Source organism: Camelimonas abortus (genome assembly GCF_042432745.1).
In the GTDB taxonomy this organism is placed as follows: domain Bacteria; phylum Pseudomonadota; class Alphaproteobacteria; order Rhizobiales; family Beijerinckiaceae; genus Camelimonas; species Camelimonas abortus.
The window spans coordinates 1-54049 of sequence record NZ_JBHLWR010000006.1 but is presented as its reverse complement, the minus strand read 5'-3'; the positions used below and the strand labels follow the sequence as shown (position 1 = coordinate 54049).

The 54049-nt window shown below is 64.1% G+C and carries 60 protein-coding genes and 5 pseudogenes (1 of these 65 cut by a window edge); 36 read left to right on the top strand and 29 right to left on the bottom strand.

Annotated features, from left to right (window positions below; all coding sequences use genetic code 11):
• The 3 genes from dcm to katG all read right to left on the bottom strand — a co-directional run.
• A protein-coding gene (gene dcm / locus ACFFJB_RS02560) for a DNA (cytosine-5-)-methyltransferase (RefSeq protein WP_376829243.1) crosses the window boundary here: on the bottom strand, positions 1-697 show its 5' portion. 407 nt of this gene lie to the left of the window's left edge; 697 of the gene's 1104 nt are visible here — the first part of the coding sequence; its start codon is at positions 695-697; its stop codon lies off the left edge, out of view.
• A 148-nt stretch (positions 698-845) separates the two neighbouring features.
• Complete coding sequence (locus tag ACFFJB_RS02555; protein WP_376829241.1) at positions 846-1010, bottom strand: hypothetical protein; 165 nt, start codon at positions 1008-1010, stop codon at positions 846-848.
• A 170-nt stretch (positions 1011-1180) separates the two neighbouring features.
• Positions 1181-3358 carry a catalase/peroxidase HPI gene (gene katG / locus ACFFJB_RS02550; protein WP_376829239.1) on the bottom strand — a complete coding sequence of 726 codons (2178 nt, stop codon included), beginning with the start codon at positions 3356-3358 and terminating at the stop codon, positions 1181-1183.
• A 133-nt stretch (positions 3359-3491) separates the two neighbouring features.
• Between katG and ACFFJB_RS02545 the strand changes: the two genes are divergently transcribed.
• Together ACFFJB_RS02545 and ACFFJB_RS02540 are read left to right on the top strand one after the other, a co-directional pair.
• Positions 3492-4451: a LysR substrate-binding domain-containing protein gene (locus ACFFJB_RS02545; RefSeq protein ID WP_376829237.1), complete on the top strand. Its 960-nt coding sequence runs from the start codon at positions 3492-3494 to the stop codon at positions 4449-4451.
• 280 nt (positions 4452-4731) lie between these two features.
• Positions 4732-6333, top strand: a complete 1602-nt coding sequence (locus ACFFJB_RS02540; protein ID WP_376829235.1) for a porin — start codon at positions 4732-4734, stop codon at positions 6331-6333.
• A gap of 118 nt (positions 6334-6451) precedes the next feature.
• Here the strand turns inward: ACFFJB_RS02540 and ACFFJB_RS02535 are convergent, their stop codons facing one another.
• From ACFFJB_RS02535 to ACFFJB_RS02515, 5 genes are all read right to left on the bottom strand, one after another.
• A complete protein-coding gene (locus ACFFJB_RS02535) occupies positions 6452-6967 on the bottom strand; it encodes a DUF4188 domain-containing protein (RefSeq protein WP_376829233.1) in 516 nt (171 codons plus the stop codon).
• Positions 6968-7140: 173 nt separating this feature from the next.
• Positions 7141-8175: an amino acid ABC transporter substrate-binding protein gene (locus ACFFJB_RS02530; protein ID WP_376829231.1), complete on the bottom strand. Its 1035-nt coding sequence runs from the start codon at positions 8173-8175 to the stop codon at positions 7141-7143.
• A gap of 69 nt (positions 8176-8244) precedes the next feature.
• Positions 8245-8889, bottom strand: coding sequence for a L,D-transpeptidase (locus ACFFJB_RS02525; protein WP_376829229.1), 645 nt, complete (start codon positions 8887-8889; stop codon positions 8245-8247).
• Between the two features lie 147 nt (positions 8890-9036).
• Positions 9037-9561, bottom strand: a complete 525-nt coding sequence (locus ACFFJB_RS02520) for a hypothetical protein (protein WP_376829228.1) — start codon at positions 9559-9561, stop codon at positions 9037-9039.
• 314 nt (positions 9562-9875) lie between these two features.
• Positions 9876-10043 carry a hypothetical protein gene (locus ACFFJB_RS02515; RefSeq protein WP_376829226.1) on the bottom strand — a complete coding sequence of 56 codons (168 nt, stop codon included), beginning with the start codon at positions 10041-10043 and terminating at the stop codon, positions 9876-9878.
• A gap of 262 nt (positions 10044-10305) precedes the next feature.
• Here ACFFJB_RS02515 and ACFFJB_RS02510 point away from each other — a divergent pair, with 262 nt between their 5' ends.
• A complete protein-coding gene (locus tag ACFFJB_RS02510; RefSeq protein ID WP_376829224.1) occupies positions 10306-11274 on the top strand; it encodes a magnesium and cobalt transport protein CorA in 969 nt (322 codons plus the stop codon).
• A gap of 13 nt (positions 11275-11287) precedes the next feature.
• Here ACFFJB_RS02510 and ACFFJB_RS02505 read toward each other — a convergent pair whose 3' ends face one another.
• Positions 11288-11647, bottom strand: a complete 360-nt coding sequence (locus ACFFJB_RS02505) for a DMT family protein (RefSeq protein WP_376829222.1) — start codon at positions 11645-11647, stop codon at positions 11288-11290.
• Between the two features lie 166 nt (positions 11648-11813).
• Between ACFFJB_RS02505 and mepA the strand changes: the two genes are divergently transcribed.
• Complete coding sequence (gene mepA / locus ACFFJB_RS02500; RefSeq protein WP_376829220.1) at positions 11814-12746, top strand: penicillin-insensitive murein endopeptidase; 933 nt, start codon at positions 11814-11816, stop codon at positions 12744-12746.
• 330 nt (positions 12747-13076) lie between these two features.
• Here mepA and ACFFJB_RS02495 read toward each other — a convergent pair whose 3' ends face one another.
• The 3 genes and pseudogenes from ACFFJB_RS02495 to ACFFJB_RS02485 all read right to left on the bottom strand — a co-directional run.
• Positions 13077-15938 (bottom strand): glycosyltransferase, encoded by a 2862-nt coding sequence (locus ACFFJB_RS02495; RefSeq protein ID WP_376829218.1) that lies wholly within the window; start codon positions 15936-15938, stop codon positions 13077-13079.
• 358 nt (positions 15939-16296) lie between these two features.
• A pseudogene (locus ACFFJB_RS02490) lies at positions 16297-17470 on the bottom strand (IS3 family transposase).
• 83 nt (positions 17471-17553) lie between these two features.
• Positions 17554-17700 (bottom strand): annotated as a pseudogene (locus ACFFJB_RS02485) (transposase); the annotation flags it as partial.
• Between the two features lie 418 nt (positions 17701-18118).
• On the opposite strand from ACFFJB_RS02485, the gene ACFFJB_RS02480 reads away from it, so the two are divergent.
• From ACFFJB_RS02480 to ACFFJB_RS02465, 4 genes and pseudogenes are all read left to right on the top strand, one after another.
• On the top strand, positions 18119-19207 hold the full coding sequence (locus tag ACFFJB_RS02480; RefSeq protein ID WP_376829214.1) for a glycosyltransferase family 2 protein: 1089 nt from the start codon (positions 18119-18121) through the stop codon (positions 19205-19207).
• A gap of 130 nt (positions 19208-19337) precedes the next feature.
• Positions 19338-20426 (top strand): DegT/DnrJ/EryC1/StrS family aminotransferase, encoded by a 1089-nt coding sequence (locus tag ACFFJB_RS02475; protein ID WP_376829212.1) that lies wholly within the window; start codon positions 19338-19340, stop codon positions 20424-20426.
• A complete protein-coding gene (locus ACFFJB_RS02470) occupies positions 20423-21031 on the top strand; it encodes an acyltransferase (RefSeq protein WP_376829210.1) in 609 nt (202 codons plus the stop codon). Before ACFFJB_RS02475 ends, ACFFJB_RS02470 begins: the two co-directional genes overlap by 4 nt.
• Before the next feature lie 335 nt (positions 21032-21366).
• Positions 21367-21636: pseudogene (locus ACFFJB_RS02465) on the top strand (penicillin-insensitive murein endopeptidase); the annotation flags it as partial.
• Positions 21637-21897: 261 nt separating this feature from the next.
• Here ACFFJB_RS02465 and tnpC (ACFFJB_RS02460) read toward each other — a convergent pair.
• The 3 genes from tnpC (ACFFJB_RS02460) to tnpA (ACFFJB_RS02450) all read right to left on the bottom strand — a co-directional run bounded on the left by tnpC (ACFFJB_RS02460) (position 21898) and on the right by tnpA (ACFFJB_RS02450) (position 24329).
• The gene (gene tnpC / locus ACFFJB_RS02460; protein ID WP_376828577.1) at positions 21898-23526 is read right to left on the bottom strand and encodes an IS66 family transposase; all 1629 of its coding nucleotides are present in this window, start codon (positions 23524-23526) and stop codon (positions 21898-21900) included.
• Positions 23527-23604: 78 nt separating this feature from the next.
• On the bottom strand, positions 23605-23946 hold the full coding sequence (gene tnpB, locus ACFFJB_RS02455) for an IS66 family insertion sequence element accessory protein TnpB (RefSeq protein WP_376828492.1): 342 nt from the start codon (positions 23944-23946) through the stop codon (positions 23605-23607).
• The gene (gene tnpA / locus ACFFJB_RS02450; protein ID WP_376828579.1) at positions 23943-24329 is read right to left on the bottom strand and encodes an IS66-like element accessory protein TnpA; all 387 of its coding nucleotides are present in this window, start codon (positions 24327-24329) and stop codon (positions 23943-23945) included. Before tnpA (ACFFJB_RS02450) ends, tnpB (ACFFJB_RS02455) begins: the two co-directional genes overlap by 4 nt.
• A 106-nt stretch (positions 24330-24435) precedes the next feature.
• Here tnpA (ACFFJB_RS02450) and ACFFJB_RS02445 point away from each other — a divergent pair, with 106 nt between their 5' ends.
• The 6 genes from ACFFJB_RS02445 to ACFFJB_RS02420 all read left to right on the top strand — a co-directional run bounded on the left by ACFFJB_RS02445 (position 24436) and on the right by ACFFJB_RS02420 (position 29046).
• Positions 24436-25632: an IS256 family transposase gene (locus ACFFJB_RS02445; RefSeq protein WP_376828581.1), complete on the top strand. Its 1197-nt coding sequence runs from the start codon at positions 24436-24438 to the stop codon at positions 25630-25632.
• Positions 25633-25994: 362 nt separating this feature from the next.
• Positions 25995-26129, top strand: coding sequence for a hypothetical protein (locus ACFFJB_RS02440; RefSeq protein WP_376828486.1), 135 nt, complete (start codon positions 25995-25997; stop codon positions 26127-26129).
• 82 nt (positions 26130-26211) lie between these two features.
• Entirely contained in the window at positions 26212-26598 is a 387-nt protein-coding gene (tnpA, locus tag ACFFJB_RS02435) for an IS66-like element accessory protein TnpA (RefSeq protein ID WP_376828579.1), read from the top strand.
• Positions 26595-26936 carry an IS66 family insertion sequence element accessory protein TnpB gene (gene tnpB / locus ACFFJB_RS02430; RefSeq protein WP_376828492.1) on the top strand — a complete coding sequence of 114 codons (342 nt, stop codon included), beginning with the start codon at positions 26595-26597 and terminating at the stop codon, positions 26934-26936. Before tnpA (ACFFJB_RS02435) ends, tnpB (ACFFJB_RS02430) begins: the two co-directional genes overlap by 4 nt.
• A 78-nt stretch (positions 26937-27014) precedes the next feature.
• Positions 27015-28643, top strand: a complete 1629-nt coding sequence (gene tnpC, locus ACFFJB_RS02425; RefSeq protein WP_376828577.1) for an IS66 family transposase — start codon at positions 27015-27017, stop codon at positions 28641-28643.
• Between the two features lie 28 nt (positions 28644-28671).
• A complete protein-coding gene (locus tag ACFFJB_RS02420) occupies positions 28672-29046 on the top strand; it encodes a hypothetical protein (protein WP_376828575.1) in 375 nt (124 codons plus the stop codon).
• Between the two features lie 152 nt (positions 29047-29198).
• Here the strand turns inward: ACFFJB_RS02420 and mdlC are convergent, their stop codons facing one another.
• The 14 genes and pseudogenes from mdlC to ACFFJB_RS02350 form a co-directional block, all read right to left on the bottom strand.
• On the bottom strand, positions 29199-30827 hold the full coding sequence (gene mdlC / locus ACFFJB_RS02415; RefSeq protein WP_376828574.1) for a benzoylformate decarboxylase: 1629 nt from the start codon (positions 30825-30827) through the stop codon (positions 29199-29201).
• Between the two features lie 626 nt (positions 30828-31453).
• The gene (locus ACFFJB_RS02410) at positions 31454-32446 is read right to left on the bottom strand and encodes a tyrosine-type recombinase/integrase (protein ID WP_376828572.1); all 993 of its coding nucleotides are present in this window, start codon (positions 32444-32446) and stop codon (positions 31454-31456) included.
• Positions 32447-32460: 14 nt separating this feature from the next.
• Positions 32461-32616: pseudogene (locus ACFFJB_RS02405) on the bottom strand (helix-turn-helix domain-containing protein); the annotation flags it as partial.
• Entirely contained in the window at positions 32613-33071 is a 459-nt protein-coding gene (locus tag ACFFJB_RS02400) for a dCTP deaminase (protein ID WP_376828571.1), read from the bottom strand. The pseudogene ACFFJB_RS02405 and the gene ACFFJB_RS02400, both read right to left, overlap by 4 nt.
• Positions 33068-33754: an FAD-dependent thymidylate synthase gene (thyX, locus tag ACFFJB_RS02395; protein ID WP_376829190.1), complete on the bottom strand. Its 687-nt coding sequence runs from the start codon at positions 33752-33754 to the stop codon at positions 33068-33070. Before thyX ends, ACFFJB_RS02400 begins: the two co-directional genes overlap by 4 nt.
• Complete coding sequence (locus ACFFJB_RS02390) at positions 33751-34308, bottom strand: hypothetical protein (protein WP_376828565.1); 558 nt, start codon at positions 34306-34308, stop codon at positions 33751-33753. Before ACFFJB_RS02390 ends, thyX begins: the two co-directional genes overlap by 4 nt.
• Positions 34289-34510: a hypothetical protein gene (locus ACFFJB_RS02385; protein ID WP_376828563.1), complete on the bottom strand. Its 222-nt coding sequence runs from the start codon at positions 34508-34510 to the stop codon at positions 34289-34291. The genes ACFFJB_RS02390 and ACFFJB_RS02385 overlap by 20 nt, the downstream gene beginning before the upstream one ends.
• Complete coding sequence (locus ACFFJB_RS02380; protein WP_376828561.1) at positions 34503-34784, bottom strand: hypothetical protein; 282 nt, start codon at positions 34782-34784, stop codon at positions 34503-34505. The genes ACFFJB_RS02385 and ACFFJB_RS02380 overlap by 8 nt, the downstream gene beginning before the upstream one ends.
• The gene (locus ACFFJB_RS02375; protein WP_376828560.1) at positions 34777-35103 is read right to left on the bottom strand and encodes a hypothetical protein; all 327 of its coding nucleotides are present in this window, start codon (positions 35101-35103) and stop codon (positions 34777-34779) included. The genes ACFFJB_RS02380 and ACFFJB_RS02375 overlap by 8 nt, the downstream gene beginning before the upstream one ends.
• Before the next feature lie 228 nt (positions 35104-35331).
• Complete coding sequence (locus tag ACFFJB_RS02370) at positions 35332-35649, bottom strand: thioredoxin family protein (protein ID WP_376828558.1); 318 nt, start codon at positions 35647-35649, stop codon at positions 35332-35334.
• Entirely contained in the window at positions 35646-36143 is a 498-nt protein-coding gene (locus ACFFJB_RS02365) for a hypothetical protein (protein WP_376829189.1), read from the bottom strand. The genes ACFFJB_RS02370 and ACFFJB_RS02365 overlap by 4 nt, the downstream gene beginning before the upstream one ends.
• A gap of 96 nt (positions 36144-36239) precedes the next feature.
• Entirely contained in the window at positions 36240-36521 is a 282-nt protein-coding gene (locus ACFFJB_RS02360) for a hypothetical protein (protein WP_376829187.1), read from the bottom strand.
• Between the two features lie 5 nt (positions 36522-36526).
• Positions 36527-36889: a hypothetical protein gene (locus ACFFJB_RS02355; RefSeq protein ID WP_376829185.1), complete on the bottom strand. Its 363-nt coding sequence runs from the start codon at positions 36887-36889 to the stop codon at positions 36527-36529.
• Between the two features lie 175 nt (positions 36890-37064).
• Positions 37065-37946, bottom strand: a complete 882-nt coding sequence (locus tag ACFFJB_RS02350) for a LexA family transcriptional regulator (protein ID WP_376829198.1) — start codon at positions 37944-37946, stop codon at positions 37065-37067.
• A gap of 300 nt (positions 37947-38246) precedes the next feature.
• Between ACFFJB_RS02350 and ACFFJB_RS02345 the strand changes: the two genes are divergently transcribed.
• From ACFFJB_RS02345 to ACFFJB_RS02240, 22 genes and pseudogenes are all read left to right on the top strand, one after another.
• The gene (locus ACFFJB_RS02345) at positions 38247-38669 is read left to right on the top strand and encodes a hypothetical protein (RefSeq protein ID WP_376829183.1); all 423 of its coding nucleotides are present in this window, start codon (positions 38247-38249) and stop codon (positions 38667-38669) included.
• A complete protein-coding gene (locus tag ACFFJB_RS02340) occupies positions 38662-38913 on the top strand; it encodes a DUF2312 domain-containing protein (RefSeq protein ID WP_376829181.1) in 252 nt (83 codons plus the stop codon). Before ACFFJB_RS02345 ends, ACFFJB_RS02340 begins: the two co-directional genes overlap by 8 nt.
• A 36-nt stretch (positions 38914-38949) precedes the next feature.
• Positions 38950-39129, top strand: a complete 180-nt coding sequence (locus tag ACFFJB_RS02335) for a hypothetical protein (protein WP_376829179.1) — start codon at positions 38950-38952, stop codon at positions 39127-39129.
• The gene (locus ACFFJB_RS02330; protein WP_376829177.1) at positions 39101-39727 is read left to right on the top strand and encodes a lambda exonuclease family protein; all 627 of its coding nucleotides are present in this window, start codon (positions 39101-39103) and stop codon (positions 39725-39727) included. The genes ACFFJB_RS02335 and ACFFJB_RS02330 overlap by 29 nt, the downstream gene beginning before the upstream one ends.
• Positions 39727-40377 (top strand): ERF family protein, encoded by a 651-nt coding sequence (locus tag ACFFJB_RS02325; RefSeq protein WP_376829175.1) that lies wholly within the window; start codon positions 39727-39729, stop codon positions 40375-40377. The genes ACFFJB_RS02330 and ACFFJB_RS02325 overlap by 1 nt, the downstream gene beginning before the upstream one ends.
• Before the next feature lie 2 nt (positions 40378-40379).
• Positions 40380-40751, top strand: coding sequence for a single-stranded DNA-binding protein (locus tag ACFFJB_RS02320; protein ID WP_376829173.1), 372 nt, complete (start codon positions 40380-40382; stop codon positions 40749-40751).
• Between the two features lie 10 nt (positions 40752-40761).
• The gene (locus ACFFJB_RS02315; RefSeq protein ID WP_376829172.1) at positions 40762-41151 is read left to right on the top strand and encodes a recombination protein NinB; all 390 of its coding nucleotides are present in this window, start codon (positions 40762-40764) and stop codon (positions 41149-41151) included.
• Positions 41148-41543 (top strand): VRR-NUC domain-containing protein, encoded by a 396-nt coding sequence (locus ACFFJB_RS02310; RefSeq protein ID WP_376829170.1) that lies wholly within the window; start codon positions 41148-41150, stop codon positions 41541-41543. Before ACFFJB_RS02315 ends, ACFFJB_RS02310 begins: the two co-directional genes overlap by 4 nt.
• A complete protein-coding gene (locus ACFFJB_RS02305; RefSeq protein WP_376829168.1) occupies positions 41540-41890 on the top strand; it encodes an HNH endonuclease in 351 nt (116 codons plus the stop codon). The genes ACFFJB_RS02310 and ACFFJB_RS02305 overlap by 4 nt, the downstream gene beginning before the upstream one ends.
• Entirely contained in the window at positions 41887-42660 is a 774-nt protein-coding gene (locus ACFFJB_RS02300) for a helix-turn-helix domain-containing protein (RefSeq protein ID WP_376829166.1), read from the top strand. Before ACFFJB_RS02305 ends, ACFFJB_RS02300 begins: the two co-directional genes overlap by 4 nt.
• The gene (locus ACFFJB_RS02295) at positions 42657-43505 is read left to right on the top strand and encodes a hypothetical protein (RefSeq protein WP_376829208.1); all 849 of its coding nucleotides are present in this window, start codon (positions 42657-42659) and stop codon (positions 43503-43505) included. The genes ACFFJB_RS02300 and ACFFJB_RS02295 overlap by 4 nt, the downstream gene beginning before the upstream one ends.
• A 49-nt stretch (positions 43506-43554) precedes the next feature.
• Positions 43555-43881, top strand: coding sequence for a hypothetical protein (locus ACFFJB_RS02290; protein WP_376829206.1), 327 nt, complete (start codon positions 43555-43557; stop codon positions 43879-43881).
• On the top strand, positions 43878-44195 hold the full coding sequence (locus ACFFJB_RS02285; RefSeq protein WP_376829161.1) for a DUF6378 domain-containing protein: 318 nt from the start codon (positions 43878-43880) through the stop codon (positions 44193-44195). The genes ACFFJB_RS02290 and ACFFJB_RS02285 overlap by 4 nt, the downstream gene beginning before the upstream one ends.
• A gap of 42 nt (positions 44196-44237) precedes the next feature.
• Complete coding sequence (locus ACFFJB_RS02280; protein ID WP_376829159.1) at positions 44238-44834, top strand: hypothetical protein; 597 nt, start codon at positions 44238-44240, stop codon at positions 44832-44834.
• 573 nt (positions 44835-45407) lie between these two features.
• Positions 45408-45821, top strand: a complete 414-nt coding sequence (locus ACFFJB_RS02275) for a hypothetical protein (protein ID WP_376829158.1) — start codon at positions 45408-45410, stop codon at positions 45819-45821.
• Positions 45822-45834: 13 nt separating this feature from the next.
• On the top strand, positions 45835-47106 hold the full coding sequence (locus ACFFJB_RS02270) for a phage terminase large subunit (RefSeq protein WP_376829156.1): 1272 nt from the start codon (positions 45835-45837) through the stop codon (positions 47104-47106).
• Positions 47103-49346, top strand: coding sequence for a portal protein (locus tag ACFFJB_RS02265; protein ID WP_376829154.1), 2244 nt, complete (start codon positions 47103-47105; stop codon positions 49344-49346). Before ACFFJB_RS02270 ends, ACFFJB_RS02265 begins: the two co-directional genes overlap by 4 nt.
• A gap of 81 nt (positions 49347-49427) precedes the next feature.
• On the top strand, positions 49428-50258 hold the full coding sequence (locus ACFFJB_RS02260) for a hypothetical protein (protein ID WP_376829204.1): 831 nt from the start codon (positions 49428-49430) through the stop codon (positions 50256-50258).
• A 17-nt stretch (positions 50259-50275) separates the two neighbouring features.
• Positions 50276-51538, top strand: a complete 1263-nt coding sequence (locus ACFFJB_RS02255) for a P22 phage major capsid protein family protein (protein ID WP_376829152.1) — start codon at positions 50276-50278, stop codon at positions 51536-51538.
• 69 nt (positions 51539-51607) lie between these two features.
• Positions 51608-51982, top strand: coding sequence for a hypothetical protein (locus ACFFJB_RS02250; RefSeq protein WP_376829150.1), 375 nt, complete (start codon positions 51608-51610; stop codon positions 51980-51982).
• Positions 51982-53361, top strand: coding sequence for a packaged DNA stabilization protein (locus ACFFJB_RS02245; RefSeq protein WP_376829202.1), 1380 nt, complete (start codon positions 51982-51984; stop codon positions 53359-53361). Before ACFFJB_RS02250 ends, ACFFJB_RS02245 begins: the two co-directional genes overlap by 1 nt.
• Positions 53361-54049: pseudogene (locus ACFFJB_RS02240) on the top strand (hypothetical protein); the annotation flags it as partial. The gene ACFFJB_RS02245 and the pseudogene ACFFJB_RS02240, both read left to right, overlap by 1 nt.

Below are 54049 nucleotides of genomic sequence, written 5' to 3'. Positions count from 1 at the left end.
TGTATTTGGCGTCCACCTCGTAGTGGGGCTGGAGGATGTCGCCGAGGGTGGGGCCGCCTTCCGGCGGCTGCAGCGCCGCCATGTCGAAGCCGGTGCGCTCGCGGAAACCGACGATGAAAATGCGCTCGCGGTTCTGCGGCACCCAGTGGCGCGCGTTGATGATGCGGCTCTGCACGTGATAGCCGAGCTCGCTGGAGAGCACGTGCATGATGGTGGCGAAGGTGCGGCCGCGGTCGTGGCTCACCAGGTTGCGCACGTTCTCCAGCACGAAGGCCGCCGGCCGGTGGTGGGCGATGATGCGGGCGGTGTCGAAGAACAGCGTGCCCTGGGTGTCGCACAGGAAGCCGTGTGGACGCCCCAGCGCGTTCTTCTTGGAGACCCCGGCGATGGAGAAGGGCTGGCAGGGAAAGCCGGCCAGCAGCACGTCATGCTCCGGCACCCGGTCCGGATCGGCGGAATAGGCGCGGATGTCGCCGGCCAGCTCGTGATTGTCGCGGAAATTGGCCTGGTAGGTCTTGCGCGCCGCCGGATCCCACTCCGAGGTGAAGACGCAGCGCCCGCCGATGGCCTCAAAGCCAAGGCGCAGGCCGCCGATGCCGGCGAACAGGTCGATGAACCGGAACGGCGCCAGCCGCGACGCCGCGGCGGCGCCGGGGGCGGCGTGAGACGTGCTGGCTGGCGTGGCTTGCTGGGACATCGGGCGTTCCGCGTGAGAGGCGCGGGCCAGGATGTCCCGAAACGGCCGCCGGGACAATAACCCGCGCCGCCGCGCGCGCGACTTTCCGCCGGGCCCGCCGGCTTTCCGGCCGCCGGGGCGCCGGCGCGCAGGCCCGGCCGCAAGGGCGTTACTGGATGCGCGGCGGGCCGCCGCCCCAGATCTCCAGCACCAGCCACGCCGCCGAAGCCAGGGCGAGGCTGGCGAGCAGCACGTAAAGCGCCCTCACGCCCCACGAGCCGGCGCGGGCCTGCTCGCCGTCCATGATGATCCTGCCGCGTTTTTTCCAGAACATGCCGTTTTCCTGCCTGGCGGCGGAGCGCCGCCCTCACGGGGTCAACGTGGCGGCGGCGCGCCGGTTCCCCGCGTCGCCGGCCGGCCCGCCCGCGGCGGGGGCGCGCGGCGACGAAAAAAGCCCGCGGCGCAGGGCCGCGGGCCGTTCATGTGCGGCGTGCGTCCGCCGGCTCAGTCGAGCAGGTCGAAGCGGTCGTTGTTCATCACCTTCGTCCAGGCGGCGACGAAGTCCTTCACGAACTTCTCCGCATTGTCGTCCTGGGCGTAGACCTCGGCGTAGGCGCGCAGGATCGAATTGGAGCCGAACACCAGGTCGCAGCGGGTGGCGGTCCACTTGGTCACGCCGGTCTTGCGGTCGCGGATCTCGTAGCTGTTCCAGCCCACCGGGACCCAGCTGTAGCGCATGTCGGTGAGATTGACGAAGAAGTCGTTGGTCAGCGCGCCGACGCGGTCGGTGAACACGCCGTCCTTCGAGCCGCCGTAGTTGGCGCCGAGCACGCGCAGGCCGCCCACCAGCACCGTCATTTCGGGACCGGTCAGGCCCAGCAGCTGGGCGCGGTCGAGCATGAGCTCCTCGGGCGAGACCGCGAACTGCTCCTTCTGGTAGTTGCGGAAGCCGTCGGCGAGCGGCTCCAGCACCGCGAAGGATTCAACGTCGGTCTGCTCCTGGGTGGCGTCGCCGCGGCCGGGCGCGAACGGCACAGTCACGTCGAAGCCGGCGGCCTTGGCGGCCTGCTCGATGGCGACGTTGCCGGCGAGCACGATAACGTCAGCGATGCTGGCGCCGGTCTCGGCGGCGATCGGCTCCAGCGCGGCGAGCACGCGGGCCAGACGCTGCGGCTCGTTGGCCTCCCAGTCCTTCTGCGGCGCGAGGCGGATGCGGGCGCCGTTGGCGCCGCCGCGCTTGTCGGAGCCGCGGAAGGTGCGGGCGCTGTCCCAGGCGGTGGCGATCAGGTCGGCCGCCGGAACGCCGGCCGAGAGGATCTTCGCCTTCACCGCGACCACGTCATAGTCCCTGGCGCCGGCCGGGACGGGATCCTGCCAGATCAGGTCCTCCTTCGGCGCCCACGGACCGATGTAACGCGACTTCGGCCCCATGTCGCGGTGGGTCAGCTTGAACCAGGCGCGGGCGAAGGCGTCGGAGAAGGCCTCGAAGTCGTCCTTGAAGCGCAGGGCGATCTCCCGGTACACCGGATCCGCCTTCAGCGCCATGTCGGCGTCGGTCATCATCGGATTGTGGCGGATCGACGGATCCTCCACGTCCACCGGCCTGTCCTCCTCGGCGATCGACACCGGCTCATACTGCCAGGCCCCGGCCGGCGACTTCACCAGCTTCCATTCGTGCTTGAACAGCATCTCGAAGAAGCCGTTGTCCCAGCGGGTGGGATGGGTGGTCCATGCGCCCTCGAGGCCCGAGACCACCTGGTCGCGGCCGACGCCGCGGGTCCTGGTGTTCATCCAGCCGAGGCCCTGGAACTCCAGGTCCGCCGCCTCCGGCGCCGGGCTCAGATTGGCGGGATCGCCGTTGCCGTGGGCCTTGCCGATGGTGTGGCCGCCGGCGGTGAGCGCGACGGTCTCTTCATCGTTCATGCCCATGCGCGCGAAGGTCTCGCGCATCATGGCGGCGGTTTTCAGCGGATCGGGCTGGCCGTTGACGCCTTCCGGATTGACGTAGATCAGGCCCATCTGCACGGCGGCGAGGGGGTTCTTCAGCGTCTTCGCGTCGCCGACGTCGTCGTAGCGGTTGTCGGAGGGCGCCAGCCACTCCTTCTCGTCGCCCCAGTAGGTGTCCTTCTCCGGGTGCCAGATGTCCTCGCGGCCGAAGGCGAAGCCATAGGTCTTCAGGCCGGCCTTCTCATAGGCGATGGTGCCGGCGAGCGCGATCAGGTCGGCCCAGCTGATGCGGTTGCCGTATTTCTTCTTGATCGGCCACAGCAGGCGGCGCGGCTTGTCGGTGTTGGCGTTGTCCGGCCAGGAGTTCAGCGGGGCGAAGCGCTGGTTGCCCGTGCCGGCGCCGCCGCGCCCGTCGGTGTTGCGGTAGGAGCCGGCGGCGTGCCAAGTCATGCGCGCCATGGCCCCGACATAGGTGCCCCAGTCGGCCGGCCACCAGTCCTGGCTGTCCTCCATCAGCGCCAGCAGATCCCGGCGCAGCGCCTCGAAGTCCAGCTTCTTCACCTCCTCGCGATAGTTGAAGTCCTTGCCCAGCGGGTTGGTCTTCACGTCGTGCTGGTGAAGGATGTCGAGGTTGAGGGCGTTGGGCCAGAACGCGGTGACGGACGCGCCCGCCCGCGTCATGGCGCCGTGCGCCACCGGGCACTTGCCGACGCTGCGATTATCGTTGTTTTCCATGACAATCCCCTTCCAGTCGCGGGCCGCCTGTTTCCGGCGGTTTCCCTGGCGCCGGCGACCCGTCCGGCCGGTACTGTCTAAGCATATTCCATTCATAATGAGAACTTGAATTTTCAAATCGCTTCGATAAGTTATGCAAATGATATCCCTCAGGCAGCTCCGCTATTTCGTCGCCCTGGCCCGCCACCGCCATTTCGGCCGCGCCGCGGAGGCGTGCGCCATCAGCCAGCCGGCGCTGTCGCTGCAGGTCCGCGAGCTGGAGGAGCAGCTGCAGGCGCAGCTGGTGGAGCGCGACCACCGCCAGATCCGGCTCACCGCCCTCGGCGAGGCCTTCGCCGCCCGCGCCCGCGACATCCTGCAGGCGGTGGACGAGCTGGAGGACCTGCCGCGCGCCTATGGCCAGGCGCTGGCCGGCCAGCTGCGCATCGGCATGATCCCCACCGTGGCGCCTTATCTGCTGCCGGAGGTGATGCGGCGCCTCGCCGGGCAGTTTCCGGACGTGGACCTGCGCCCGCGCGAAGCGGTGACGCAAAAGCTCCTGGCGGACCTGGCGGAAGGGACGCTGGACTGCGCCGTGGTGGCGCTGCCCGTGGCCGGGCCAGGGCTGGCGGCGCAGCCGCTGTTTGAGGAGGAGTTCATCCTGGCGCGGCCGCTGGCGGACAGTGACCGGCCGCCGCCGGACCTGGAGGGGCTGAAGGCCATGCGCCTGCTGCTGCTGGAGGAGGGACACTGCTTCCGCGACCAGGCGCTGGCGTTCTGCAACATCCGCAGCGCGCCGAAGGACATGATGGAGGGCAGTTCGCTCTCCACCCTGGTGCGCATGGTGGGCGCCGGCATCGGGGTGACCCTGATTCCGGAAATGGCGGTGCAGGCGGAGACAGGCGCCGCCGCGGTGAGCGTCACCCGCCTGCCGGCGCCGCACCCCACCCGCACCATCGGCATGGTGTGGCGGCGCAGCAGCCCGCTGGCCGCCCATTACGCGCAGGTGGGCGAGGCGGCGCGCGCGGCCTTCGCCGCGCTCCGTCCGCGCCTGCCGGACCGGCGGCGACCGCCACGGCCTGATCCGGCCCCGCGCCCCGCCGCCCGCCCGTGACCGCAGGAGGCGGCGGGCGCGTGGTCATTGCGTTGCAGGCGCCCACCAAACGGTCACAGTCGTGTTTTTTTGTGACACATGCGCCAAACTGCGCCGCACTGCAGCGTATTTGATCCTTCGCGCTGTTGCCTCCGCAAATGATGACGCTACGTTCGCGTTATTGGTCAAATTCGACCAATTGCTCCGCATGAAAGCGGACCAGCGCGGGTCCGGCCCCTTCCTGCCCCTTGGGAACCTCCCCCCGCGACTGGAAAAACCATTACTTTCAGAGGTTCAGGCCATGAAGCTTGCAAAGGCCCTGCTGCTTGGGTCAGCCACCGGCTTTCTCGCCGTCACCGCGGCGCACGCCGCTGACCTTCCCGCCTCCAAGGCTGCGCCGGTGGAGTATGTGAAGGTCTGCTCGACCCACGGCGTCGGCTTCTTCTACATCCCCGGCACCGACACCTGCATCCGCGTTGGCGGCCGCGTGTCGTTCGGCTACGAGTTCGCCCAGTACCGGGCCCAGTCCGGCCAGGACAAGTCGAACTATATCGTCTCGGGCCGCATCCAGGCGGACGCCCGCACGTCGACCGAGTGGGGCACGCTGCGCACCTTCGTGCGCTTTGACATCGCCAGCCGCACCGGACAGCAGCACGGCGCCTCCGGCACGCTGCGCAACAACGGCCCGTCCGCGTTCAACGCCACCGGCGTCGACACCTACAACCGGGCCTACAAGTATGTGGAAGTCGACAAGGCGTTCATCCAGTTCGCCGGCCTGACCGCCGGCCGCGCCGCGTCGTTCTATGATTTCTACGCCTCCGACGTCGACCTGACCGGCATGACGCTGGCCTCCAACGTCGGCTCCACCAACCTGCTGGCCTACACCGCCAAGTTCGGCAACGGTTTCAGCGCCACGCTCTCGATGGAAGACCCGACCTTCCGTCGCAATCCCCTGTACTTCGGCGCCGGCGCCTTCAACCCGGCCACCGGCCGCGCCTATGTCACCACCCAGGCCGGCGGTCTGGCCGGCGGCGCCTACAGCCCGTTCTGCGTCAACGGCGGCGTGATCGGCTGCACCTTCGCCGCTCCGGTGACCACCTATGACGCCGCTGGCCGCCCGGTGGGCTTCACCTACCTCGCCATCGAGCAGCGCCTGAACGTTCCGGACTTCGTCGCCAACCTGCGCGTCGACCAGGGCTGGGGCTCCGCCCAGCTGTCGGCCGCCGTGCACCAGATCGCGCCCGGCAACTTCGTCAACAGCGGCTTCGAGAACGGCGGAACGGCCCGTCGCCCTGACGCGAAGTGGGGCTACGCCGTGCAGGGCGGCGTGAAGTTCAACCTGCCGTTCATCGCCCCGGGCGACGCCCTGTGGCTGCAGGCCGCTTACGCCAGGGGCGCCATGTCCTACACCGGCATGGACGTTCCCACCGGCCGCGACAGCGTGACCACCGGCGGCATCGGCGGCGGCACCCGCTTCGCCGCCACCAAGATCGACGGCTATGTCGACCCGGCCACCGGCGCCATCAAGCAGACCGAGAGCTGGTCGGTCGCCGCTGCGTTCCTGCACTACTGGACCCCGCAGCTGCGTTCGGGCGTCAGCGCGTCCTACGGCCAGGTCAGGTTCCCGGCCGCCGCCCGCATCACCGGCCCGCTGGGCAACCTCAACACCGGCGCCGGCGTGTATAACGCCGCCTTCCGCGACTACAGCCAGTTCGTGGGTTCGGGCAACCTGATCTGGTCGCCGGTCAAGGACCTCGACATCGGCGTCGAGGTGCTCTACGAGCGCATCGACATCCGCAAGGGCCGCGTCTGGGACCAGAACCGCGGCGGCGCCGCCACCGGCAAGACCGTGACCTACGACGACAACTGGCTGACGCGCCTGCGCATCGACCGCACCTTCTGATCCGGAAGGCGCGCGGGAGGCGCCGCCGCGGCGGCGCTCCCCGGCCGGTCATGACGAAGCCCGGGACGGCGTCGCCGCCCGGGCTTTTTTTTTTTCGCGCGCGGCCGCCTGCGGACGCTCAGGCGGCGTCGCCGTCGCCGTAGAGGCTGGCCTCGCTCACCGGCGCCGGGCGCGTCTCGGGCCCGCCGAGGCCGGCGCGCCGGCGCGAGGAGAACATCGCCCCGCGGGCGGGCGCCGCCGGCGCGAAAACGCGCATGCCGTTGCGAACCGGCATGTTGATGTACACCGCCTCCATGCCGCCGCGCATGAAATAGGCTTCGTGCCAGAAGCCGGTTCCGGCCGGATCGCGCACGAAGGCGCGCCACCACCGGGCGTGGGGCTCGCTGCGCGCCCAGGCCTCCAGCGCGTCGAAGTCGCGCCAGTACTGGCGGATGCCCACATGCGGCGGGAACAGCGAAAACAGGAAGCTCTCGTGATGCAGCAGGCCGTCCGGACGGCGTCCGGCGGCGTCGGTGATGCGCGGGCCAAAGCCAAGCAGCGTTTTCAGTCCCCGCCATGTGTTCACGCGCATGCCCAGCAGGATCACCACAAGGTCCGGATAGCCGGACAGGTCGACGGTCTCACGCTGATGCATCGCCCCCTCCCCCACGGACGGCCGCGACGGCCCCGCGCTGCAAATCCGTTTCCTCCAGCCGGCGACGCGCTGTTTTTCCCGCGCGTTTCGCGCGCCGGCCCCCCGGGCCGGCGTGACGGCGCGGCGCGCAGGCGCGCCGCAGGCGGCGACGGGCCGTGAGACGGCCCGCCGGCTCAGCGCATCGGCGGCGCGTACAGGATGCCGCCCATGTTCCACAGGTGGTTCAGGCCGCGCGGCACGGCCAGCTTCGTGTTGACGCCGAGATTGCGCTCGTAGATCTCGCCGTAATTGCCCACCGCCTTCACCATGCGGATGGCCCAGTCGGGATCCAGCCCCAGCGCCTTGCCGAAGCCGCCTTCGGCGCCCGTGAAGCGGCGCACCTCCGGCTTTTGCGATTCCAGCGCCCGCCCGACGTCCGCCTGGCCGACGCCCAGCTCCTCGGCGTTGACCAGGGCGAAGTGGATCCATTTCACCACATTGAACCAGCTGACGTCATCGGCGCGCACCGCCGGCCCCAGCGGCTCGCGGGAGATCACGTCCGCCAGCACCACCGCCTCCTCCGGCCGGTCCAGCCGCAGCCGCTCGCCATAAAGCGCCGACTGGTCGCGGGTGAGGACGTCGCACTTGCCGTCGCGGAAGGCGGCGAAGGCCTCGGCGGCGTTCGGGAAGACCAGCTCCTCATAGGTCATGGAGTTGGCGCGGAAAAAATCGGCCAGGTTGAGCCGGGTGGTGGTGCCGTCCTCGACGCACACCTTCGCGCCGCTGAGGCCCAGGGCGCTGTCCACGCCCATGGCGCGGCGCACCAGGAAGCCCTGGCCGTCGTAATAGCTGACGCCGGCGAACAGCACGCCCTGCGACGCCTCGCGGTCCAGCGTCCAGGTGGTGTTGCGCGCCAGCACGTCGACCCTGCCGTCCCGCAGGGCGGCGAAGCGCTCCGGGGCGCTCAGCGGGGTGAAGCTCACCTTCGCCGGATCGCCGAGCACGGCCGCGGCGATGGCGCGGCAGTAATCGGCGTCAAACCCTTTCCACTGGCCGGAGGCGTCCTTCTCCGAGAAGCCGGCGACGCCTTCGCTGACGCCGCAGCGCAGCTCGCCGCGCTTCTTCACCTCGTCCAGCGCGCCGGCCGTCGCCGCCAGCGGCGCGGCCACGGCCATTGCCGCCGCCACGCAGATCGCGCCGATCGCCTTGCAGGCATTGCGCCACGCCATGTTTTCCCCTCCCGCGTTTGATGTCGCCGGCCCGCGGCGGCGTCGCGGCCGCCGCGGCGCCCCGCCGCCTTACAGGGCGGCCTTGTGCCGGACGATGACGCGCGTGCCCACCGGCACCCGCTCGTACAGGTCAATGATGTCGCCGTTGGCCAGGCGGAAGCAGCCGGACGAGATCGCCTGGCCGATGGTCTCCGGCTGGTTGGTGCCGTGAATGCGGAACACGGTGGAGCCCAGATACAGCGCGCGCGCGCCCATGGGATTGCCCGGTCCGCCGGCCATGAAGCGCGGCAGGTAAGGCTGGCGCTTCAGCATGTCCGGCGGCGGACGCCAGTCCGGCCACTCGGCCTTGCGCGTCACCGTCACCTGGCCCGACCACTGGAAGCCCTCGCGGCCCACGCCGATGCCGTAGCGCAGGGCGCGGCCGTTGCCCTGCACCAGGTAGAGAAAGCGCTCGCTGGTGTGGATGATGACCGTGCCCGGCGGCTCGCTGGTGCGGAACAGCACCACCTGGCGCGCATAGGGCCCGGAGGTGATGGACACCTCTCCGGTGGAGATGCGGCCCGGCTCGTCGCCGATGTCCATGGTCTCGCGGAATTCGGCCGCCGGCCGTGGCGGCGGCAACGGCTGCGCGGCCGCCACCTGCCCGGTGGACAGCAGCGCCAGCGCCAGCAGGCAGCAGGCGAGAAGACGTCTGTACGCGATGGCGCGTCGCATGGTCCCAGCTCCACGATACGGCGCGCCGCCTCCGGCGTTCGCGCGCCCTGTCCGCCCGACGGGGGCCGCCCGGCCCCCCCGGGTCCTTTTCCGGCTCATGATGCGGCGCGCGCAGGCGCGCCGGGCGGCGCCGCCGCCTGCGCCGCGTCAGCCGCAGCGCGCGAAAATGAAGGTGCCGTAACGGCGGTGCGCGTCCGGATCGACGAAGCGCATCTCCAGCACGCCGTTGGCGAAGGAGAGAATCTCGCGGTCGGCCGGGTCGCCGGCCGGGGCCTCGAAGCCGATGTAGGCGCGCCCGTCCGGCGCGGCCTTCAGGCGCAGCTCGTAGAGCTTGGGGTCGTCGGCCACATGCATCATCACGCCGTCGGTGGGGCCGGCGGTGATGACATAGGGCTGGCCGCACTGGGCCTTCGCCTGGGCCTCGGTGCGCTTGCGGTCCTTGGGATCGTGATAGGAGGCGACGCCCCACTTGCCGACCAGCTGGTCGCGGGTGACATGCGCGGGCGCCGGCGCGCCGGTCCGGGGCGTCTCGCGCACGCCGCCGTCAAAGGCGCAGCCGGCGAGCAACGCCGCGGCCGCAACCGCCGCCGGCGCAGCCAGCCCCCGCACCGTCCTGTCCGTGCGCCGCATGTGGACGCGCCGCTCCGCCGGCTCCCTGCCTGTCAGTCGCATTTTCCACCCATCAACCTGGCCTGACGCGCGCAGTCGCGGCTTCCCGCCCGACGCCGCCCGCATCAGCGGCCGTTCCGTCGTGATTTGGTTGCACAATGCGTTCAATGAGACGGTCATTCAAGGCGAAAACATGCGTCAACGCCATGAATGCGGGCGCCGGCGCCAGAGCCGGCCGCGGCGGGCGGGGATGGTTCCGGCGCCGCCGGGGCTGCGGTCAGGAAGGCGGCCATGATGAGGGAAGGACGGGAGCGGTCAGGAGCACGGACGGGGAGCGGGGAGCGGACAAACAGGAGCGGGAGCGGATCCGGGACGCGTCAGCGACGGTCGAGACGCGCCAGCAGGGCGCGCATGGCCTCCGGCGGCTGCGCCGCCGGCGCGACGGCCTCGTACAGCGTCCGCAGCCTTGCGGCGACGGCGTCGCCGATCACCATTGCGACCCTGTCCGGCGCGGCCGGCGCCGCGCCCTGTTCCCTGTGCGCCATCGCTGTTTCTCCGCGCGGGGACGCGGCCGGGCTGTGGTTTCCCCCGGTTTCGTCCCGCCATCGCCTGTCATCGCCGCTCACGCCGTCCTCCGCCCGTCCGGCGCCGCGCCGGCTTTCGCGACAGGCGCCGATCCGACAACGGACGGCGCCCGGCAAGGTTCCGCCCCAGGATGACGCAGGCTGGCGTTGCCGCGCCGGCCGCGCGCGGGAACAATGGCGGGGCGCCGTCGCTGCGGCGGCGCGGATGCAGGAAGGAGCAGCCATGACGGTCGTCGCAGCTTTCCTTTACCATAACGGCAGGACGGCGGCGCCGGTGACGCTGGACGACCCGCCGCCAGACGCCCGCGACCGCTCCTCCTTCGTCTGGATAGGTCTCCGCGAACCGGAGGCCGCCGAGCTGGAGCGCCTGCAGCGCGCCTACGGCCTGCACCCGCTGGCGGTGGAGGACGCTCTCGGCGGCGCGCAGCTGCCCAAGCTGGAGGCGTTCGACGACCAGCTGTTCGTGATCGCCGCCACGGCGCGGCTGGAGGGCGACGGCCTCGCCTGGGGCCAGACGGCGTTCTTTCTCGGCCGCAACTACCTGATCAGCGTGCGGCACGGCTCGGCCCGGGCCCACACCGGGCTGCGGCGGCAGCTGGAGGCGGCGCCGGGACTGCTGTCACAGGGGCCGGATTACGTGCTGCACGCCATTCTCGACTTCATCGTCGACGGCTACCTGCCGATCATCGAAAGCATTGAGGAGGACGTGCTGGCCATGGAGCAGCGCATGCTTGGGGCGCGGCCCGGGCGCGACGACGTCAGCCGGCTGTTCCGCCAGCGCCGCACGCTGATCCGCTTCCAGCGGGCGCTGGGGCCGATGTCGGAGCTGTGCGGGCGGCTGGCCCATCTGGAGCTGCCCTGCGTCGACCGGTCGGCGCGTCCCTATTTCCGCGACGTGCACGACCATGTGCTGCGGGTGGAGAGCCGCGTCGCGGGCCTGCGCGAAATCATCACCTCGGTGTTTGAGGCCAGCAACCTGCTGGAGCAGCAGCGCCAGGGGGCGATCACCCGCCAGCTGGCGGCATGGGCCGCCATTCTCGCCGCTCCTACCGCCATCGCCGGCATCTACGGCATGAACTTCCGCAACATGCCCGAGCTGGACACGAAATACGGCTATTATGTCGTGCTTGGCCTGATCGTGGGGGTGTGCGTGGGGCTGTACGCGCGCTTCCGCCGCATGGGCTGGCTGTGACCGCCCGCGTCCGTCAGGACGACAGCGGCCCGCGGAAAATGAACAGCGCGCCAAGGGCGATGAGGGCGAAACCGACCAGATGGTTGAGCGTGAAGCGCTCGCCCAGGACCACCACCGAAAACACCGCGAACACCGCCAGCGAGATCACCTCCTGGACCGTCTTCAGCTCGGCGGCGCTGTACACGGCGTGGCCGATGCGGTTGGCCGGCACGGCGAGGCAATACTCGATCAGGGCGATGCCCCAGGAGACGAGAATCACCACTGGCAGGGAAGCGCCTGGAAAGCGCAGGTGGCCATACCATGCCGTCGTCATGAACACGTTGGAGGCGAGCAGCAGCAGCAGCGGCAGCACATGGGGCGACGACAGGCTCATGGCGGGTTTCTCCGGGGATGACCGAGGCATTTTCCGGGCGCGGTCCGGCGGGCCGCGCCTGCGTTACGCGCTTCCGCGCCGGCGCGCAATCGCCGGGCGCGCGGTTGCCGCCGCCGCGTCTCTGTGAGAATCTTCCGCCATCGCGTCTCTGTGAGAATCTTCCGCCATGAAGAAACAGCTGCTTTGCCTTGCGCTGGCCGGCGCCGCCCTGCTGGCCGCGCCCCAGGGGCGCGCGCCCGCGAGCGCCCAGGAGAACGCCCGCCAGGAGGCGGCGCGGCGGGAGGCGGCGCTGCGCTCCCTGCCGCCGGACGCCGCCCGGCGGCTGTTCGGCCAGGTAAGGACGCCGGCGCCCGGCCCGGCGGCGGTGCACGGCTTTTACTCGCGCGGCTGCTACGCCGGCGGCGTGCAGATGCCGCCGACCGGCCCGACGTGGCAGATGATGCGCCTGTCGCGCAACCGCAACTGGGGCACGCCGCGGCTGGCGCGCTTCCTGCAGCGCTTTTCCGCGAAGGCTGCGGAGGTGACCGGCTGGAAGGGGCTGCTGATCGGCGACCTGTCGCAGCCGCGCGGCGGGCCGATGCTCACGGGCCACGCCTCGCACCAGCTCGGCATTGAGGCGGACATCTGGCTGCGGCCCATGACCGGCCGCATCTACAGCGCGGCGGAGCGGGAGGAGATCCCCTCGCTCAACCTGGTGCGGGCCGACCGGCTGGACGTGGACCCGGCGACCTACACGCCGGCGCATTTCGCCCTGCTGAAGCTGGCCGCCTCCGAGCCGGAGGTGGAGCGGGTGTTCGTCAACCCGGCGATCAAGAGGGCGCTGTGCCGCGACGCGGGCGCCGACCGGGCGTGGCTGCGCAAGATCCGCCCCACCTGGGGCCACAACTACCATTTTCACGTGCGGCTGGACTGCGGCGGCGCCCCCACCTGCCGGCCGCAACAGCCGCCGTCGCCCGGCGACGGCTGCGGCGCCGAGCTTGACTGGTGGTTCAGCCCCGAGGTGCTGCATCCCAAACCCCGGCCGCCGCGCAAGCCACCGCGGCCGCTGACCCTCGCCGACCTGCCCCCGGCCTGCAAGGCGGTGCTGGAGGCCAGGTGACGGCCCGCCGCCAGCGAGCCCCAGCGCTGACGATCCGCAGCCTCACGTCGCTACCGCACTCCCCACCGACGCGGCTGCATCATTCACGGATCCGATCACGATGACGGCAGGCAGGCTGCAGATCCGGGCTGCGCCATTACGGAGCATGAAGCGTGGTCAAGGAACGCGGACGCCCGCACGACGGCGGCGGCGTTCAGAAGCTTCATCGCCGCACGCGGCGCAAGGCCCGGACCACGAGCAAACCAGGATCACGCCCGCGCTGCCGCCCCCCAATGAGGCGTCCGCACGCATGCCGGGTGCCAGTCCGAGCAACGGAAAGGACGCTGCTTATCACTCTGAGCCAATTTCTCGCTTGAGAATCTCAAGTCTAGGCGCAATCTGCGCCTCATAACTATACAACTCCAACGCCTTCTTGCGCCCGTTCTTGCCGATCTCTCTCAGCGCCGCGGGATTGGCCCGATACCACATTATACGATCAACAATTACGTCGGCGTCATGCGGCACGATAACGATGTCCTTATCTTCAGCAAAATACGCGTTCATCTTAAGCGGGTCTGTGCAAAATAACGACACTTCCTGAAGCAGCGCATCAACCCCTGTGCCCGTGGGAAAACCGTCGAACGCACCGTCCCGCAGCACAAATGGCACATTGCACAGAAGGATCAAATCCTTATCGGCGTAAAAGGTCGGAAACCAGGCCGGCTCACGCCCGCCATAAAAAAAGATTTTTCCTTCAAGACCATCAACCGGCAGATCATCGGCTGAAAAACCACCGACCACATGGAAGCGGCATTCCGGCGCCGCACGAACCAGCTTTCTCGCCACATCGAGAAAAATATCATATCCCTTGTCGTGTCCATCCGACATATATTTATGCGCCGTAAAGCATATATCCAATGTATTTTTTTCAAATCCAAATTTTCTTCTCTCAATATTACTCGACTCCAACGCAATCAAGGGAGTTACAACGCCGTAAATCAGATCTATCTTACTTGAATCAACAAACTGGCCCGAGACCAGATAATCTCTTGTATATGTTTGAGTCACAATAACGCGCCGAAACATCTCGCTGGAAAAGACGCGCCTAAGCATCTGGTCGGACTCCGGGACACCCACCCGGAAAGCGCCGCCTGGATATAGCGTAAACACAAACGGAATCCGATTACGTTCAAAATATTCAACATTCAACCAAGTATTACCAAGAAACACCGTGTAACCAAGCCGCGCGGCAACGTCCGGCGGGCTATCGCAGCCAATAATTCTCCCCCTGAAAAGCGACTGCTTCGAAATATGGTCGTTGATAATATCTTCCCGGGATCGCGCATCATCAAAGAAAGAAAAAGCAGCGCCTGTCGTGAACGCAACCGCGTTAGAAAACTCAGTCAAATAGGCGTCAAACTCCGCCGCCCGGAAGGCTGACTGTGGATGCGGATAGGCATCATCAACAATGACAAGATCGCAACGGGCCCTTGTCGACGGCCGTGCGCCCCGTCGCCTTGTCAGCATCACGCGAGGAACTGAAGACGCACGTCTTGCCGCGGACTTCAGCCGCGCCCACGCGAGATCCAAACGATCAAAACGTCTGGAAAGCCTTGCGAGCTCCTGTCCGACGGCAAACAGGAGATCGTGGATAGCGTCGAGCTTTCCGCGAACGCTCGCTCCTTGCGGCGAATGCGCCATGAGAAGCGTTTCTGCGAGAATTTCCTGATACCGCAAGCGATTTATAGAAAGATACGTCCCGAATTCGCGGTCATAACGATAATCCAGATGATGATTAACTTCGATCACCATTTTGGCCGCAATACTAAGTTGCCATATTTCCGAATACCCGGACCAAATACCTTGATCATGCTTGCGATATGCGGCCATTGGCTCAGGGAAATATTTAATCTTCCCGCACTCGGCATTGAGAATATCAAACACCCAGTCACAGCCGGGCAAATGATAAAGCCACTCTGGAACAGATTTAACCTGCTCGTTGCGTATCATACATGATGCAGTGGCGATGTAATCGCCGGTACACAAATCCCGAACGGTTGTTGTATCTGCAATATTACTTAATAACGGAGCACCAAGAACGCCGGCATCGTCAGCGAGATAAACGTTATGACAACTTATAGCATAATCCGGGTTCGCTCTCAGAAAATCAACCTGTCTCTGTAATTTTTTCTTGTCTATCCAAAAATCATCTCCTTCCAGAAAAGCGACAAACTCACCTCTGCAGGCCTTATAGGTTTCCAGATAATTGGCGACCGCGCCCAAATTCTTTTCCCGTTCCAGCAGGCGAATTTTGTCAGGGCGGGCCCTCTGGAACTCCCGACAGATGTCCCGCGTCCGGTCCGTAGACGCATCCTCGCCGATCACTATCTCGTAAGGAAAATCCGTTTCCTGAGCCAGAGCGCTTTGAATAGCCTGAGCAACATATTTTTCCTGATTATATGTGATCATTGAGACCGAAACGACCGGCCGTTTCTCCGGAGCAACGGAAAAAACATTTGCTTGGGCGCACAGATCATATTCGCTGCACTTTTCGCGCAATTTCCTTATTCGGCGCGAAACATCACGATCCAACCTCGTCAAAATTGTAAAAGTATCTGCAGAATGTATCGTATAGAGCGATGACTGTGCATATCCCAAGGCGGGCTTGACGGACTCCCAGTCGGTGTCATCGAGGACCAGAACATCACCGTCGGCCATCAGAGACATATACCGCCTGACGTCCTCCATCACACACCGGGTGTCATGATTGCCGTCAATGTGAATCATCATCGACCCGGACGCCTTTTCGGCGACTAGCGGAAAAGCGGCCGAAGACGCCTTGCGGAAGACGGTGGTGGACGCGTCAAGCTCCAACGCCGACCGCCGTCCCATAAACTCATCATAAACGCTATCCCAGTCCGTTGTTGCAATGAAAGCTGCAACAGCCTCGCGAATATCGTCAGGAAGACCCTTCTCGTCCGCCTCGTCACGGGAATATGGGTCAACCGCAATACTATGACCGCCCCGCTGCGCAAAGGACCAAGCCAAAGGAAGAAAACTCCGCCCGCGATAGACCCCCACCTCGATATAAGTCGTTAGACCGAGGAACTCTGCCAGCGCCGCCATGACAGCAACTTTAGGAAAGCCGCTCCCCCCACCTATATCAACCGGCACAGAATAAGTGATTTCGCACAACCGCTCTAAATCGATCATGACATCTCGTCTCTGAGAAAAGCGACCGCACCACGCATAACCGCCCGCCCACGCCTCTGTCAATTCGGATTCCCACAAAGGCTACACATGAGTCGCAAAAAACGACTGCTATCTTATAGAGATAAAAATATATAGACCAGCATCGCAAACAAATAACATCCAATTATATAGATGCACACCCCTTGGCGCGACAAATATGTTATACCTCCCCCTTTGCGCCACAAAATTTACAAATTGCCAATGACATAACGCTGTAGTATTTATATATTTAATCACATTTTGCGAGAATTATAGTGATTGTTGGCATATTCAGGTCACTCTGGCTGGCCTGACCCCATAGGGTGGTCCGGTTTCAATCTTAGTTCATGATCGGCCTTGGGGCTATTGCCTGGGCAGATGACGGTGCTGCTCCGCTTGCTGGCGCAGGCCAGATGATGGCCTCGGGTGCCAGTGGCTTGTATCCAAGCGACGAGTGTGGCCTCTTGGTGTTGTAGTATCGCCGCCAGGCTTCGATGATGATCTTGGCCTCGGCGAGGCTGTAGAAGATCTCACCGTCAAGCAGTTCGTCGCGGAGCTTCGAGTTGAAGCTCTCGCAGTAGCCGTTCTCCCAAGGGCTTCCTGGTTCGATGAACGCTGCGCTGTCTTTGCGCCGACGGCTACGATCCACTCCCGTACAGCCTTGGCGATGAACTCCGGGCCGTTGTCGGAACGGACATGGCCCGGCACGCCGCGCAGGATGAACAGGTCCGACAGGGTGTCGATGACGTCGGTCGAGTTGAGCTTGCGATCAATGCGGATCGCCAGGCACTCCCGGGTGAACTCGTCGATGATGTTGAGCATGCGGAACTTCCTGCCATCGTGGGTCCGGCCCTCGACGAAGTCATAGGACCAGACATGATTGGGGTGCTCCGGCCGAAGCCGAACGCATGATCCGTCATTCAGCCAGAGACGTCCTCTCTTCGGTTGCTTCTGGGGAACCTTCAGCCCCTCCCGCCGCCAGATGCGCTCGACACGCTTGGCATTCACCGTCCAGCCTTCGGATCGCAGCATTGCCGTGATCCGGCGATAGCCATAGCGGCCGTAGCGTGAGGCCAGGCGGATGATGTCGGCGGTCAATGCCTCTTCATCCGGCCGGCCTTTGGGCTTTTTGCGGTGGGTCGAACGGTGCTGGCCGAGAACCTTGCAGGCAAAGCGCTCCGAGACGGAGAACTTCGCCATGACATGATCGACGCAGCGACGGCGGCGAGCGCGGCTCAATAGTTTCCCGAGGCAGCCTCCTTCAGGATCAGCTTCTCGAGCGTCAGGTCCGACACCGCCTTGCGCAACCGGTCGTTCTCTTTCTCAAGCTCTTTCAGGCGCTTCACCTGATCGCCCTTCAGGCCGCCGAACTCCTTGCGCCATCGGTAATACGTGAACTGTGTCACGCCGATCGAACGAACCGCTTCGCCAACTGACCGGCCTTGTGACAACAGAACATCAACCTGGCGCAGCTTCGCCACGATCTCTTCAGGTCTATGCTTCTTCTGGGGCATTCAAACGTCCTCCTACGGCTCAATAGCCTACTTCAGGGAGGACCACTTTTCAGGGGGCAGACCATGATCGCCCTTCAGGCCGCGAACTCCTTGCGCCATCGGTAATACGTGAACTGTGTCACGCCGATCGAACGAACCGCTTCGCCAACTGACCGGCCTTGTGACAACAGAACATCAACCTGGCGCAGCTTCGCCACGATCTCTTCAGGTCTATGCTTCTTCTGGGGCATTCAAACGTCCTCCTACGGCTCAATAGCCTACTTCAGGGAGGACCACTTTTCAGGGGGCAGACCACCGTAGCCCGGGAAGGGAACATCCTTTTGCCGGCCGTCAGCATTAGCTTTGCGCGGCCGACTCACGCGTGGCGTCATCAAATGAAATTCTCCGACCGCTTCCAGTGTCTGAGACCGCGCCCGAAGGGACAAGGCGCGAAGGCCTCGCCCGCCTCAAGGCCATATTGCGAAAATAGCTGCCGCCAGCTAAACTCTCCGGCAAAGGACCGCGGTGTTAATGCTATTGGCGAGAAACGCGCCCCTCGACGCGCGGTTCAACGGGATCGAAATTAAAAGGCATGATGTGAAATATTAGACACGCGAGTGAAATGCAGCAAAATTACGCGCGATCGACAATTAAATTTTGGAACCGGCAATGTGGCGTGATAGTATACTGCAAAAAAATTCCGCCAAAATTCGCGTACTTCCCCGAATTATCCGGCACGTACTGTCGCTTGGCCTAGCCACCCGCCTGGACGCCACCACACACGAGCAACATGCGATACGGACCGAGCTTGCAGACGCTCTTGAACGCCTTCATAAACTGGAGCGGCGTCACGACGAGGAAATTTGTGCGTTATCGGAGCGGGCACAGCGGCTAGAAGATCGGTTCCGCGAGCTCGAGCTTAAATGTCATACGGAACGAATCCTCACGCTCGAAAGTCAGCACATTCTGGAGCGGGACCGCCTCGACTGGGCGCTTGGTTTACTGGAAGGACTGGCGGAAGAGTTACAGAAATATCAATTCGCACGTCAGGACCCCACCTACTGGGACGCTTACGCCAAAGCTAGCCCGCTGGTTTCCGTCTGCATCGCGACGTCAGATCGCTCCGCGTTACTGGTTGAGCGTGCTCTAAGGTCCGTGCTGGCGCAATCCTATCGCAATCTTCAAATCATTATTGTTGGCGATCACTGCACCGACGATACCGAACAGAGGCTGGCCGAGATCAGGGACAGCCGAATTACGTTTGTAAACCTCCCCGAGCGGGGGCCCTATCCACCACCCGGCATCGATAGGTGGCGCGTCGCCGGCACAAACGCAATGAACCGGGCCCTCGAGCTGTGCGAGGGTGATTTTGTCACGCATCTGGACGACGACGATGCGATGACCGGAAACCGCATTGAAACACTGCTCACGAACGCGCTAGAGCACCGGGCAGACTTCCTTTGGCACAGATTTCGGTATCAGCGGCCCGATGGCGAATGGATCACCTTGGGCAATGGAGAATTTGTCGTTGGCCAAGTGACGACTGGTTCTGTTTTTTATCATCGTTATTTCACGCGGTTTCCGTGGGACGTGAATGCTTACCGTATGTCGGAGCCAGGTGACTGGAACCGCTTTCGCAAAATCAAGCTCCTGCGCCCTCAACTCTATTTTGTAAACGAGCCACTGCTACTCCACTTCAGGGAGCGCAATCAGCCGCCCTTTTTGCAGCAGACGAATGAACGGTTTCTGGACGATTGAGCGCTCCACCCCTTCCATTTGGGTGAATGGCAGTTCATGAAATGATAATGGACGATTCGGTAATTCAAGGAAGCGAATCATAATGCTGATACCGTTTCTGCGGCCCAAACCACCCAGATTGAGTCAGCTCGTGGCGGAGCTTGAAGAAATCGAAAATTCAGGAATATTTTCAAATTACGGACCGGTAAACACCCGCCTCGAAGCTGCGTTGACTCGCAGCCTTTTCGGCAATCTTGGCGGCTGCCTGACGGTCAATAACGCAACGACGGGGCTCATGCTCGCGATCAGGGATGTCATGAAGGCCCCCTACGACAGCCGGCGTCGCTATGCGCTGATGCCATCCTTTACATTCGCTGCAACGGCGCATGCCGCGATCTGGGCCGGGCTGGTTCCTCTTCTGTGCGATATCGACCCCGAAACATGGCTTCCCTGCGTACGGTCAGAAGAAGAGCTACTCCAAAAATACAAAGATCAAATTGATGTTATTATTCCTTACGCTACTTTTGGCAACTGCCTCGACCTCACGCGCTATGACATGCTTTCCAACAAGTATGACGTCGGCATAGTCGTCGACGCCGCAGCTTCTTTAGGATCAAAAACCGAAACCGGCGCAGGTTTCGGCGAAGGGTTCAGATGGCCTGTCGTCTTTTCGATGCACGCCACAAAGACATTTGCAACGGCGGAGGCCGGGTTAATTTACTGCAGTGATCCTGATCGGCTCGCCCGGCTACGCGTGATGGGGAATTTTGGCTTCGGTGAGCCGCGGACAGCGACGATGCCCGGGCTCAATTCCAAGCTGAGTGAGATCGGCGCATTGCTGGGCCTCGCGAAACTTGAAGAGTTCGAAGATGTCATTTCCGCTCGCGAAGCCCTTGCGCGAACGTATATCAACAATCTTCCAGATTTTGTTTTCCAGCGTCTGACCGGGAATCGCGTAGCGTATCAATTTATGCCAGCGCTTCTGCCTAAACGGCTTGAGCGACACAGGGAGGCTCTCTTTGATAAATTATCGGCAGCGGGCATCGGAGCTGCACAGTACTTCAATCCGCATATCGCGGAGCAACCATATTTCGCCCGGCTTTCGGCGGTGGGCGATCTGACGGTTACAGCCGATATCAGTCGACGTATCGTCTGCCTCCCCCTGTCCGACGACCTGACCGAGAGGGAAGTCCTGCACGTGTGCGCGGTTATCCGGTCATTCATGGAGGATCGCCGGTGAAAAACGACTTTCTGGATGACAGGGAGCTGGCAGGTCTGGGCCTGAAACGGTTGGGGCGCCACGTGCGAATCAGCAGGCATGCGTTGCTCTTTGGAGCAGACCGGATTGAGGTCGGAGATTATTGCCGGATCGATGCTTTTTGCATCCTTTCAGCGGGAGCGGACGGACTTCGTATTGGCCGCAATGTTCATATATCGGCATATACCGCGATACTGGGACGTATGCTTGTTGATATAGGCGATTTCGCAACGATCTCGGTTCGGTGTACGATATTCAGTTCAAGCGATGACTACAGTGGCGCCGCCATGACCAACCCGACGATCCCACTAAAGTACAGAGGCGTCCAGGATGCCCCCGTATATGTCGGAGCACATGCGATTGTTGGCGCTGGCAGCATAGTGTTGCCGGGTGTCTGTATCGGTGAAAGCGTCGCGGTAGGCGCTGGCAGCCTGGTCAAACAAAATGTGCCGCCCTTTACAATCGTGGCAGGGGTGCCTGCCAAACGGCTTGGGCAGCGCAAAGACAATCATCGGGCGCTTGCTGTCGCCATGATTGAGGAGGAAAGTAGACGCCAGCCCGGGGAGGACAAACCGCCCTCTCGCTGAGAGCAGCGGCAAGTATAATGGCTAATGGCTGAAGGAGACGCGTTGGGCGTGGCGGTCATACTGCGTCGCCAGCCGCCGGCAGCCCGTCGGCCGGCGGGATGCCTCTTCCAAAGCTTTCGCCTGTTCAGGCCATACCGTTTCGGATCCGGCACGCGCAGGCATCGCCTGAAGAAGTGACGGCTGTCATCAGAGGGACGCAGAACCGCCCCCATGCGGTGTGCAACACGCGTTGCCCAGCGGACGCCAAAGAGGCGCCGCGACGTCTGACAGTGGGCCAGTCCGGGAATGGCGGCGACACCGCCCCACCTCAGCGCGGATTAGGATCCGCAACGTGCGACGCGGGCGCCGACCGGGCGTGGCTGCGCAAGATCCGCCCCACCTGGGGCCACAACTACCATTTTCACGTGCGGCTGGACTGCGGCGGCGCCCCCACCTGCCGGCCGCAACAGCCGCCGCCGCCCGGCGACGGCTGCGGTGCCGAGCTTGACTGGTGGTTCAGCCCCGAGGTGCTGCATCCCAAACCCCGGCCGCCGCGCAAGCCGCCGCGGCCGCTGACCCTCGCCGACCTGCCCCCGGCCTGTAAGGCGGTGCTGGAGGCCAGGTGACGGCCCGCCGGCTCCTGCGCCGGCGGAAGGGAGCCAGGCGGACGGAGGCGCGTGCGCCCGCGACCAGGCGCTCCGGCCCGACGGCGGCCTGCCGCGGCGCGGGGTCTGGCCCCCCGCACATTGCGCCTGAACGCCGGCCCCGCCTGTGCCGCGCCGCACCTCCGGCGCGGACGTCCCATGCAAGATTCCCCCATGGAGCGATTTGCTCCGTAAGCATGCGGTGAGCACCACATCTGAGACGCCTCCGCCTCAGGCTATGCCTTACCCCGTGGTGGCTGCCTTCCAGTTCCACGGCAGCAGTTCATCGATACGCGCAGCCGGAATGCTATTGATCCTGGCGAGGACGTCGGCCAGCCACGCCTGAGGATCAACGTCGTTCATGCGGGCGGTGACAATCAGGCTGTACATCGCCGCAGCGCGCTGTCCGCCGCGATCCGATCCGCAGAACAGCCACGCCTTGCGGCCAAGGGCGACGCCGCGCAGCGCCCGTTCGGCGGCGTTGTTCGACAGGCAGATCCGCCCGTCATCGAGGAAGCGCGTGAACGATGGCCAGCGCTGGCTCAGATAGCCGATGGCCCTCACCAGGGGATGGCCACGACTGAACTGGTCCCGGGTCTGGCCAAGCCATGCCTCCAGCTGCGCAATCACCGGCGCGCTGCGCATCTGGCGCACGGCCCGGCGCCCGTCGGCGCTGGCTCCATTGATGTCGCGTTCGATCGCGAACAGGCTGTCGATCAGGCGAACAGCTTCCAGCGCCCGCGGATAGACGGACGGCGGCTTCAATCCCCTGGCCGTTTTGCGGGCGGCGCTTTCGATGTCCGCCAGCTCAAAGAACTTGCGTCTTGCGTGCGCCCAGCAACCCGCCTCCAGAATGGGGGCTGGCGCGCGCTCTGGCCTGTACAGCTCATTGTAACCGCCATAGGCGTCGGCCTGAAGAATGCCGCTCCATGCCCTGAGGTGCTCCTGCGGGTGAACGCCCCGACGGTCGCGTGAGTAATGGAAGACAGCCGCCGGTGGCGCGGGGCCGCCCCAGGGGGCGTCGTCACGCACATAGGTCCAGAGCCGGCCCGTATCGGTCTTGCCCTTCGCCAGCACCGGAACCGTGGTGTCGTCGCCATGCAGCCGTTTAGCCGCCAGCACATGCGCCTCGATCCGCGAGAACAGCGGGGCCAGCACCGAGGCAGCGCCGCCGACCTGATCCGCCAGCGTCGACAGGCCCAGCGGCACGCCCTCGCGGGCATAGCGCTCGCACTGGCGGTTGAGCGGCTGATGCTGGCCAAACTTCTCGAACACGATCTGGGCCAGAAGCCGGGGACCGGCCCAGCCGCGCGGCAGCACATGGAACGGCGCTGGAGCCTGGGCGATGGCCTCGCAGTCGCGGCACGAGAACTTCTCCCGCACCGTCTGGATCACCTTCCACTGGCGCGGGATCACCTCCAGCGTCTCGGTGATGTCCTCGCCCAGCTTCCTCAGCCGCGCGCCGCCGCAGCAGGCGCAGGCGCGCGGGGCTTCAACCACCACCCGCTCACGCGGCAGGTGCTCAGGGAAAGGCTGACGCGCGGGCTTCCTGCGGCGGAACGCGGCGACAGGCGTGGTCGCGCGGGCGGCGGCTTTCTCTGCGGCAAGCTCGTCCTCGGTCGCGCCAGTCTCAAGCTCCTCCAGCTGCAGCTCAAGCTGGTCGAGCAGGCGGGCGGTCCGCTCCGATGAGGCGCCAAAGCGCTCACGTTTGTACTTCGCAATGAGCAGCTTCAGATGGGCGATCTGCGCCTGGTCATCGGCGCGCCGGGCCCGGGCTGCGGCGGCTTCTGCCTCGGCCCGGTCAGCCCGCTCCACGGCGGCGACGAGCGCCGCTTTCAGCGCTGCGACATCGTCAGGAACGGGGCTGGCCATGGCTTTCATGACCGTAGTGAATCACAGATCAGGGCGTTTGTGGCGCCCCAAAATGCCGTCTGGCCAAACTATTTTTGCTCAGCCGGCGCTGCGCGGCCTCCAGCTGTGTTGCGGATGGCGCCAGTCAATTCCTTCGAGCAAATAGCCGAGCTGGGCTGCCGTTAAGGCAACCGCGCCGCCCCCTGTCGCAGGCCAGATGAACCGGCCGCGTTCCAGCCGCTTCGCATAGAGCGACATGCCGATCCCGTCGTGCCACAGGATCTTGCACAGTGCGCCGCCGCGGCCCCGGAAGACATACAGGTCGCCGCAATGGGGATCGCGCCGGAAATGCTCCTGCACCAGCAGCGCAAGGCCATTCATGCCCTTCCTCATGTCGGTGTGGCCAGAGCAGATCCACACCCGGGCGCCGGCGGGGATCATCGCAGCGCCTGCAGCACGGCGCTGACCAGCGCAGGCGGGGCTGAAAGGGGGATATCAATCCGCGCTGTGACAAGGGTGACGCTGATCACCGGGGCGCCTTCAGGCCCCGGGCTGCATTCATCGCCCGCCACAGCTTCCAGGCTTGAGCCCGCCGCCACCGGCGCAGACCCCTCATCCTCTGTCAGGACAACCGGCACGAACCTCCCCGCTGCCTGCCGGGCCTCGCGGCGCCACTTGTAGATCAGGCTGGTGGCCACACCGAACCGTCGCGCGACCTCCGCAATCACCGCGCTGGGCATGGTTGACGCCAGCACAATCTCTTCGCGCTCCGCCGCACTCCAGCGACGGCGACGTTCGGATCCGGAAATAACCGCCACTTGCATGAACCTGCGCGATCGTGTCCCGTGCCGTGGTGTAGTTGGATTTCATAGCCATCGGTGATTTCCGATAGGGTCGGGTTGCTTAGAACCAACCTGAAGGACACCACCGATGACCGACGATATGATGAACCTGCGCTCGCTCGTTGAGAAGAGTGCTGACGCCGATTTGCTGCGCGAGATGATCGGCTTTGCCGCCGAGAAGCTGATGGAATTGGAGGTCGGCGCGAAAACAGGCGCGGCCTATGGCGAGAAGAATGCCTTTCGGCTGGCCCAGCGCAACGGCTACCGCGACAGAGACTGGGAGACGCGGGCCGGAACAGTAGAACTTCGCATTCCGAAACTCCGCACCGGCAGCTACTTTCCGAGCTTCCTGGAGCCGCGTCGCATGGCCGAGAAAGCCCTGACCGCGGTGATCCAGGAAGCCTACATCCAGGGCGTTTCGACCCGCTCGGTTGACGACCTCGTTAAGGCCATGGGCATGTCGGGCATTTCCAAGAGCCAGGTCTCCCGGCTGTGCGAGGAGATCGACGAGAAGGTGAAGGCTTTTCTCGACCGGCCCATCGAAGGCGAATGGCCCTACCTCTGGATTGACGCGACCTATTTGAAGGTCCGGCGTGGCGGGCGCATCGTCTCTGTTGCAGTCATCATTGCCGTCGGCGTCAACACCGACGGCCGACGCGAAGTGCTCGGCATGGAGATCGGCACGTCCGAGGCCGAGGCGATCTGGACCGAGTTTCTTCGAAAGCTGACCAGGCGGGGTCTGCGTGGCGTCAAGCTCGCCGTCTCAGATGCGCATGAGGGCATCAAAGCCGCAGTATCGAAGGTGCTCTGCGCTACCTGGCAGAGGTGCCGGGTGCACTTCATGCGCAATGCTTTGGCCCATGCTGGAAAGAGCGGACGGCGTGTCGTCTCCGCCTTCATTGCCACGGCCTTCGCTCAGGACACGTCGGAGGCGGCAAGCACCCAGTGGCGCAACGTCGCCGACCAGATCAGGCCAAAGGTGCCGAAGCTCGCCAGTCTCATGGACAGCGCCGAGCAAGACGTGCTCGCCTACATGACCTTTCCCAAGCAGCATTGGGCCAAACTTCACTCGACCAACCCGATTGAGCGATTGAACGGCGAGATCAAGCGGCGGACAGAGGTCGTCGGCATCTTCCCCAACGACGACGCTATCGTGCGCCTGGTCGGTGCACTGCTGCTCGAACAGAACGATGAATGGGCCGTCCAGCGATCCCGCTATATGACCCTTGAGACAATCGCTACGATGAGCGATGATCCACTCATCAGCCTGCCAGCAACAAGCTGACACTCATCCGACCCTCTGGGATGAGCCGTGGCCGTCTAAGCTACACCACGTCCTGGGACATCATCACCTGCGCTCTTAACTGCGTCCTTATGAGCACAGCTTCAGCACAAGGCACTGTCACGACAAGGCGGCCTTCGCCGGAGGCTCACTTTGCTCCGGGGGAGCGACTGGAATGAGCGCTGTCGAGACTGCGAAAGCTGCAGGCTGGATCGTTCCGGCGAGGCCGGCTGGCCGGGCGGTCAGGGCCGCCATGACGCGCCTCGCGGCCCGGTGACGTCAGCCCGGGCTGGCCCTGTTACAGGCGCGCCGCCCGCCCCCGCCGGCCGGCGACGACTGGCGGCATTGATCGCGCGCCTCTTCTCTTGACTATTACCTGGACGGACGGCTGCAACGGCGAGGAGTCCATGCTGCGCATTCCCTATGAAAACCTTCGCATCACCGAGGAATCCCATGAGGGCTTCCGCGTTGAAATTCTTCCGGTGGCGACAGCGCGGTGAGCCTCCGGCGAAGGCCGCCTTGTCGTGACAGTGCCTTGTGCTGAAGCTGTGCTCATAAGGACGCAGTTAAGAGCGCAGGTTCATGCAAGTGGCGGTTATTTCCGGATCCGAACGTCGCCGTCGCTGGAGTGCGGCGGAGCGCGAAGAGATTGTGCTGGCGTCAACCATGCCCAGCGCGGTGATTGCGGAGGTCGCGCGACGGTTCGGTGTGGCCACCAGCCTGATCTACAAGTGGCGCCGCGAGGCCCGGCAGGCAGCGGGGAGGTTCGTGCCGGTTGTCCTGACAGAGGATGAGGGGTCTGCGCCGGTGGCGGCGGGCTCAAGCCTGGAAGCTGTGGCGGGCGATGAATGCAGCCCGGGGCCTGAAGGCGCCCCGGTGATCAGCGTCACCCTTGTCACAGCGCGGATTGATATCCCCCTTTCAGCCCCGCCTGCGCTGGTCAGCGCCGTGCTGCAGGCGCTGCGATGATCCCCGCCGGCGCCCGGGTGTGGATCTGCTCTGGCCACACCGACATGAGGAAGGGCATGAATGGCCTTGCGCTGCTGGTGCAGGAGCATTTCCGGCGCGATCCCCATTGCGGCGACCTGTATGTCTTCCGGGGCCGCGGCGGCGCACTGTGCAAGATCCTGTGGCACGACGGGATCGGCATGTCGCTCTATGCGAAGCGGCTGGAACGCGGCCGGTTCATCTGGCCTGCGACAGGGGGCGGCGCGGTTGCCTTAACGGCAGCCCAGCTCGGCTATTTGCTCGAAGGAATTGACTGGCGCCATCCGCAACACAGCTGGAGGCCGCGCAGCGCCGGCTGAGCAAAAATAGTTTGGCCAGACGGCATTTTGGGGCGCCACAAACGCCCTGATCTGTGATTCACTACGGTCATGAAAGCCATGGCCAGCCCCGTTCCTGACGATGTCGCAGCGCTGAAAGCGGCGCTCGTCGCCGCCGTGGAGCGGGCTGACCGGGCCGAGGCAGAAGCCGCCGCAGCCCGGGCCCGGCGCGCCGATGACCAGGCGCAGATCGCCCATCTGAAGCTGCTCATTGCGAAGTACAAACGTGAGCGCTTTGGCGCCTCATCGGAGCGGACCGCCCGCCTGCTCGACCAGCTTGAGCTGCAGCTGGAGGAGCTTGAGACTGGCGCGACCGAGGACGAGCTTGCCGCAGAGAAAGCCGCCGCCCGCGCGACCACGCCTGTCGCCGCGTTCCGCCGCAGGAAGCCCGCGCGTCAGCCTTTCCCTGAGCACCTGCCGCGTGAGCGGGTGGTGGTTGAAGCCCCGCGCGCCTGCGCCTGCTGCGGCGGCGCGCGGCTGAGGAAGCTGGGCGAGGACATCACCGAGACGCTGGAGGTGATCCCGCGCCAGTGGAAGGTGATCCAGACGGTGCGGGAGAAGTTCTCGTGCCGCGACTGCGAGGCCATCGCCCAGGCTCCAGCGCCGTTCCATGTGCTGCCGCGCGGCTGGGCCGGTCCCCGGCTTCTGGCCCAGATCGTGTTCGAGAAGTTTGGCCAGCATCAGCCGCTCAACCGCCAGTGCGAGCGCTATGCCCGCGAGGGCGTGCCGCTGGGCCTGTCGACGCTGGCGGATCAGGTCGGCGGCGCTGCCTCGGTGCTGGCCCCGCTGTTCTCGCGGATCGAGGCGCATGTGCTGGCGGCTAAACGGCTGCATGGCGACGACACCACGGTTCCGGTGCTGGCGAAGGGCAAGACCGATACGGGCCGGCTCTGGACCTATGTGCGTGACGACGCCCCCTGGGGCGGCCCCGCGCCACCGGCGGCTGTCTTCCATTACTCACGCGACCGTCGGGGCGTTCACCCGCAGGAGCACCTCAGGGCATGGAGCGGCATTCTTCAGGCCGACGCCTATGGCGGTTACAATGAGCTGTACAGGCCAGAGCGCGCGCCAGCCCCCATTCTGGAGGCGGGTTGCTGGGCGCACGCAAGACGCAAGTTCTTTGAGCTGGCGGACATCGAAAGCGCCGCCCGCAAAACGGCCAGGGGATTGAAGCCGCCGTCCGTCTATCCGCGGGCGCTGGAAGCTGTTCGCCTGATCGACAGCCTGTTCGCGATCGAACGCGACATCAATGGAGCCAGCGCCGACGGGCGCCGGGCCGTGCGCCAGATGCGCAGCGCGCCGGTGATTGCGCAGCTGGAGGCATGGCTTGGCCAGACCCGGGACCAGTTCAGTCGTGGCCATCCCCTGGTGAGGGCCATCGGCTATCTGAGCCAGCGCTGGCCATCGTTCACGCGCTTCCTCGATGACGGGCGGATCTGCCTGTCGAACAACGCCGCCGAACGGGCGCTGCGCGGCGTCGCCCTTGGCCGCAAGGCGTGGCTGTTCTGCGGATCGGATCGCGGCGGACAGCGCGCTGCGGCGATGTACAGCCTGATTGTCACCGCCCGCATGAACGACGTTGATCCTCAGGCGTGGCTGGCCGACGTCCTCGCCAGGATCAATAGCATTCCGGCTGCGCGTATCGATGAACTGCTGCCGTGGAACTGGAAGGCAGCCACCACGGGGTAAGGCATAGCCTGAGGCGGAGGCGTCTCAGATGTGGTGCTCACCGCATGCTTACACAGCGCGAGACGGCGTTTCGATTTTTGTCCGCCGCGAATTCTTTCCCGGCATTCTCGCGGCCATCTCCAGCTGCCTCGCCGCCGCCGGCGCCGCCGGAGCCCCCGCGCGCGCCGCCGCCAGGGCGACGCGCGCCCCCGCCGCGACGGACGGAGAAACGCTCGCCGCGCGGCTGGCGGCGGCGACGGCGGCGACTGCCGCGCCGGCCGAGCCGGACCTCACCGAGAACGACGTCGCCGCGCTGTGGCTGCGGGAGGGCGTGCTGGTGAAGGCTGAGGCCGCCGACGGCGCGGAAGCGGACAGGAGCGCTCCGTCTCCCGCCGCCAACATCAGCGACACCAGCCGTCGCTGACGCGCGCCAGCCGCCAGCGCGGCGCAGCCTGCGCCCACGCGGCCAGCCTGGCCGTTCGCACCGCATGGCGGCGAACGGCCGGCCTGGCGCCGGAACGCGATCCGGACGGAACGGGCGACGGCGCCCCGGGCGCCTCAGAGCAGCGGCGCGCCTCAGAGCAGCGGCGGCACGGCGGGCTGGACAGGAACCTCCAGCACGGTCGGCCCCTTGCGTGCGAGGGCCGCGGCGACGGCGCCCTGCACCTCTGCAAGGGTCTGCGCGCGCACCCCGGTCGCGCCATATCCTTGCGCCAGCGCCACATAATCCAGGCCGGGAATGTCAAGGCCGGGCACGCCCGGCGTCCCCTCAAGCCCTGCGAAGGACTTGAGAATGCAGTACTGCCCGTTGGCCGGAATCACGAAAAGCACCGGCAGCTCCAGCCGCACGGCCGTCCACAACCCCTGGATGGCGTATTGCGCCGAGCCGTCGCCAATCACCGCAACAACCGGGCGGTTGCGGCCGCTGTCCCGCTCGGCGAGGGCCACGCCAACGCTGGCCGGCAGCCCCCACCCCAGACTGCCGCTGGCGAAGGTGTAGAAGGCGTCCGGCTGCTCAACAGGCCAGGCGGCGTGCAGCTCGGGCAAACTGGACGGCGTTTCCTCCACCAGCACCGTATCCGGCGGGCAGGCGGCCCGCAGGGCGCGGAACAGCGCGCCGGCGTCCGGCAGGCCGCCGTCAGGCTGCGGCGCGGCCGGCGGGTGCGGAGCCATCCCGTGCGCCTGGCGGCGCACCGGCGCCGCCGGCGCGGCGCGCGCCGGCGTCAGCCGCTCCAGCGCTTCAAGCGCCAGAACGGCGTCGCCCAGCAGGCTGTCGCCCACCGGCGCCCGCGCCGCCTCGGCCGGGTCGTCGGTGACGTGCATGAGGTCGAGGCCATCGGGAATGTAAGGGCCGTCAATATAGGGATAATACCGGAAAACCGGCGCGCCCACGACGAGGGCGGCGTCGTGCCCCTCCAGCCTTTGCGCCAGCGGCCCCATGGCGAAAGGCAGCCCGCCGGCGTAAAGCGGATGGGTTTCCGGAAACGGCGGCCTTTCGGATGCGGGCGCGGCGTACACCGGAGCCTGCAGTTTCTCCGCCAGGGCGACGGCCTGCCTCCACCCGCCGCCACGGGCGATGGCCGAACCATAAATGAGCGCCGGACGCCTGGCCTGCGACAGGCGGGCGGCGAAAAGCGCGATGCGCTCCGCGTCCGGGGCGACACGCTGCGACACGCTGCGCGGCGCGACCGGGCCCGCCGCAGGCCTGTCCCAGTCATCCAGCGGAATGGAGAGGAACACCGGACCGGCCGGAGGCTGCATGGCCATGGCGAAGGCGCGCATGAAGGCGGCCGGCACGTCTTCCGCGCGCGCCGGCTCGTGGCTCCACTTCACCCACGGGCGCGGCAGCATGGCGGGCTCCACATTGGTGAGCCACGGCTCCATGAGCAGCATGGCGCGCGTCTGGTTGCCGGCGGTGATGACGAGCGGCGTGCGGTTCTGGAAGGCCGTGAGAATGTTGCTCATGGCGTTGCACAGGCCCGCGGAGGTATGCACGTTCACCAGCGCGGGCCGCCGCATGGCCTGGGCCCAGCCGTCGGCGACGCCCACCGCCGACGCTTCCTGCAGCACCTGGACGTATCTGAAATCGGCGGGAAAGTTCTTCAGGAACGTTTCATCGGTCGAGCCGGGGTTCCCGAAAATGGTGGTGACGCCCAGCTCGCGCAGCAGCTGGAAAGTCACGTCACGAACTGTTGCTGCGGCCACGCCGCCCTCCCTGCAACCCCCCGGCGTCGCGGCTCTCCATGAACGCCGCATGAACGCCGCCGCCGGCGCGCGCCCGACATGCGGGCCATACGTCGCATCATCCTGGGCGCCCGCAGGGAATGCAACCCGACGCCTCGCTCCGCATTCGCCAGCCCGCGCCCGGGCGCGCGGCCCGCCGCCGCCAGCGCCCCGGCCGCGCCATGCGCCGCCGGCAGGGAAAGACATGCGGCGTGCGCGAGCGCATACAGCCGATCGCCGCGCCAGCGCCCGCGCCGCGACGGCGCGCGCCTCACCGCCTGACGCCATGCAGGGGGGAGGAAAGCCGGACCGGCAGGGTCGCCCTGAATATGGTCCGGAACGGATTGAGCGGGCGACCGCTGCGCAGCGTCAGGCGCAACGCCCTGGCGGGCGCTCCGCAATCTCATGACGCGCCAAAAAATTATGGTGGGCCCGGCAGGACTCGAACCTGCAACCAGACCGTTATGAGCAGGCGGCGGATCGTTGAATCTCTTGCGTTCTGGCGAAAAGAGCAGACTTTACAATGCGCTTTTCCGAACCTGATTCAGCCATTCGCCGCCTGTCCAGGTTCAATGAACCTGCGAGCACTCCGTAAAATATGGCTAGCGTCATGCAATACGCTTGATGCTCGTGAAATCCAGTATTTCAGCCTCATCACGCAGATGGTCTGGCGAAAAGCGCGCATAGACCCGTTCTGTTACTGCCGTGCTGCTGTGGCCCAGGTACTGACTAATGCGCGCCATCGGCACTCCTGCCGCCGCCAGATGAACGGCGGCTGTATGGCGCAGGACGTGGGGCGTCACGTTTTCAAGTCCAGCGGCAGCAACGGCGGCGTTAAACCCCGTCTTGATGCTTTTGACCGGCCGGCCCGCCCATTCGATGACATGATCCGTCAGCGCACCAGATCGGGCATGTTCTAGCGCAGCGCGAAGCCCGGCGTTCATCGGGACAATTGCCCGGCCCTTGCGCGGCCCTGTCGCATCCGTGCGCAAGTTTATCTGGCCGCGTTCCATGTCCACGCGATCCCACGTCAATTCGAGCACAGCGCCGACGCGCCCGGCGGTGGACAGCATGAGCAGGATCGACAACCTGATGTGATGCGCCATCGGCGCGTCAAGCAGCCGCGCGATTTCAGCCGTCGTAAGGTATCGCTCTTTTGGGGCTGGCTTCGCAGGCCGGTCAATGCGTGGGGCTTTGTCCCGGCCAAGCGCCCACACCAGCGCCGTGCGCAGGTGGCCTAATTCAGTCCATATCGTGCCATCATGCTTGCCTGCCTTGCGCCGGGCTGCTGTGTAATCCCGGCACTTGGCCGTCGTGACCTGCTCTGGGCGAAGGTGGCCGAAGAAAGGCCCTATGGCCTTCCATTCATGGCGCATGGCCTCTGCCACACGCCGTCCTTCCTTTTCTGCACGGTAGGCATCCCATATATCGGCAATGGTTCCCGTGTCGGGATTGCCAGCATCCCTGCGGATCGTGTCTAGCGCCTCGCGCTCCGCGTCCTTCGCGTTGAGTGCTTTAAGACGATAACGCTTTCGCTTCCCGTCAATCCACCATGAGACGACGTATCGCCCGTTGAGGCGTCCGATGCTGTAATCTGGCATGCCTGATACTCTGCGATGGCGTCAGCCGGGATTCTAATCAGTTTGGAGCCTAACCGGAAAGCGCGGAGTTCGCCGCGCTTTATCAGGTTGCGGACGTGGTTGCCCGTGCAGCCCCATATTTCTGCAACCTGCTCAGGCGTGAAAACGCGCGCGACTTTTGCTGTGGTCATTCCGCGCTCCTTTCAAGGATGGCCTCAACGGGTCGGTCAGGCTGTGATTGATATTTACCGGCGTATGGAACCGTCGGCATGTCGAGCCGCTGGAACACAACCTGCGCAATCGGATCGCCTGCCGCGATCCTGATGTGGTTGGTGTGGTGCTGGTTTTTCAGCTCAAGGGTCAGCCAGCCGTGCCATCCTGGCTCGATCACCGTATTAAACACAGACAACCCCTGCCGTGCCCATGTGCTCTTGTCGTGGACGATAGCCAGCACGTCGTCGGGCATCTCGAAGTGCTCGACGGTTGACGCCAGCGAGAACTCGCCGGCGCGCAGGAAAACGTCCTGTTTGATGCGCACGTCATAGCCTGCGTGCGATAGGCCGTAGGAGCGGCCATTGTGAATGGTGTGCTCGCAGAACGGGCGGACCGGCTGGATGGCGCGGATGGTGGCGGCAGAAAGGATCATGCCTCGCCTCCCGTGAGCGCCCCCCAAGCCACAGGAAACAGCGGCCTGATGATCGCATCCCATTGTTTCGCAAGGTCCTGGATTTCGCGCTGTGCGGTTTCATGGGTGCGTAGGGTGTACGCGCGAGCGAAGGCTGCCAGGGAGCCGGTCACATAATAACTCGTCAACATACTCTGAGGCAGGACCATGCGGGCTTGTTCAGGAGCAGTACCAAGGCGCAGCAATTCATTATAAAGCGTCACGGCTTCCTTGGCGTAGCAGGCCACAGCCTCACGGGTCCTATGGCCCATCTCCACAGGCTCATCGCTACTCCCCTGCTTCACGTGGTCCGCGCGTTTCCGCCAGACTTCCGGCTCATAGAACTCCGGCTCGTCGTCTACGTAGCGGCGGCTCACCTCGTTGTATGAGAAACCTACTACGTGTTTGAAACGCTGCCGGGCCACAAAGATCGGTACGGTTTCACGCATGGTAATCATGCAGTGCGTGAAGGGCGTGAAGTGGTTGTGACGGGCCAGGTAGGCGATAAGCTTGGCGTCGCGGGCGGACAGCCGCTCTAGGTACACATCATCCTCGCCGGAGAAGTGCTCCTTGTCCCACTCACTCTCCTTGTCGAATGAAACCCTGGCCGCATTGGCCACCACCAGGTCACTACCCATGTGCTGGATGTATTCTGCTGTAATCATTCGCTCCCCCTTGCCCTGATGGCGGCTTCCATCAGCGCGGCGACAGCTGCCTCGCGAGTTGCGAAGACACGACCGTCCTGGAGACGCCTTTGATCCGTGGCCCGGCCGTCCCACTCGCTCCACCAGAGATCGTCGAAGTCATCACTCACGCACCAATATGCGGTCCCCTTTTCCGGCGGCTCTTTCAGCGGCTCCGGCACGGGCAGCATGACAAAAAAATTGGTGGCCGATTTCGCAACGGGGCGCAGGCATGACAGCAGAACGGTGCTGTGCGATCCGTCGCGCTCGCGCACCCATGCCACATCTCCGTTGCGAGCCAGCACCGTCACTTGCCGCGCTGGATTATCCCCATCGACGGTGGCTTGCGCCGGCAGCGGGCACGTCGCCAGATCGACCGGGGCTGGGCGGAGCACTTTGAGCCTCGACGTATCTACCGATGCACCGCAAATCCTGCCGTCGTGCGCCTCATAGGTGATGATGGCCGATCCCTTCAGGTCATCGACAGACATCACCTCCACTTCCAGCGCGCACACATCACCTTTGCTCATGTTCATCAGACATACCTCCGGCGTTCGCGCTCTCTGCGCGCAGCGCGTCCCACTCTGCCCGCAGCGCCTCGATCTCGGCCTGTAGCGTGGCGGTGTGGTGCAGGACGTTGGCGCGGGCGTAGGCTTGCATCTGGTCGTAGCTCCACGCTTGATACATCCCAACGGCCTCGCCCTTCGGCATCGGCAGCAGCTTGATGTCGTCAGTCATTGCTCGCCTCCCGCGCCTGGAGCATGGCGTCTGCCAAGCGGTACGCGATGGTCGCAACACGTTCTGCAACGGTTGGGCCACCAGCATCTCGCTGGTAGTCGATGTTGGGGTAGTCGCTATCCGCGCTCGTCGCAGTCATCATTGCGGCGGCGATGTGCCCGGCGAACCAGTCGCGGAGCGACATGCCGGGATTGCCGTGGTAATGCGATCCATCGCTGTGCTTCTCATTCCAGGGAAATGCCGGCCCGCCGTCGTTGATTTTCTGGTCAGTCATTGTCGCCTCCGCCATCCAGATCCTTGTTCACGATCTTGCCCACTAGGCACGCGCGGACGCGGCGCTCGAAGTCGGCCTGGGCGGCGGCTTTGGCAGCCTCCAAGGAAGGGTATGTCCGGTTGTGATCCATGCCCTTCATGAAGTGCACACGGCGCGCAATCCGTGTGTCGATGATGTATGCCTCGCCGATCCCGCCGGCGCTCGCGACCAGCCCGGCGGGATGCTCCTCCCACACCAGCGGCTTGACCTTCACCTGCGGGCTGGCGGCTGGAGGCCAGTAATCCAAATCAACGTCTAATTGCGTCCCGTCGTCGCTCATCCGAACCGCGCTTACCGGAACGGATTGAAAGCCTTGGATGCACCCGGAGGACGTAACAAATCGGGCTGTTACATCGGGCGTCACCGGCTCCTGCGCAGGCGCGGCAGGGGCGGCGGCGAGCATATCGCGGGCATCCTCTAGCCCTGCCTTGATCTTCTGAAACGCTTTCTCTGTCATCAGACAAACTCCAGGCATTCGCGCTCCTGCGCAGGCACGTCGCGCGGCGCGTCAGTCATGGCTGGCCTCCCGCTTCGTCAGCGCGATCAGGGCCTCTGCGTGGGCGCGGGCGGCGGCTGCCTCCTTCAGAGCAGCCGGAAGGCGGATGCGGATCTGCGCGGCAGTAATCAGGTCAACCTGCTTGTCCGCGTCATCGACAATCGAGATTGCCGGGATTCCGCGAACGCCGTGCGCGTCAGCAACGTCGGGCTGTTCGCCCATGTCGATGTATTCCAGCGTAACGCCATGGTTGGTCGTCTCGCGCTCGACAAATGGCTTCAGCTGCTGGCATGCCTGACACCAGGGGCCGGTGAAGTACAAAACCTTCATGCTGCGATCCTTTTGGCGAAGTGCTCACGGTAGAAGCCGTGCTGGTCGCGGAGCATATCGAGCAGCTTTCGCGCGGACTTTTGCGCGGCGGCGTCCAGCTTTTCCTTGGCGAAGTGCTCCTGAACGCCGGTCAGCAGAACTTCCAGCGCGTCTCCGAACGCGGAGCCTGCGCACAGTTCAATCGTTCCTGACGACAGCAGTTCTTCAATCAGGTAGTAATGCGTCATGCCGATGCGAGCGCCGGGCCGGTTGTTCAATTCGACGGCGATCTGCCGGCAGACACGCATTGCTCGGTTCAGAAGTTTTTCGGCCCGCTTGTGGTCAAGATGCTCAATCAGTTCCCACACGGCGAAATAGCAGCCATTGAGTACGCCGCGCGTGTAGTGGCGTTCTTCATCGGTGCGCTGGATCGGGTACTGCGACTGCGCGAAGTCATAGACCATGATCGGCAGTATCAGCAGTTCGCAGCAGAGCCTGTCGTTGTGCCAGTTCATGCTGACCTCACAGCCAGACAGAGCAGGCGTAGTCAGCCACGCCGCCGATGATGCAAGAGGCTGCGAACAGCCAGAGGAATTCGGTGGCGGTCATGGTCACTCCGCAGGCTTGGCGGTGGCAGGCCAATCGATGGGCGACAGGCCAGCGGCCTCGCGCAGTTCATCAATGGCGGCCTTGGCGCTTTCGATGTGCCGGCGAGCATCCAGCCCGCACGACGCTGCGATTTCGTGGCAGATCATGTGCCCGGTCAGCGCCCCGATGGCGCTGGCGACCGCTATAGACGGCAGAGAAGCCATGCCGTTGAGGTAAATGCCGCGCATATCAACGACGCTACCGGAAGCAGTTGCAGGCTCATGATTGATTCCGATGTGCTTCATGGCGCTCACTCCGCAGCCATGCGCATGTCGTTGCGATAGTCGGCGTAGCCATCCGAACGCCTGGACTGGTAGTGGCCGTAGTAAGCGAGGCCGTAGCTGTCGATCAGATCGACGGCAGCGAAGCTGGGGGTCTCGGAGTCGCGGTAGCTGTTCAACGCCAGCTCTGTCGCAACGTCTTCTGTCACGTCGCGCATCTGTCCGTCGGAGTGCGAATACTCCCAGACGCGGAATATCGTCTCGACGTCCGCTCCATTGATCTGGCGAGCCAGTTCGGCCAGCGACTGCGCGTCGTCAAACTCAATGGTGGGATCAAGCCCGTCGCATGATCCGTGGATCAGGAAATAGCGGGGCGGAATCTCGTTGCCCATGTCGGTCTCCATGCCGTGTGGCGATGGAGTGATGATTGCAAAACGCAGACCTCATGTCAATTGCGAAATGCAGAATAAATTGCGTGACGCAATCAGGCGCACTTGCCGGGTGCATAACAGGCAATAAAAAACCCCGCTCGAAGGCGGGGCTAGGAAGCGCAGCGAGTGTCTGTGGCTACTTGGTTCGCCACTGTCCCGAGCGGATGACGGTGTGAACCTCTGCCGCCCACTCTACGACCACATCCTCAATGAGTGGCGCATTGACGCTTTCGAGGTTGAACAGACCCTGGGCGCGTCCTCTCCGCAGCCGTTTCACGAAGTAGCGCCCGTCTGCCAGCTTCACGATGCACTCTTTGCCGATCAGGTCCAATGGGTCGCGCCCATCCCGGAAATACCCGATCACGTCACCGTCATCGTACCTGGGGTACATAGAATCCCCCCGGACAATGACGCCGATTGTTCCGTCTGCCACAGGGAGGGCTGTATCAAAGACCTCCATAGGCTCCCCTGGCGCATGATCATCAATTCCGTACACTTCGGCTCCTGCCCCCACATGACCGTACACCTCTAGCCTAAAGCTAGGCGGTAGCTCATGTGGATCGCCCTCGCCGAATGCCAGCCATGCAGCTGAGACACGGAATGCGTCGGCATATGCCTTCAGTTCCTCCATGCGAATGCCGCGTGTTCCGGCCTCATGGCCAGAGTATGTGCCATAGGGGACGCCCAGCCGCTCAGCGGCAGCCCTGGCTGTTTTGATGCCGCGCGCGATGCGCGCCTGCTTGAGTCTGTCATGCACTTCCATGTCGGCAGTATGCAGAGCCGCTGATTGCAAATCTGATAATTCAGGCTTGACGTGGATGATTGCGTAATGCAGATTAGTTTGCGTCATGCAGAATTTTTCATCCGTTATCGATGCCCTTGGCGGTTCGGTCCAGTTCGCAAAAGCGATCGGATGCAGCGTGGGCACAACCAGTGCATGGAAAAGCCGCGACTCCATCCCGCCCCGGCACTGGCGGCGGGTGGTCGAGGTTGCACGCCGCAAGCGGGTGCGAGGCATCACGTTTGAGGTCCTCGCCGACCTCGCAGCCCAAAAAGAACGGAGGGCGTCATGAACGCCCCCCGCCTGTCTCACCGGATCCGGGCGCGCTCACGTGCGCCCGCACGAGGCCCCCACGGGGCGCGTCCTCCCTGAAACTGGCCGGGGGCTTTGACGGCTCCCGGCACCTTTTCAGACGCGACGAGACGCTGCCGCTCCAGCCTGCCAAGGATTAAAGCGGCAACGTCTCCTACAGATCGCCAGTTTTCCGTCTCTTTCGCCAAGTCGCCTCCTTTCTGAACACCAGTGGAGCACAGGCGAATGGGACGGGGCATCCAGCAACAGCGGATAAATCATCCGCAAACGGGGGCGCGAATGACAGACGCCGCCATCACTGATCTTGACCGGCTGCGCGACATGGAACGCGCCGCTGTTCGCCGGGAGCAAATGCGCTCCGGCGGATCAATAGACGACGCTCGCAGGCGAGTTGCTTCGCGGGCCGGGATCGCTCCTGGCACGCTCTACAACATCGCCCGCGACCGCCTGAAACGCCTTGATGCGCGCGTGCGCGATGCGCTCACCGCCTACGCCATCAAGGACATGGAGCGCGAAATGCGGGGGCTAGCGCATGAACTGGAAGTGGCTCGCCAAGTGGGCGGCTCTGCGCGTTCGGTGGATCTGGACCAAGTGGAAGCTCTGCTGGCGGAAGCCAAGGCGCTATTAGCGGAGGCTATACGTGAATGATGTAGCGAGCACCGGCATAGCAGCCGATGAACTGCGACAGATTGTGGAGCGCATTGAGCGCTTCGACGCAGAGATTGCGGACCTGAACGCAGGCAAGAAGGACGTTTACGCCGAAGCCCGTGGCCGTGGCTTCGAAGTGAAGATCATCAAGCAGGTCATCGCTTTGCGCCGCAAGGATGCTGCCGAGCGCCAGGAGCACGAAGCCGTCCTGGAATTGTACCTGCAAGCACTCGGCATGGCGTGACGCCCTCACGTGTAGGCGCACGCGTAGGAGGCAGCAATGCAACGCCTCAACGAAATCTACGTAGCCAGCCAGAAGGCCGAAAAGACCCGGCGGCTGGTGATCGAACAGCAAGCCAAGGCCAACGGTCTGCGCGTCATCGGATGGCGCAACGGCAAGCCGGTGGTCAGGAAATATCAGGGAGCAGGACATGCAACAGGGGAGCGTCGAATGGCTTAACGCCCGCGTCGGCAAGGTGACTGCCTCGCGCGTCGCTGACGTGATCGCCCGCACGAAATCCGGGTATTCCGCCAGCCGTGACGCCTACATGTCGCAATTGCTGGTCGAGCGACTGACCGGGATTCCGGCGCAGCAATACACCAGCCCTGCGATGCAATGGGGCACCGATACGGAGCCGCAGGCGCGTGACGCATACAGCTTCCTGCACAACGTCCGCGTCGAGCAGGTCGGCTTGATCGAGCATCCAGTGATCGGCATGTCGGCTGCTTCGCCCGACGGCCTGGTGGGCGCAGATGGCCTGGTCGAAATCAAGTGCCCGAATACCCACACGCACATTGATACGCTTCTGTCGGAGCGCATCCCGGCTCAATACGAGGCGCAGATGCTCTGGCAGATGGCCTGCACCGGCCGCGACTGGTGCGATTTCGTCAGCTTCGATCCGCGTGTGCCGGCAGAGTTGCAGATTTTCGTGAAGCGGTTCCACCGCGACGCCGAACGCATCGCCAGCATTGAGGCCGAAGTCATCAAGTTTCTTGCAGAACTGGACGACAAGCTGTCCGCTCTGCGCGCCCGCTATTACCGGCAGGAGGCCGCGTGATGACCGATCAGATCATCTCCGAAGTGATGGAAATGTCCGCCGACATTTCAGCATGGGCGCCAGCTTTCGTGGAAGCACAGAAGGCTATGGGCGACGTGATCAAGACCAAGCGCAATGACCACTTCAAGTCGAAGTATGCCGAACTGGCCGACGTGATTGACGCGGTGCAGGGCGCTCTGAACGCCAACGGGTTCAGCATCATTCAGCCCGTCTCGACGGAGGCGGGAGGGTCGGTTGTCCGCATCACGACCATGCTGATGCACAAGAGCGGCCAGTGGGTGCGATCCACGCTCTCTCTGCGCCCGGTGAAGCCTGATCCGCAGGGTGTTGGCTCTGCCATCACCTATGGTCGCCGCTATGGCCTGATGGCGATGACAGGCGTTGCTCCCGAGGATGACGACGGCAACGCCGCCAGTGGCCGCGATGGCCGCTCGCAGCCCATGCAGACGCCGCCCGCTCCGAACGCCGCCGCGACAGCCGCTGAAATCGAGCGCGAGATTGACCAGGCTGAGACTGAGGCAGCGCTGAAAGAAGTGCTCGCCCGCAATAGCCAGCGCCTCGCCGCTCTGCCTGACGCCACCAAAGAGCACCTGCGCAAGGTCTACGCGCTCAAGCAAGCCGCGATCCGTGAATTCAGCAAGGCAGCCTGACCATGAAAAACATCACCATTGCCGGCAACATTGGCCGTGACGCAGTAACCCGCACGACTGGCAGCGGCGACAAGGTGACGGGCTGGCCCGTTGCTGTCGAGGAACGTGGACCTGATGGCAAGCGCACGCTCTGGTTTGACGTGGCGCTGTGGGGTAAGCGCGGCGAAAGCCTGTCGCAATACCTGACCAAGGGGTCGCGCGTCGCTGTGTCCGGTGATCTGTCCACCCGCGAGCATGATGGGAAGACCTATCTCACCGTTCGCGCGGATCAGGTCACGCTTTTGGGCGGTGGATCCGATCGGGCAATCGCACCGGGCAATGACAACGCTGGCGGCAACTATGCCGACCAACTGTCAGACGACATCCCATTCTGATGGGCGATCCATGGCGCAGACAGTGATCCTACGCGGCGCATCGCAACGGGCCTTCGCAAAGACCCTGATTGATCGCGCACCAGTTGACGCCGTGGTGACTGTAAAAGCCGCCACGCGCACCAACGAGCAGAACGCGCTTCTCTGGTCACTTCTCAGCGAAATCAGTCGCGCAAAGCCGGAAGGCCGGCACTGGACGCCTGAGACCTGGAAATGCGCGTTCATGCACGCGCTAGGCCACCAGGTGCAGTTCGCAGATGGGCTGGATGGATCGGGGCCGTTCCCACTCGGCTTCCGGTCTTCCCGCCTCACGGTCCGGCAAATGTCTGACCTGATCGAAGCAATTCACGAATACGGCGCCCGGCACGGCGTCCGATTCCACGACTCTACGGAGGCCGTATGATTATCGCAAAGCCTCAGAGGCGCAAGAGGGTTCAGCGGGAGCTTGGCCCGCACAAGGCCATCGCCGCCTTTCTCGACTGCGCATTGCCGGAGGAATACCGCTACACGCACGTTCCGAACGGCGGCGCGCGCGATGCCCGCACTGGTGCGATGCTCAAGGCAATGGGCGTCAAGGCTGGCGTGCCGGACATGGTGGTGTTCGGTCCCGGCTCCTGGTGTGGCCTGTTGGAAATCAAGCCAGCCAATGGCGGCGCGTTGTCGCCAAGCCAGAAGGCATGGGCGGAATGGGCTGGCCAGAATAGCGTCTGCTACGCCGTTGTGCGGTCTGTCGGAGACGTTCAGGTCGCGCTGAATGACTGGCGCATCCCTCTGCGAGCGGAGGTGGCGGCATGAAGCGCAAGAGCCTCACCGCTGCCCAGCGTGTCCGCGTGTTCGATGCGGCTGGTGGCGTCTGCCATATTTGCTCACTGCGCATACAGGTGGGCGAGCCGTGGGACGTTGAGCATTGCAAGCCTCTCTGGCTCGGCGGTGCTGACGAGCCGTCCAACATGCGGCCAGCGCATATCCGTTGCCATGCGGTCAAGACGGCTGGCGAGGCGAAGACCCGCGCCAAAACCGACCGCGTGCGCGCCATTCACCTCGGCATCAAACCGAAATCCCGCAATCCGATCCCAGGCAGCAAGGCGTCCGGCTGGAAGCGCCGCATGGATGGGACAGTCGTTCGGAGGGATGCGCGATGAACGCCCCGATCCGGTTCTACACAACAGCGGAATTGATGCAGCTCTATGGGCTTGTGCCGACGTCTGTCAGGGCTGATTCCGCCCGCGCGTCAGACCGGGCCTATAAGGCACGCAAGAAGGCAGAGCGCAAGGCGGCGGAAGAGCGCAAGGAGCGCAAGCGCGCGTCAGACCGGGCCTATAAGGCGCGCAAGAAGGCAGAGCGCGAGGCGGCTCTAGCCGCAGAGGCCCAACGCAAGGCGGCGGAAGAGCGCGCCGTGCGTATGGCCGAAGAGCGCGCCCAACGCGAAGCCCACCGCAAAGCCAGAGAGCGCGAGCGAAGGCGTATCAAGCGAGCGCAGGCGCTGGCGGAACGCCAGCGCCGCGAGATGGCTGAAAAGCTTGCCCGCACCAACGCCATGCTCTCTGACCTGCGTGCGAGGGGAGAGCGTGACATCCTCCTGGTCGGCAGCGCCAAGTGGTCGCTGCTCGATGTTGAGAAGGCTGTGTGTGAGCACGCAGGAGCCACAAGGGCCAGCCTTCAGGCAGTCGCCGGGCGATCTCCCCCCTTGGTTAACGCCCGGCACGCTATCTGGTTCGTCGCCCGTCATGGGCTGCTGATGAGTCTGACAGGCATCGGCATGCGGATGAACCGCGATCATTCGAGCATCTTGTACGGCATCCGCCGCGCGGCCAAGGCTGTCGAGCGCTCCGGCATCTCCCTGACGCAACACGCACCGAACGACGCGATCCGCGTCTATGAGGCGCTGCAATCACAGGATGGCAGGCCATGAGCAAGCCGTGGCTCAAATTTTACCCGGCTGACTGGCAGTCGGAAGTCACGCTCAAGCGCGTTTCTCGCGCCGCTCGCTCGCTCTGGATCGACATTATTTGCCTGATCCATCAGGGCGGTGACGGTCGCCTGCACTTCAACGGTCAAAACCCGACTGAGCGCGACCTTGCGGCTGTGCTCGGAGATGATCCGCGCACCATCCGCAGGCTGATGCGCGAGCTGGAAGACGCAGGCGTGTTTACGAGGAACGACGAAAACTTCGTCACATCTCGACGCATACTTCGCGATAACTTTAAGGCCGAACGAGACAAGAATAACGGCAAACTTGGCGGCAACCCCGCCTTAAAAAACAATGGGTTAGCGGAAAAGGGGGTTAACCCCCGGGTTAAAGCCCAGAAGCCAGAAGCCAGAAGCCAGAGGCTAGAAGAAGAAAATAGGAGGGATGCGCGCACTGCTTCGCAGCCCGCGCCACGCGCCGCCAATTCGCGCGGCTCTACCATCCCTGACGACTGGTCGCCCAAGGCATCCCACTACGACCTCGCCCGCCAGTACGGACTGGACGCAGCGTGGGTGGATCGCCGGGCAGACGCCATGCGGGATTGGGCCATTGGCAACCGCAATCGTGCCGTCGCCCGAAAAGCAGACTGGGACCGGACATTCACCGGCTGGCTTCGCCGTGATGCAGAGCAGGCCGCCAGCCGCAAAACCCAGATCATCCCCTTCGCCAAGCATCAGGAGCGCCGCAATGGCCACGCAATCTCTGACGCACTCGCAGAACTCCATGCCATCGCAGAGGCCGCAGAGCACGGTGGGTTTCCGCCGACCGGACGCGGTTTCGGTCACTGAGGCAACCAGCTACGCCCGCATGCTGATGGGATGTTTCCCGCAGAAGGACGTGGGCGACGTGAAGTTGTTCGCCGCCGCCATGGTTCAGCTCATGAGCGACTACCCGGCCTACGTGCTGGCCGATGTGGTTAGCCCGCGATCCGGCCTGCCTGTCCAGTGCAAATGGATGCCGTCCATGGCCGAAGTGAAAGCCGCCTGCGAGGAATCCGCCGCCAGGCACGCGATGGCCCGGCGTGAGGCGGAACAGCGCCGACAGGCAGCGTCTGATCGCTGCGCCAGGCCCTGCGATCCAGAGCGCGCCGCAGCGATCCTGCGCGCAGTGTCCGACGAGTTGCGCCGCAAGGCCGCTGAGGCTGGCTTGGGAGACGCAGAATGACGCATCCAGTCCGTTCTATCCTCGACCACTGCGCCGCCATCGTTGACCAGCGCGGCCAGCCCTACGGCGGCATCGAAGACAGCTTCGCCAGAGCCGCCACGATTGCCGGCGCACTGATCGGCAAGGCGCTGGACCCCGCCGACGTGGCTCTGGTGCTTCACGCGGTCAAGCTGGCCCGCCTCGCTGGCAATCCCGGCCACGCCGACAGCTACGACGACGGGATCAACTACCTGGCTTTCGCCCGCCACCTGCGCGGCGTCCCCGCGCCGACTGTCAAAACGTATGACCCGATCAGGACACCCATCCCGATCTGAAGCCAGCCGACGCCAAGCCCATCACTGCCCAAGGACGCCCGAATGTCGAAGCTCAAGCTCAAGCTCAAGCGCAAGTCTGGTCGCAAGCCCGTGGCGGGTGTGATCCGCTCCGCATCGGGTCGCATCGCAAAAGCCCACAGGAAGCCCGTGGAGACGCAAGAACAGATTCTGGCTGTCGCCATAGCCCAGCCCCATCGAAGGGGCTTCAGCGACCCTAAGAATCCATTTTTGGGCTATTCTGTAGGCCGACTGTTCGCCGCAGGGCAGATCAGCCAGATCCAGCACGACGCAGCAGAGTGGTACGGCAAGCTCTGGCTGTCCTATCACCGGCACATCACCGGCATCACGCCGCCTCGCGTGAGCGCGCACCTGAGCGAGTTCGTCGCCGCCAGCAATTTCCGCCTTCCCCACGGCAACGACAACGAGAACTGGCACGCGATTGACCTGCTGCGCGCCCGCATGGATGGATTGCAGGAGGCTTTCGCTGAGCGCGGCCAGCACTTCACCGCAAACAAGCTACTGCCTGCGGTATGCGTGTTCGACATACCCCCAGCGGCTTGTGACGTGGTGGCGCTGCGCGAGACGCTGAACACTGTGTGGCGTTTTATGCAGAGGGGCTTGACAACCGCGCGCGCGTGACGCATTATCGGGGCCGAAATTTCTGGTGGGAGTCCGCCATTGAGCCGGGTCAAGCGCCCCGCTTGTTGATTCTGAGATTGCGACCGCCTTGGCAGAGCGCAGCGGGGATCAGGTGAGCCCAGCGGGTTCTGCCCCAGCGCACGTTCACAGACCACGGCGGCGCAAGCTAATCCACCCCAGCCGAGACGCATAGTCTGGCTTCGCTTGAGTACAAGCGTGCATCGTACCACTAGCCGCGATGTGGGGTGTAGTAATTGCGCGGTCGGTCTCTCTCTGCCCTCCCCCCTGGTGGCTATGATTGATCGCGCAAACCGTGTCTGCGCCTAGCGCTCCCCGTAACCGGGAGCACTGACGACCTGGGCATGTCGCAGAACTGCCCATACACTCCCTCGCTGGCGACGGCGACGTTCGGATCCGGAAATAACCGCCACTTGCATGAACCTGCGCTCTTAACTGCGTCCTTATGAGCACAGCTTCAGCACAAGGCACTGTCACGACAAGGCGGCCTTCGCCGGAGGCTTACGTCTCACTCAGCATCGAGTGGCTTCTCCAGATAACAGCACAGGTCGCGCAATGAGTGACAAGCCGAAAGGCGGACGGCCTACAGAATACCGCCCTGAGTATTGCGAGCGCGTAATCCAGCTTGGCCGCGAGGGAGCAAGCAAGGCGGAAATGGCGCATGCACTTGGTGTGAGCCGCAACACCCTCGACAATTGGGCAGAAGCAAACCCCGAGTTTTTGAGCGCCGTAAAGGAGGCTGTCTCGCTAGCTCAGGGCTGGTGGGAAAGTGAAGGACGCAAGGCGACGTTCGGGCTTGTTCCTGGCTTCAACGCAACAGCCTTCATCTTCAACATGAAGAACCGTTTCCCCGACGACTGGCGCGAGAAAACGCAGCAGGAAATCAGCGGACCAAACGGCGGCGCTATTCCGATTACAGCGGTGGAGAGAGTCGTTGTCAGGCCGAAGGATACAGATTCCAACGGCTGAGGTTTTCCTGCCATTGCTGGAGCCTGCGCGAGACAAGGGGGCGTTCGGCGGTCGCGGCTCAGGAAAGAGCCATTTCTTCGCTGGCCTGATGATCGAGGATTGCCTGGCTGCCCCCGGTGAGATTGGCGAGGGGATGCGAGCGCTCTGCATCCGTGAGGTGCAGAAGGATCTGACGCAATCAGCAAAGGCGCTCATTGAGGCGAAGCTGGTGGCGTTCGGGCTTGGCGAGGCGGATGGCTTCAAAGTGTTCCGCGACGTGATCCAGACGCCAGGCGACGGCATCATCATCTTCAAGGGCATGAACGATTACAGCGCCGACAGCGTGAAGTCGCTGGAAGGCTTCCGTCGCGCATGGTGGGAAGAGGCTCACACGGCCACGGCTCGCTCAATCAGCCTGCTGCGCCCGACGATGCGCGCGGCTGGAGCGCAGATGTGGTGGTCATGGAATCCGAAGCGGCGCGTTGATCCGGTTGATGTGATGCTGCGCGGGCCAGAGCGGCCCACTGGAGCCGTCGTGGTGCAGGCCAACTGGCGCGACAATCCATGGTTCACGCCGGAACTGGAGCAGGAACGGCAGGACTGTCTGCGCATGTCGCCTGACCAGTACGACCACATCTGGGAGGGCGATTACGCTACGGTGAGCGTCGGCGCTTACTACGCCGCCAGTCTGACGCAGGCGAGGAGCGAGGGCCGCATCTGCCGCGTGGTCGCTGATCCGCTGATGCAGGTTCGCGCCGTCTGGGACATTGGCGGCACCGGCGCAAAGGCCGACGCCTGCTCGATCTGGATATGCCAGTTTGTCGGGCGCGAAATCCGCGTGCTCGACTACTACGAGGCGCAGGGGCAGCCGCTCGCCACGCACGTCAACTGGCTTCGCGACAATGGCTATGGCAAGGCGCTGTGCATCCTGCCGCATGACGGCGCGACGCAGGATCGCGTTTTCGACGTGTCATATGAGAGCGCGCTGCGGCAGGCAGGCTTTGAGGTCGTCGTTGTACCGAACCAAGGGCGCGGCGCTGCAATGGCTCGCATTGAAGCTGCCCGGCGCATGTTCCCCGCCATCTGGTTCGATGAAGCGAAGACGGAAGCCGGTCGCGAGGCGCTGGGCGCTTATCACGCGCGCCGGGATGAGGCACGCGGCATCGACCTTGGGCCTGAACACGACTGGTCATCGCACGCGGCCGATGCCTTTGGCCTGATGTGCGTGGCCTACGAAGAGCCCAAGGTTAAGCGCGAAAAGAAACGTCCCGCTGGTTATGCGCGCGGCGGCTGGATGGGTGCATGAGCATGGCGGAAAGCGACAAGAAGCCAGAGAGCACGACCGCTGACGACGGTGAGTTCCTGCGTCTTGCGCATGAGCGTTACAACTCCGGCTATGAGCGCGAGCGCGAGAATATCCGCGAGGCGTATTATGACCTGGAATTCCACGCTGGCCTGAACCAGTGGGAAGATGAGGCGAGGCGTGTCCGCGAGGGCCGTCCATGCGTGACCATCAATGCCCTGCCGACGTACACGCGCCAGATCACGGGCGACATGCGCCAGATGCGTCCGGCCATCAAATGCGTCGGCGTTGACGACAACGCTGACCCGGAGACTGCCGAAGCGCTGTCGGCTGTGATCCGCTACATCGAAAACCGCAGCAAGGCGCAGTCTGCTGTCTATTCGATGGCCGCTGATAGCCAGGTTGTCTGTGGCATCGCTCACTGGCGCGTCATGACGGAATACGCCTCCGACACGACGTTTGACCAGGATATTCGGCTGGCGCTGATTGACGACGGCGTGTCCGTGATCTGGGACCCGGACAGCACGGACCTCGCCCGCTCTGACGCCCGCTGGTGCTTCGTGCCGGTTGATATGAGCCATGCGGCTTTCAAGGACCGCTACCCAGGCAAGACAGTTCAGGACTGGACGACGAATTATGCCATAGACGGTGGCTTGTGGGCGTCTGACGACCACATTCGCGTGGCTGAGTACTGGTATAAGAAGACCGTCAAGCACCGCCTCGTGCTGCTCAAGAATGGCAGCGTCTATGACCTGGACGACCCGAACGAGCGCCGCGCTGAGCAGAACGCTGAGATTGTCGAGGCGGCCCGCGCTGCCGATATGGTCGCTCGTGAAGACGCTCGCACGGTCGATGAAGTCTGGCGCGCTGTTATCTCATGCGGTGAAGTGCTTGAGGCGCCCACGCGCCACGTCGGGCGTCATATCCCGATTGTGCCGGTGATCGGCAATGAGCAGACAATCGGTCGCCGGCGCATCCGATATGGTGCGATCCGCTTCGCCCGTGATCCGCAGCGGCTGTACAATTACGGGCGTTCAGCGCAGATTGAGTTGACCGCGCTCCAGCCGAAAGTGCCGTACGTTGGCACTGAGAAGAATTTCGAGGAATACGAGGATGAATGGCAGATCGCCAACAGCGCGAGCCTGCCATATCTGCGCTACACGCCTGACCCGGCCAATGGTGGTCAGCGCCCGTCGCGTGAGCAGCCGCCTGTCCCGTCGCCTGCGCTTTTGCAGGAGATCAGCCTTGCCGCAGAAGACATTAAGCGGACCATCGGCATTTACGATGCTTCGCTCGGCGCTCAGTCTAACGAAACGTCTGGCAAGGCCATTCTCGCTCGCCAGCGTGAGGGCGACGTAGGCGCGTTTGTGTACGTGGATCATTTCACCTATGCGATCCAGCGCACGGGCGAGATTCTCGTTGACCTGATCCCGCGCATTTACGACACGGCGCGCACGCTGCGCATTGCCGGCGAAGACGGGACCATTGAAGAACTGGCGATCAACCAGCCGAACGGCATCGCTGTTGAAGGCGCTGCGCCGATCCTGAATGACCTGACCGTTGGCAGCTATGACGTAACGCTGTCTATGGGTCCGAGCTACACCACGCGGCGCGAGGAAGCCCGCGAGGGTATGCGGGAACTGGTTCAGTCGGCTCCGCAACTGTTCCCGGCTATTGGCGATCTGTACGTGCAGGCGCAGGACTGGCCGATGGCCGACAAGATGGCCGAACGCCTGAAGGCGATTGCCCCGCCGCAAATCCAGCAACTGATTGCGCAGGACAGCAAAGAGCAGCCTGCCCCGCCGCCTGAGCCATCGCCGGCTGAACAGCAGGCCATGCAGATGGAGATGGCCGCCAAGGACGCTGAGACGCGCCAGAAACTGGCTCTGGCTGCGAAAGCAGAGGCTGACGCGCAGAAGGCGCAGATTGAACTGGAGCGGCTTGCAATGGAGGCGCAGCTTGCCGCGAGCATGCCGGCAGAGCCAGTCGCGCCGCAGCCAGCCGCTGATCCTCGCGTGGACGAAATCGCCGGGGCTGTTCAGGAATTGCAGGCTGTCGTGGGCGACCTGTTCGCCATGCTGCAACAGCCGCCAGAGCCGCCGCAGGACATGCCACAGGAATTGCCGCCCGATACGATGGGCGCGCCGCCTGAGATGGCGATTGATCCAGAGATGATGCCGACAGAGCCGCCGCAGGGCGGCTCTTTGGTTGGCCCTGACGATCCCGGCCAAGCGCCGGTCTGACCTTCACGCAGGCAGGCGCATGACGCGCCAGTCGCGATGACGGGCGCCGCCCTTTGAGGCGGCTTTTTTGTGAGCACAGCAATGCAGGATGACGACCAGGTAGACGTGCCAGTGGCCGATGAGCCGCAGGCCGAAGCCGAACAGTCTGAGGTCACGACCGAAACGACGGACGAGGCCAAAACAGGACAGGAGGCTGAAGCAGACGCCGAAGGCGCAGACGCCGCAGGCGATGATGGCGACGAGCAAGAGGATGGCGAGAAGCGCAAGAGGCGGTCAGGCGTTGACCGGCTCAAGCGCAAAATCGCTGAGTTGACTGCTGAACTGGAATTGCAGCGCAGTCGCGGGCCTGTTCCCGCTGACAGTGAGGCGATCAGGCGAGCGGTTGAAGCGGAAGTGGGCGAGCCGCCAAAGATCGAGGATTTCGAGGATTATTTCGCGTATGAGCGCGCGATGACGGCCTACGAAATTGATCGACGGCTGGCAGAAAAGGAAGCGAAGCGCAACGCAGCCGCGCGTCAGGCGCAGATGACGGCTGCACAGCAGATCGCTTTGGAAGACTTCCGCGAGCGCGAGGCTGAGGTGGCGAAGGCCATCCCGGACTACGTGCAGACGATGGCGCAGGCTGGCGCAATGCCCGCATCTGATGCCGTTACCCGGCTTGTTATCGAGTCCGATAAGGGGCCACTGCTCAAGTACCATCTCGCGAAAAATCCGGCGGACCTCCAACGGCTTAACGCCATGGACCCGCTGTCTGCCGCGCGCGCTATCGGGCGACTGGAGGCCAAGCTGAGCCTGCCCACCGCAAACCGCACTTCTAAAGCCCCTCCGCCGACCGCCCCGATCAAGGGCGGCGCTGGCCCTGCATCCGATGAAGCAAAGTTGGAAGCGTGGCTGAAAGCGAAATACGGCTGACGGGCGGAGACTGACCAATGGCAAACCGCACTCTCCAGACTTCCCTCATCGCCAAGGCTGCCGTTCGCATCCTTGAAAACGAACTCGGCGCGGCCAAGGCCGTCTATCGCGGATACGAGGATGAATTTTCCAAGTCCGTGAATGGCTATGAGGTTGGCGACACCATCACCATTCGCCGCCCGGCCGACTTCACCGTTCGCGATGGCGCTGTGGCGTCCAATCAGGACGTGAGCGAGGGCAAGACCTCGCTTGTGATCGACAAGCAGAAGGGTATCGACTTCAGTTTCACGTCGAAGGAACTGACGCTCGACATCACCGAGCTGTCGGAGCGCGTCATTCGCCCGGCGATGATCCAGCTTGCCAACCAGGTGGACAAAGACCTGCTCAGCCTCGCCACGTCCGTTCCGAATTGGGTCGGCACTCCCGGCGAGAGCATCAAGGGCTTCAAGGATTTCGCCGCCGCCGTCGAGCGCCTGGACGAGCTCGGCGTCCCGAAGGGCGACCGCTCTGCCTTCCTTGCCCCGTCTGACTTCTGGGGCCTGCTCGGCTCGCAGACGAACCTTTACGTGCAGGACGCCGCTCGCGGTGCCTACCGTGAAGGCGCGCTTGGCAACATTGCTGGCGTGAACACCTTCATGAGCCAGAACGTCGCCACGTTCACCACTGGTTCGCGCTCTGGCTCGTCCATTGCGGTCAACGGCTCGATCACCGCAGCCACTGTGACGTGGGAAGCGGTGCGTGACACCAACGTCCAGACCATCAGCATTGACGGCCTTGGCGGTGCCACGCAGACGCTGGCGGCTGGTGACGTATTCACCATTGCCGACGTGTATGACGTCAACCCGGTGACGAAGCAGCCGCTGCCTTTCCTGAAGCAGTTCACCGTCGTTGAAGGTGCAACTGGCTCCGGCAGCGCCATCGCCTCGCTGAAGATCACGCCTGCGATGATCTGGAGCGGCGCGCACCAGACTGTCGCCGTGAAGGCTGGCGTAACCGATCTGGACAACAAGGCCATCACGCTCGTTGGCGCGGCCTCCACCGGCTACCGCCAGTCGATGATCTTCCACAAGAACGCCTTCGCTCTTGTGATGGCTCCGCTGGTCGCGCCGCCCGGCGCTGTCGATGTGGCCCGCGAGTCCTACAAGGGCATCTCGGCCCGTCTGGTCCCGTACTATGACGGCTCCAACGACGTGTCGCGGTACCGCCTGGACATTCTCTACGGCATCAAGGCCGTCGATCCGCGCCTTGCGATCCGCGTCAGCGGCAGCGCTGCGTCCTGACGCCTTCCGATACCATCACGACAAAAGGAGCGGCCTACGGGCCGCCCTATCCATTTCTGAGGGCATCACATGGCAAGCAAGGCCGAACTGATTGACGCGGTGCTGCAAGACCTTGGCGTGCTCTATGCCGGCCAGACTGCCGGTGCTTCTGACGCGGCGCTTGTTGAGCGGCGGCTAGAGAGCGTGCTGGCCGATCTGGCCCAGCGCAATGTCATCTATGTGCCGCCGGCTGACGATATTGACGATCAGGTTTTCCAGCTGCTGACAGACATTCTGGTTGAAACCTGCGCGCCGGCGTTTGGCCGTGGTCGCGAATATCAGGTGATCGAGCGGGCTGAATCCCGGTTGCGCACCATCGCCCGCATCGGCAAGGGCGTGCCTGGCGCTCGCCTCAAGGTTGATCGCTCGTTGCTCGGCGCGTCACGTCGGCAGGGTCGCCTCTGATGGTGGCAGTTCCCTTCCCCAAAAATTCCACGCCTGGATCGCGCCCCGGTGAGGGCGACGGTCGGCGGATCAACGCATGGGTTGACAAGGACGGCGACCGTGACGTGGTGCGCCGTTCGCCCGGCCTCGTGCATGTACTGTCCACCGGCAAGAGCGGCGTTCGCGGCGCGCTCAAGGTCAATGACGAGTGGGTGATTGTCTATGATGGCGCGGTGGTTCGCATCAGCGGGTCGACCGTAACCACGCTGACAGGCTCAATTCCCGGCACCGACGGCGTGACGCTGGCGCGCAACAACCGCACGACTGATGGTGTGTCCACGCCCGACATTGTGGCTGTGCGGGCGTCTGGCGGGGCTTACGTCATCGGGTCAAGCGCCGTCTCGGCCTACCCAGACGCTGATCTGCCGGCGACGGTCAACAGCGTCGAGTTTCTGGGTGGGTATTTTCACTTCACCGTGCCGGATGGCCGGCTGTTTGCCAGCGAGCTGAACAGCACGGACGTTAACGCGCTCAGCTTCACCACGGCAGAGAGCCGGGCCGATGGCCTGCGACGTGTGATTGCCGCCGGGTCGCTGCTGTACGCCATGGGCGAGTCCACGATTGAGCCGTACCAGAACGCGGGCACGATGCCCTACCCGATGCAGCGCGCTGCGACGGTGCTACCTGTAGGCGTCATCGCTCCGATGGCCGCAATCGGCAATGACGAGGCGTGGAATAACCCCATCTTTTTCGTGGGGTCCGACTTCACCGTGCGCGCTCTGAGCGGCTACGAAACGGCGCGGATTTCCACCCCGGACGTGGAGCGCTTCATCCAGGCGTCTGACCGGGCGTCAATCCGCATGTCGGCCTATGTCTGGCGCGGCGTGGGATTCGTCATCATCACGTCGGATCAGGGGTCGTGGGAATATGACACGACGGGCCGCGTGTGGAATGAGCGCACCAGCACTGGCGCAACCGGCTGGCGTGGTGGCCCGACGTGGTTCGACACTGACCGCTGGCTGGTCGCGGATCGCCTCACAGGCGACATTCTGACGTTCTCTGGATCCGTCTTTACCGAGAACGGCGCGGCCATGCCGGTGCATCTGGAGTCCGGCCCGGTGAAGGAATACCCGGCGCGCGTATCCATCCCGTCGCTGTTCATGGATTTCACCGAGACAGACGCCGACGTGGCTGTGTCGTGGTCGCATGACGGCGGAAAAACATGGTCCACGCCCGTTACTCGCTCACTGAAAGATGCTGAGACGTGGCCGGTGCGCGTCAATCGCCTTGGCATGAGCACGCATCACGGGCTTCGCGTGCGGATCACAACCGACACGGCGAAGGATTTCGCTTTTCTTGGCGCTAGCATCCCTGACCCTGACGCGAGGCCATCAGGCTAATGGCTGACGATCCAGACTATACAACCGGAACTGTTCCGCTTGAGGTCGATCCGCTCACCGCGCCTTACGTCATGCCACGCGAGGTGCGGCGGATTGATGGCGGTGGATTCCCGACTACAGCAATGCTGGATTGGGAACAGGCGTCGCGCAGTTGGATGGTCAAAACGACCGTGGACCTGCAACGCAAGGTGACGACAGTTGAGCAGGAGACTGCTGACGCATTCGCCCGCGTTCAGGATGACATGAGTGCTGTCGTCGGCGCTGGCGAGGCTCTGGCGTCGCGTGTGACTGCTGTTGAGGCTGGTGTTGGCGCAAACGCAGCGGCCATCATCAGTGAACAGACTGCGCGCGCGAACGGTGACAGTGCGCTGGCAAGTAGCATCAGCAGCTTGACGGCGACTGTCAGCAGTAACACCGCCGCGATAACAGCGGAGCAGACTGCGCGCGCGAACGGCGATAGTGCTCTGGCGAGTTCGATCAGCAGTCTATCCACGACGGTCGGCGGTCACACCGCGTCCATTTCCAGCCTGATGACGTCCGTGAATGGCCTTGGCGTCCAGTATGCGGTGCAGGGCTACGTCGGGGGATCATATGGCGGCTTTGTCTTCACCGGCGTGAAGCGTGCTGATGGTGCTGGCGCAACCTATCTCCTGGAAATCACGTCAAACGTCGTAATCAATGGCGATCT

Bases quoted from the DNA above. Each gene is read 5' to 3' on its own strand.
- ACFFJB_RS02555 (WP_376829241.1), bottom strand. From the start codon at position 1,010: ATGTTCTGGAAAAAACGCGGCAGGATCATCATGGACGGCGAGCAGGCC.
- katG (WP_376829239.1), bottom strand. From the start codon at position 3,358: ATGGAAAACAACGATAATCGCAGCGTCGGCAAGTGCCCGGTGGCGCAC.
- ACFFJB_RS02545 (WP_376829237.1), top strand. From the start codon at position 3,492: ATGCAAATGATATCCCTCAGGCAGCTCCGCTATTTCGTCGCCCTGGCC.
- ACFFJB_RS02540 (WP_376829235.1), top strand. From the start codon at position 4,732: ATGAAGCTTGCAAAGGCCCTGCTGCTTGGGTCAGCCACCGGCTTTCTC.
- ACFFJB_RS02535 (WP_376829233.1), bottom strand. From the start codon at position 6,967: ATGCATCAGCGTGAGACCGTCGACCTGTCCGGCTATCCGGACCTTGTG.
- ACFFJB_RS02530 (WP_376829231.1), bottom strand. From the start codon at position 8,175: ATGGCGTGGCGCAATGCCTGCAAGGCGATCGGCGCGATCTGCGTGGCG.
- ACFFJB_RS02525 (WP_376829229.1), bottom strand. From the start codon at position 8,889: ATGCGACGCGCCATCGCGTACAGACGTCTTCTCGCCTGCTGCCTGCTG.
- ACFFJB_RS02520 (WP_376829228.1), bottom strand. From the start codon at position 9,561: ATGCGACTGACAGGCAGGGAGCCGGCGGAGCGGCGCGTCCACATGCGG.
- ACFFJB_RS02515 (WP_376829226.1), bottom strand. From the start codon at position 10,043: ATGGCGCACAGGGAACAGGGCGCGGCGCCGGCCGCGCCGGACAGGGTC.
- ACFFJB_RS02510 (WP_376829224.1), top strand. From the start codon at position 10,306: ATGACGGTCGTCGCAGCTTTCCTTTACCATAACGGCAGGACGGCGGCG.
- ACFFJB_RS02505 (WP_376829222.1), bottom strand. From the start codon at position 11,647: ATGAGCCTGTCGTCGCCCCATGTGCTGCCGCTGCTGCTGCTGCTCGCC.
- mepA (WP_376829220.1), top strand. From the start codon at position 11,814: ATGAAGAAACAGCTGCTTTGCCTTGCGCTGGCCGGCGCCGCCCTGCTG.
- ACFFJB_RS02495 (WP_376829218.1), bottom strand. From the start codon at position 15,938: ATGATCGATTTAGAGCGGTTGTGCGAAATCACTTATTCTGTGCCGGTT.
- ACFFJB_RS02480 (WP_376829214.1), top strand. From the start codon at position 18,119: ATGTGGCGTGATAGTATACTGCAAAAAAATTCCGCCAAAATTCGCGTA.
- tnpC (WP_376828577.1), bottom strand. From the start codon at position 23,526: ATGGCCAGCCCCGTTCCTGACGATGTCGCAGCGCTGAAAGCGGCGCTC.
- tnpB (WP_376828492.1), bottom strand. From the start codon at position 23,946: ATGATCCCCGCCGGCGCCCGGGTGTGGATCTGCTCTGGCCACACCGAC.
- tnpA (WP_376828579.1), bottom strand. From the start codon at position 24,329: ATGCAAGTGGCGGTTATTTCCGGATCCGAACGTCGCCGTCGCTGGAGT.
- ACFFJB_RS02445 (WP_376828581.1), top strand. From the start codon at position 24,436: ATGACCGACGATATGATGAACCTGCGCTCGCTCGTTGAGAAGAGTGCT.
- tnpA (WP_376828579.1), top strand. From the start codon at position 26,212: ATGCAAGTGGCGGTTATTTCCGGATCCGAACGTCGCCGTCGCTGGAGT.
- tnpB (WP_376828492.1), top strand. From the start codon at position 26,595: ATGATCCCCGCCGGCGCCCGGGTGTGGATCTGCTCTGGCCACACCGAC.
- tnpC (WP_376828577.1), top strand. From the start codon at position 27,015: ATGGCCAGCCCCGTTCCTGACGATGTCGCAGCGCTGAAAGCGGCGCTC.
- ACFFJB_RS02420 (WP_376828575.1), top strand. From the start codon at position 28,672: ATGTGGTGCTCACCGCATGCTTACACAGCGCGAGACGGCGTTTCGATT.
- ACFFJB_RS02410 (WP_376828572.1), bottom strand. From the start codon at position 32,446: ATGCCAGATTACAGCATCGGACGCCTCAACGGGCGATACGTCGTCTCA.
- ACFFJB_RS02400 (WP_376828571.1), bottom strand. From the start codon at position 33,071: ATGATCCTTTCTGCCGCCACCATCCGCGCCATCCAGCCGGTCCGCCCG.
- thyX (WP_376829190.1), bottom strand. From the start codon at position 33,754: ATGATTACAGCAGAATACATCCAGCACATGGGTAGTGACCTGGTGGTG.
- ACFFJB_RS02390 (WP_376828565.1), bottom strand. From the start codon at position 34,308: ATGAACATGAGCAAAGGTGATGTGTGCGCGCTGGAAGTGGAGGTGATG.
- ACFFJB_RS02385 (WP_376828563.1), bottom strand. From the start codon at position 34,510: ATGACTGACGACATCAAGCTGCTGCCGATGCCGAAGGGCGAGGCCGTT.
- ACFFJB_RS02380 (WP_376828561.1), bottom strand. From the start codon at position 34,784: ATGACTGACCAGAAAATCAACGACGGCGGGCCGGCATTTCCCTGGAAT.
- ACFFJB_RS02375 (WP_376828560.1), bottom strand. From the start codon at position 35,103: ATGAGCGACGACGGGACGCAATTAGACGTTGATTTGGATTACTGGCCT.
- ACFFJB_RS02370 (WP_376828558.1), bottom strand. From the start codon at position 35,649: ATGAAGGTTTTGTACTTCACCGGCCCCTGGTGTCAGGCATGCCAGCAG.
- ACFFJB_RS02365 (WP_376829189.1), bottom strand. From the start codon at position 36,143: ATGAACTGGCACAACGACAGGCTCTGCTGCGAACTGCTGATACTGCCG.
- ACFFJB_RS02360 (WP_376829187.1), bottom strand. From the start codon at position 36,521: ATGAAGCACATCGGAATCAATCATGAGCCTGCAACTGCTTCCGGTAGC.
- ACFFJB_RS02355 (WP_376829185.1), bottom strand. From the start codon at position 36,889: ATGGGCAACGAGATTCCGCCCCGCTATTTCCTGATCCACGGATCATGC.
- ACFFJB_RS02350 (WP_376829198.1), bottom strand. From the start codon at position 37,946: ATGCCTCGCACCCGCTTGCGGCGTGCAACCTCGACCACCCGCCGCCAG.
- ACFFJB_RS02345 (WP_376829183.1), top strand. From the start codon at position 38,247: ATGGGACGGGGCATCCAGCAACAGCGGATAAATCATCCGCAAACGGGG.
- ACFFJB_RS02335 (WP_376829179.1), top strand. From the start codon at position 38,950: ATGCAACGCCTCAACGAAATCTACGTAGCCAGCCAGAAGGCCGAAAAG.
- ACFFJB_RS02330 (WP_376829177.1), top strand. From the start codon at position 39,101: ATGCAACAGGGGAGCGTCGAATGGCTTAACGCCCGCGTCGGCAAGGTG.
- ACFFJB_RS02325 (WP_376829175.1), top strand. From the start codon at position 39,727: ATGACCGATCAGATCATCTCCGAAGTGATGGAAATGTCCGCCGACATT.
- ACFFJB_RS02320 (WP_376829173.1), top strand. From the start codon at position 40,380: ATGAAAAACATCACCATTGCCGGCAACATTGGCCGTGACGCAGTAACC.
- ACFFJB_RS02315 (WP_376829172.1), top strand. From the start codon at position 40,762: ATGGCGCAGACAGTGATCCTACGCGGCGCATCGCAACGGGCCTTCGCA.
- ACFFJB_RS02310 (WP_376829170.1), top strand. From the start codon at position 41,148: ATGATTATCGCAAAGCCTCAGAGGCGCAAGAGGGTTCAGCGGGAGCTT.
- ACFFJB_RS02305 (WP_376829168.1), top strand. From the start codon at position 41,540: ATGAAGCGCAAGAGCCTCACCGCTGCCCAGCGTGTCCGCGTGTTCGAT.
- ACFFJB_RS02300 (WP_376829166.1), top strand. From the start codon at position 41,887: ATGAACGCCCCGATCCGGTTCTACACAACAGCGGAATTGATGCAGCTC.
- ACFFJB_RS02295 (WP_376829208.1), top strand. From the start codon at position 42,657: ATGAGCAAGCCGTGGCTCAAATTTTACCCGGCTGACTGGCAGTCGGAA.
- ACFFJB_RS02285 (WP_376829161.1), top strand. From the start codon at position 43,878: ATGACGCATCCAGTCCGTTCTATCCTCGACCACTGCGCCGCCATCGTT.
- ACFFJB_RS02280 (WP_376829159.1), top strand. From the start codon at position 44,238: ATGTCGAAGCTCAAGCTCAAGCTCAAGCGCAAGTCTGGTCGCAAGCCC.
- ACFFJB_RS02275 (WP_376829158.1), top strand. From the start codon at position 45,408: ATGAGTGACAAGCCGAAAGGCGGACGGCCTACAGAATACCGCCCTGAG.
- ACFFJB_RS02265 (WP_376829154.1), top strand. From the start codon at position 47,103: ATGAGCATGGCGGAAAGCGACAAGAAGCCAGAGAGCACGACCGCTGAC.
- ACFFJB_RS02260 (WP_376829204.1), top strand. From the start codon at position 49,428: ATGCAGGATGACGACCAGGTAGACGTGCCAGTGGCCGATGAGCCGCAG.
- ACFFJB_RS02255 (WP_376829152.1), top strand. From the start codon at position 50,276: ATGGCAAACCGCACTCTCCAGACTTCCCTCATCGCCAAGGCTGCCGTT.
- ACFFJB_RS02250 (WP_376829150.1), top strand. From the start codon at position 51,608: ATGGCAAGCAAGGCCGAACTGATTGACGCGGTGCTGCAAGACCTTGGC.
- ACFFJB_RS02245 (WP_376829202.1), top strand. From the start codon at position 51,982: ATGGTGGCAGTTCCCTTCCCCAAAAATTCCACGCCTGGATCGCGCCCC.